Raw genomic sequence first — 55248 nt, 5'->3', positions numbered from 1 at the left:
GGCGCGCAGCTCCCGCACGAGCTCGCCGTCGTACCGCGGGAACGCGCGGTCCAGCGCCTCGGTGTGCACGTCGACGCGCAGCACCGCCCGCGGCAGGCGGCCGACCGCCTCGACGAGCGCGCGGAGCACCGGCCGCGCCACGAGGTTGGCGCGCAGGCTCTTGAGGTGCAGGCCGACGACCGGGGTCGCGCGCGCCGGGCGGGGCGCGCCGATCTCCTCCAGCGGCGCGACGTGCGGGTGGGGGACCACCTCGGCCGGCCGGCCCCAGCGCCGCTGCACCTCGGCGGCCGCGCCGGGGGTGAGCGTGACGACCGCGTCCGCGGCCGGGACGAGCACGTCGAGCAGCCGCGCGTACCCGTACTGCTCGCGAAAGTGCGGGTTCTCCAGGTCGTGGACGGTGAGCACCAGCCGCCGGCCGGCGCTCCGCACGGCGGCGACGAGCGCGCGCAGCTGGTCCGGGGTGCGGCCCTCGAAGCCGAAGTGCACGTGCAGGACGTCGAAGTCCCCGGCGGAGGCGGCGATCCAGCCGGCGTCGAGGGCCGGCGAGGGGTGCCCGCCGTCCGCGGGCCGGACGAGCTCGACGCCCGGGACGCGGTCGTCGAGCAGGTGGTCGACGTAGCCGTGGTCGGCCGGCACCGGCAGGACGCGCACCGGGGCGATCACGGCCTGGAGTATGCCGGACCCGCCGGCGCGACCCCGGCCGGTAACGTTGACACCGCCAAATTACCGCCCTACGGTCCCCGCATGGCCCGCTCGCTGCTCGCCCCACCGCTGCGCTCGACCGTCGATCCGGGGAGCGAGAGCTTCCAGCGCAACCGCGCGGACGCCCTCGAGCAGCTGGCCGTGCTGGACGAGCTGCTCGACCAGGCGGCCGCGGGCGGCGGGGAGAAGGCGACCGCGCGGTTGCGCTCGCGGGGCAAGCTGCCGATCCGCGAGCGCATCGCGCTCGCCCTGGACCCGGACAGCCCCTTCCTCGAGATCAGCCCCCTGGCCGCGTACGGCTCGGACTACACCGCCGGCGGCGGGATGGTCGTGGGCATCGGCGTCATCGCCGGCGTCGAGTGCGTGGTCATGGGCAACGACCCGACCGTCCTCGGCGGCGCGCTCACCCCGTACGCGCTGAAGAAGTGGGCCCGTGCGCTGGAGATCGCCCGCGAGAACCGGATGCCCTACGTCAGCTTCGTGGAGTCCGCCGGCGCGGACCTGCGGCCCGGCGGGGGAGGGGGCGGCCGGTCGGCGCAGACGTCGCACTTCGCCGAGAGCGGGCGGCAGTTCTACGAGATGACCGAGCTGTCCAAGCTGGGCATCCCCTCGGTCTGCGTCGTCTTCGGGTCCTCCACCGCCGGCGGCGCCTACCAGCCCGGCCTGTCGGACTACGTCGTCGTCATCGACCAGCAGTCCAAGGTGTTCCTGGCCGGCCCGCCGCTGGTGAAGATGGCCACCGGCGAGGAGAGCGACGACGAGACCCTCGGCGGCGCCCGGCTGCACGCCGACGTCTCCGGCCTGGGCGACTACTTCGCCGAGGACGAGGTGGACGCCATCCGGATGTGCCGCGAGGCGGTGTCGCACCTCAACTGGCGCAAGGCCGGCCCCGGGCCCTCGCTCACCGCCGACGAGCCGGTGCACGACCCCGAGGAGCTGCTCGGGCTGGTCAGCCGCGACCTCCGCCAGCCGGTCGACGTCCGCGACGTCATCGCCCGCGTCGCCGACGGGTCGCGGTTCGAGGAGTTCAAGCCGCGGTGGGGGCCGACCCTCGTCTGCGGGTGGGCCTCGATCCACGGCTACCCGGTCGGGATCCTCGGCAACAACGGCGTGCTGCACCCGGACTCCGCGCAGAAGGCGGCGCACTTCATCCAGCTGTGCAACCGGATCGACGTCCCGCTGGTCTTCCTGCAGAACATCACCGGCTACATGGTCGGCCGGGACTTCGAGGCGGCCGGGATCGTCAAGAAGGGCAGCCAGATGCTCAACGCGGTCACCAACTCCACGGTGCCGCACCTGACGGTGATCATCGGCTCCTCCTACGGCGCCGGCACCTACGGCATGTCCGGCCGGGCCTTCGGCAACCGGTTCACCTTCCTCTGGCCGACGGCGAAGATCGCGGTGATGGGCCCCAAGCAGATCGCCGGGGTCATGTCGCAGGTCCGCCGCGGCCAGGCGGCACGTGCGGGCATCCCTTTCGACGAGGACGAGGACGCGAAGATCGTGGCGATGGTCGAGGCCGGCCAGGAGGAGGGGTCACTGGCCCTGCGTGCCACCGGGGCGGTGAGCGACGACGGCATCATCGACCCGCGCGACACCCGCACGGTCCTGGGCATGTGCCTGTCGTTCGTGGCCAACGGCCCGGTCGAGGGCGCCGAGCAGTTCGGGGTGTTCCGGCTGTGACCGCGATCCCCGGGGGCACGACCTTCGACACCGTGCTCGTCGCCAACCGCGGCGAGATCGCCCGGCGGGTGTTCCGCACCGCCCGCGCCATGGGGTACCGCTGCGTCGCGGTCTACGTGGACGCCGACGCCGGCGCCCCGTACGTGGCCGACGCCGACGAGGCGGTCCGCCTGGACACCGGCTACCTGGACGGCGCGGCCGTGATCGCCGCGGCCCGGGCCACCGGCGCGCAGGCGATCCACCCCGGCTACGGCTTCCTCTCCGAGAACGCCGGCTTCGCCGCCGACGTCCTCGCCGCCGGCCTGGTGTGGATCGGCCCCACGCCCGAGGTCATCGCCGCCATGGGCGACAAGCTCGCCGCCAAGAAGGCCGCCGTCGCCGCCGGCGTCCCGACCCTGCCGTCCTCCGACGACCCGGGCGACCGTGACGCCGTCGGCTACCCGCTGCTGGTCAAGGCCGCGGCCGGCGGCGGCGGCAAGGGCATGCGGGTCGTGGAGTCCGCCGCCGACCTGGCCGAGGCGGTGGCCGGCGCGCAGCGCGAGGCGCTGTCCGGCTTCGGCGACGACCGGGTGTTCCTCGAGCGCTACGTGCGCCGGGCGCGGCACGTGGAGATCCAGGTCCTCGGCGACGCGCACGGCAACCTGCTGCACCTGGGTGAGCGCGAGTGCTCCATCCAGCGGCGGCACCAGAAGGTCGTCGAGGAGTCGCCCTCGCCGGTGGTCGACGACGCCCTGCGGACGGCGATGGGGGAGGCGGCGCTGGCCCTGGCCGGGGCGCTGGGCTACCGCTCGGCCGGCACGGTCGAGTTCCTCGTCGACGACGACACCCGCGAGTTCTTCTTCCTCGAGGTCAACACCCGCCTGCAGGTCGAGCACCCGGTCACCGAGGAGGTGACCGGCATCGACCTGGTCCGGGAGCAGCTGCGCGTCGCCGCCGGCGAGCGCCTGGACCTGACCCAGGACGACGTGGCCTTCGCGGGGCACGCGATCGAGGTGCGGCTCTACGCCGAGGACCCCGCCGCGGGCTTCCTGCCCGCCACCGGGACCGTCACCGCGTTCGCGCCGGCCCCCGAGCCCGCGGTGCGCTGGGACTCCGGGGTGGAGGCGCGCTCGGTCGTCGGCGTCAGCTTCGACCCGATGCTGGCCAAGGTGGTCGCGCACGCGCCCACCCGCCGCGAGGCCGCCGGCCGGCTGGCGCTGGCGCTGACCCGCCTGCACCTGGGCGGGCTCACCACCAACCGCGACTTCCTCGTCGCCGTCCTCCGCTCGCCGGCGTTCCTGGCCGGCGACACGACGACCGACTTCATCGAGCGGCACGCACCCGCGGCGCGGCTCGAGCTCGACGACGCCGACCTGCAGCGGGTCGCCACCGCCGCGGCGCTGTGGCTGCAGGGCCGCAACCGCGCGGAGGCCGAGGTGCTCCGCGGGGTGCCCACCGGCTGGCGCAACGCCCGGCTGCCCGACACCTCGGTGCGCCTGCGGCACCGGGACGACGAGGTCGAGGTGCGGTACCGCGCCCGGCGCGACGGCAGCTTCGCCGTCGGGGACCTCGGCACCGCGCGGGTGCACGCCTGGGCGCCGGACGGCGTCGACGTCGAGATCGCCGGCCGGCGGGCGCGGTACGCCGTCACCGCCGACGGCGACCGGCTGCTCGTGCAGGCGCCCTCGGGCACCGTCGAGCTGGCCGTGGTGCCGCGCTTCGTGCCCCCGGGCGCCGGCGCGGTCGAGGGCGGGTTCGTCGCCCCGATGCCCGGCGTCGTCCTCGACGTCCGCTGCGCCGTCGGCGACCGCGTGCGCGCCGGGCAGACGCTGGTGCTGCTGGAGGCGATGAAGATGGAGCACCACGTGAAGGCCCCGTTCGACGGGCTGGTCACCGAGGTGCGGGCCGCCGTCGGCCAGCAGGTCGAGAACGGCGCCGTCCTGCTCGTGGTCGAGCCGGAGGCCACCGATGGCTGAGCCGCTGCGCATCGCGAACTGCTCGGGCTTCTACGGCGACCGGCTCTCCGCCGCCCGGGAGATGGTCGAGGGCGGGCCGATCGACGTCCTGACCGGTGACTGGCTGGCCGAGCTGACCATGCTGATCCTGGCCCGCAGCCGGGCAGCGCGCCCCGGTGGTGGCTACGCCCGCACGTTCGTGACCCAGATGGAGCAGGTCATGGGCACCTGCCTGGACCGCGGCACCAAGGTCGTCGCCAACGCCGGCGGCCTGGACCCGGCCGGCTGCGCGGAGGCCGTCGCGGAGGTCGCCGCCAAGCTGGGCCTGTCGCCGCGGATCGCCTACGTCACCGGCGACGACCTGCTGCCCCGGCTGGGCGAGCTGGTCGCCGCCGGGGTCGACCTCGCGCACCTGGACACCGGCGAGCCGCTGGGCGACCCGTGCCGGTTCATCAGCGCCAACGCCTACCTCGGCTGCTGGGGGATCGTGGACGCGCTGGACGCCGGCGCGGACATCGTCATCACCGGCCGCACCACCGACGCCGCGATCGTCTGCGGCCCGGCCGCCTGGCACCACCGCTGGGCGCGCGACGACTGGGACGCCCTCGCCGGCGCCGTCGTCGCCGGGCACGTCATCGAGTGTGGCACCCAGGCCACCGGCGGCAACTACTCCTTCTTCACCGAGGTGCCGGGCATGGCCCGCACCGGCTTCCCGTGGGCCGAGATCGCCGCCGACGGCAGCAGCGTCATCGGCAAGCACGACGGCACCGGTGGCCAGGTGTCCACCGGCACGGTGACCTCCCAGCTGCTCTACGAGATCGGCGGCCCGGCCTACCTCGGCCCCGACGTCACCGCGCGCTTCGACACCGTGGCCCTCGAGCAGGTCGCCCCCGACCGGGTGCGGATCAGCGGCGCCCGCGGCGAGCGGCCGCCGGCCACGCTCAAGGTCGCCATGAACTCCCTCGGCGGGTTCCGCACCGACCTCGGCATCGCGCTGGTCGGTCTCGACATCGAGGCCAAGGCGGCGCTGGTCGAGGAGGCGTTCTGGGCCGCCTGCCCCTACGGCCCCGAGGACTTCGCCGACGTGACGACGACGGTCGTGCGCACCGACAAGGCCGACCCGGCCACCAACGAGGAGGCCGTCGCCGTGTGGCGGCTGACCCTCAAGGACCCCGACGAGCGCAAGCTCGGCCGGTCGGTCGGCGCGGCGATGACCGAGCTGGCGCTGGCGACGATCCCCGGCTTCTTCGGCGTCGGAGGCGGCGGGCGGGACGCCCGGCCCTACGGCGTCTACCGGCCCGCGGTGGTGCCGGCCGAGCTGGTGCCGCAGCAGGTGACCGTCCTGGGCGGGGCGACGACGACCGTGCCCTCGACCGCCCCGCCGACGCCCGCCGTCCCGGTCGAGCCGCTGCCCGGGCCGGCGGCCGCCGTCCCCACCGGGCCGACGACGCGGGTGCCGCTGGGCCGGCTGCTCGGCGCGCGCTCGGGGGACAAGGGCGGCAACGCCAACCTCGGCGTCTTCGCCCGCAGCGACCAGGCCTGGGCGTGGCTCGACGCCTTCCTGACCACCGAGCGGCTCGCGGAGCTGCTGCCCGAGACCGCGCCGCTGCGGGTCGACCGGCACCGGCTGCCGGCGCTGCGCTCGCTCAACTTCGTCGTGCACGGGCTGCTCGACGAGGGCGTCGCCGCCTCGACCCGGCAGGACGGCCAGGCCAAGAGCCTGGGGGAGTGGCTGCGCGCCCGGCACGCCGACGTGCCGGTCGCGCTGCTCGACGGGACGGCGGCGTGAGCCCGCTGGCCGCGCTCGAGCGCCCCCGCCCGTTCCTGGACCGGGAGCGCCGGACGCAGCTCACCCAGCGGCAGCGCGAGGTGCTCGAGCTGCTCGACCCGATGTTCCGGGACGGCTTCGCCGACCTCACGATGGCCGAGATCGCCGCCCGCGCCGGCTGCTCGCTGCGCACCCTCTACGCGCTGGCGCCCAGCCGGGACGAGCTCGTGCTCATGGTCGTCGACCGGCAGCTGTGGCGGATCGGTGGCGACGCGCAGCGGATCATCGCCGAGGACATGCCGCCGCTGGACGCGATCCGGGCCTACCTGCGCGCGGCGCACGTCGCCGTCGGCCGCGCCACCGACGCCTGGTCGCGCGACCTCAGCACCGTCCCGGCGGTCAAGGCGCTGGTCGACAGCCACAACCAGTACCTCGTCGACGTCACCCGCGTGCTGCTGGACACCGCGGTCGCCCGCGGCGACGTCGCCGACGTCGACACCGCGGCGATCGCCCGCGTGCTGGCCGGCCTCGGGCGCAGCTTCGCCGCCCCCGAGGTGGCCCGCACGCTGCGCAGCTCGCCGCCGCAGGCCGCGGACGAAGCGGTCGACATCATCCTGAGAGGACTCGCACGATGACCGACGTCGACGCCGTCGCCGCCGACCTGGCCGCCGAGCACGCGTCCCTCGACGCCGTCCTCGACGGGCTGACCGACCAGCAGTGGGCCACCCCCACGCCGAGCCCCGGCTGGACCGTGGCCGACCAGGTCGGCCACCTCACCTACTTCGACGGCGCCGCCGTGCTCGCGCTCACCGACGAGGCCGCGTTCACCGCCTCGATCGGGCCCCTGCTCGAGGACATGGACGGCGTCACGCTGCACCGCCACCTCGCGCCCGCCGCGCTGCTCGCCGCCTGGCGGGCGAACCGGGCCCGGCTGCTCGACGTCGTCGGGCAGGTCGACCCGGCGGGCCGGGCGCCCTGGTACGGGCCGTCGATGAGCGTCCGCTCGTTCCTCACCGCCCGGCTCATGGAGACCTGGGCGCACGGCCACGACGTCGCCGACGCCGTCGGGGCGACCCGCGAGCCGACCGACCGGCTCCGGCACATCTGCCAGATCGGCTTCATCACGCGGACGTGGACCTACGCCAACCGGCGCGAGGAGCAGCCCGCCGGCGAGGTCCGGCTCGAGCTCACCGCACCCTCGGGCGAGGTCTGGCGCTGGGGCCCGGACGACGCCGCGGAGTCCGTCCGCGGGCCGGCGCTGGACTTCTGCCTCGTCGTCACCCAGCGGCGGCACGTCGACGACACCGCGCTGGAGACCGACGGCGCGGCCGCCCGCGACTGGATGGAGAAGGCGCAGGCCTTCGCCGGCGGCGCCACCGACGGCCCGCCGCCCGGCGGCCGTCCCTGACTTCCGCGACCCACCCCTCGCCCCACCCCTGAGAGAGGCTCCTCCCGTGCGCACAGCCGCCACCGACCTCGTCGGCATCGACGTCCCGATCTTCGCCTTCAGCCACTGCCGCGACGTCGTCGCCGCCGTCACCAACGCCGGAGGGCTCGGCGTCCTCGGCGCCGTGGCGCACACCCCGGAGCAGCTCGACATCGACCTCGCCTGGATCGAGGAGGAGGTCAAGGGCAAGCCCTACGGCGTCGACCTGCTCGTGCCCGAGAAGTTCGCCGGCTCCGAGGCCGGCGGGCTGGACCGCTCGGCGCTGGACCAGCTGCTGCCCGCCGGGCACCGGCAGTGGCTCGACGGGCTGCTCGACCGCTACGGCATCCCGCCGCTGCCCGCCGACGCCCCCAGCGGCGGCCGCAGCTCCGGCGTCGGCGGCATGCGCGTGGACCCCAAGAGCATGGCGCCGCTGCTCGACGTCCTCTTCGCGCACAAGACCAAGCTGGTCGCCTCCGCGCTCGGCCCGCCGCCGCCGCACTTCATCGAGCGCGCGCACGGCGCCGGCATCCCGGTCGCCGCCCTGGCCGGCTCGGTGCACCACGCGATCAAGCACAAGGACGCAGGCGCCGACCTGATCGTCGCCCAGGGCACCGAGGCCGGCGGGCACACCGGGCAGATCGCCACGATGGTGCTGGTGCCCGAGGTCGTCGACGCCGTCGGCCCGCTGCCCGTCCTCGCCGCCGGTGGGATCGGCCGCGGCCGGCAGCTGGCCGCCGGGGTGGCGCTGGGCGCCGACGGCGTCTGGTGCGGCTCGGTGTGGCTGACCACCGAGGAGGCCGAGACCAACCCCGCGGTCAAGGAGAAGTTCCTGCGCGCCGGGCTCGACGACACGGTCCGGTCGCGGTCGATGACCGGCAAGCCGGCACGGATGCTGCGCAGCCCGTGGACCGAGGAGTGGGAGTCCGGCGAGGGCCCGGGCACGCTGCCCATGCCGCTGCAGCCGATGCTCGTCGGCGAGGCGCAGGCGCGGATCAACCGCGTCGCGGGCACGCCCGGCACCCCGGCCAACGACCTGGCGACCTACTTCGTCGGGCAGATCGTGGGCAGCGCCGCGATGAGCTCGGTCCGGCCTGCCCGCCGGGTCGTGCTCGAGATGGTCGAGGAGTTCGTCGAGGCGATCGAGCGGCTGAACCGCTTCGTCGAGAGCTGACCCACCCACCCCGGTTCGGCTCGCCCGGTGTACGACCGTTATCCCCAACACCGGACCGAGTACCGGTCCGCGCAAGGACCGGCGGTCGAGGGGAGGGGTTCCGGCCCCTGCGGCCGGTCAGGCGGCGGTGAGGCGCCGGCACTCCGGGCAGGGGGACGACGAGCCCAGCCCGCGCGGGCCGTTCCACCTGCCCTGCACGACGTCGACCGACGCGCCGCAGATCGCGGCCCAGGGCGCGGGCAGGTCCGTGGTCTCCGCGAGGACGGCGTGCGCCAGCCCGGTGCTCTGGTTCCGGCCGGCGGCGTGGTCGGTGCTCATGCGCCCAGCATGCGCGGCGGGGTTCCCGGCACGCCGTCCGGGCTCGGGGCGCACACTGCGGAGGTGGACGCGCGCACGGTGCCCTGACCGTCGCCGCGTCCCTTGATCCCGTCCGCCGGTCGGGGCAGGCTGTGATCCAGACCACAGCCCACCGCCCGGAGGCCACCGTGGAAGCGCACGTCGGGGACCGCATCGTCGTCCACTCGACCCACCAGGGAGAACCCGACCGCACCGGCGAGGTCGTCGGGTGCGCCGAGCCGGGCGGCGGGCCGCCGTACCGGGTCCGCTGGGCGCCGGACGGTCACGAGGGCGTCTTCTACCCGGCCGGCACGGCGACCGTGCTGCGCGCCGACCCGGCGCAGAGCTGAGCCCGGCAGATGGCGAAGGAGACCGCAGCGGCACCCGCGCCACGGGCGGCCGAGCTGGTGCGCAACGTCGCCCTGGTCGGCCACACGGGCGCGGGCAAGACCACCCTGGCCGAGGCGCTGCTCGTCGCGACCGGCGCGCTGCCCCGCGCCGGCCGGGTCGAGGACGGCACCACCTGCCTGGACACCGAGGAGGTCGAGATCCGGCAGCGGCGGTCGGTCTCGCTCGGCGTCGCGACCGTCGAGCACGCCGGCCACCGCATCACCCTGCTCGACACCCCCGGGGCGCCGGACTTCGTGGGCGAGCTGCGCGCCGGGCTCCGGGCCGCCGACGCCGCGCTCTTCGTCGTCTCCGCGGTCAACGGGGTGGACGCGACCACGGCGGCCCTCTGGGAGGAGTGCGCCGCGGTCGGGATGCCGCGCGCGGTCGTGCTCACCCAGATCGACCGCCCGCAGGCCGACGTCGACGACGCCATCCGGATGTGCCAGGTGCTGCTCGGGGAGGGCGTCTTCCCCGTGCACCTGGTCGAGCGCGGCCCGGACAGCGCGGTGCGCGGCCTGGTCTCGCTGCTGGACCCCCAGGCCTCGGCCGGCCGGGCGGCGGAGGGCGAGGCCGACCGGCTCCGGTCGGAGCTGATCGAGGGGATCATCGGCGAGAGCGAGGACGAGGCGCTCATGGAGCGCTACCTCGCCGGGGACCAGCTGGTGCAGGACGACCTGATCGCCGACCTGGAGACCGCCGTCGCCCGGGCGCACTTCCACCCGGTGCTCTGCGCCGCGCCGCCCTCGGGCATCGGCGTCGACGCCCTGCTCGAGCTGCTCGTCGCCGGCTTCCCCGGCCCCGCCGAGCACGGCTGCCTACCGGTCACCCGCCCGGACGGCTCGTCCGCGCCGGCGCTGACCTGCGACCCCGACGGCCCGCTGGTCGCCGAGGTGGTGAAGACGACGACGGACCCCTACGTCGGCCGGGTCTCGCTGGTGCGCGTCTTCTCCGGCACCCTCCGCCCGGACGTCGCCGTCCACGTGTCCGGCCACGGCATGGCCGACCGCGGGCACCCCGACCACGACGTGGACGAGCGGATCGGCGCGCTCAGCTCGCCCCTGGGCGCGCTGCTCCGGCCGGTGGCCGCCTGCCCGGCGGGGGACATCTGCGCCATCGCCCGGCTCAGCAGCGCCGAGACCGGCGACACGCTGTCCTCCCCGGAGGACCCGCGGCTCGTGCCGCCCTGGGCGCTGCCCACGCCGCAGCAGCCGGTCGCGCTCGAGGCCGCGTCCCGGTCCGACGAGGACCGGCTGGCCACGGCGCTGACCCGGCTCGTCGCCGAGGACCCGACGGTCCGGCTGGAGCGGCGCCCCGAGACCGGGCAGCTGCTGCTGTGGTGCGTGGGAGAGGCGCACGCCGAGGTGCTGCTGGAGCGGCTGCGCACCCGGCACGGCGTCTCGGTCGCCACCGTCCCGGTGCGGGTGCCGCTGGTGGAGACGCTGGCCGGCCCCGGCCGGGTGACGGCGCGGCACGTCAAGCAGTCCGGCGGGCACGGCCAGTACGCGGTGGTCGTCGTCGAGGGGGAGCCGGGGCCGCCGGGCAGCGGCATCGTGTTCGAGCAGCGGATCGTCGGCGGCACGGTGCCCAGCCAGTTCCACGGCAGCGTGGAGAAGGGCATCCGGGCGCAGGCCGAGCGCGGGCTGGGCGGCGACCGCGCCGTCGTCGACGTGCACGTCACGCTGGTCGACGGCAAGGCGCACTCGGTGGACTCCTCGGACGCGGCCTTCCAGTCCGCCGGCGCCCTGGCCCTGCGCGAGCTGGCCGCCGCAGCCGGCACCCGCGTGCTCGAGCCGTGGTGCGAGGTCGCTGTCCGGGTGCCGGCGGAGTACGTGGGCGCGGTCATGAGCGACCTGTCCTCACGCCGGGCGCGGGTCACCGGCAGCGACACCGACCCCGGGTCCGACCGGGCGACCGTGCGTGCCGAGGTGCCCGAGGTCGAGCTGCTCGGCTACCCGGGCGCGCTGCGGTCGATCAGCCACGGCACCGGCTCCTTCGACCGGCGTCCGCTGGGCCACGAGCCGGCGCCGGCCTCGCTCTCGGTGCCCGTCTGAGGGCCCCGCCGGGGAGCCGCGAACCGGGGACCCGCCGTCGGTCGGCGCGTGGGGAGGACGTCGGAGGCGTCCACTAGCCTCTGCGCAGGGTGCACAGCGGGCTGGAGGGATCGTGACGTCGTCGAACGGGCCGTCGGCCGAGACGACGGCGGCGCACGGTGCCGGCTTCGTGGGCCGGGACGAGCTGCCCGACCGCATCTGGACGCTGCCCAACGCGCTGTCGGTGCTGCGGCTGCTCGGGGTGCCGCTGTTCCTGTGGCTGCTGCTCGGGCCCGAGGCCGACGGCTGGGCCGTCATCGTGCTCATGGTCTCGGGCATCACCGACTGGGCCGACGGCAAGCTCGCGCGCTGGCTGGACCAGAGCAGCAAGCTCGGCGCGCTGCTGGACCCGGCGGCCGACCGGCTCTACATCGTCTGCACGCTCGTGGCGCTCGCGCTGCGCGACGTCGTCCCGGTCTGGGTGGTGGCGCTGCTGCTGGGCCGCGAGCTGGTCCTCGGCGTTGATGCTGCTGGTGCTGCGGCGGTACGGCTACCCGCCGCTGCAGGTGCACTACCTGGGCAAGGCGGCGACCTTCCTGCTGCTCTACGCCTTCCCCGTCCTGCTGCTGGCCGACGGCGAGGGGTGGCTGGCCACGCTGGCCGAGCCGTTCGCGTGGGCGCTCACCATCTGGGGGACGGCGCTCTACCTGCTGGCCGGCGTGCTGTACGTCGCCCAGGTCGTCGGGATCGTGCGGGCCGAGCGGTCCGCCCCCGCGGCCGGCGCGGTGCCGTGACCGCAGCTCCCCCCGGCGGGGGTCCGCGGTCGCTGGGTGCCTCCCTGCTCGACGACGTCCTCGCCGAGACGCTCGACCCCGCCTACGCGCAGGCCGCCGAGGCGCGGGCGGCGCGCGCGGCCGGGGCCCCGGCGGGCGACGGGGAGGCGGCTCCCCGCCGCTGGCGCGGCCGGACGCTGGTGGCCCTCACGATGGTCGTGGCCGGGGTGCTCGCCGCGGTGACCTACGCCCAGGCTGCGGAGCGGCTCCAGGGCCGGCAGGAGATCCGCGCCGCGCTGGTCGAGGACATCCGGACCGAGTCCGACGCCAGCGACGCGCTGGCCGCCGAGCTCGAGGAGCTGCGGGCCGAGGTCGGCCGCGCGCGCGACGAGCTGCTGGCCTCCTCCAGCACCGGTCAGCGGGCGCTCGACGAGCTCCGCCGGGCCGAGGTCGGCGCGGCCGCCGTGCCGGTGCGCGGGCCCGGGCTGCTGGTCACCCTCGCCAACGCCGGTTCCGGAGCCGACGACGACCCGGTCGGCGGCGGCGCGGAGGCCGACGTCCGCGGCCGGGTGCGCGACGGCGACCTCCAGCAGGTCGTCAACGCGCTGTGGGCGGCCGGCGCCGAGGCGATCAGCATCAACGGCCAGCGGCTGGGCCCCACCAGCGCCATCCGGTTCGCCGGGGAGGCCGTGCTCGTCGACTTCCGGCCGGTGACCAACCCCTACGAGGTGCGCGCGATCGGCGACCCCGACACGCTGTCCAGCGGCTTCCTCGCCAGCCCCGAGGTGGGCGCGCTCGCGCTCATCGAGGAGTCCTTCGGGCTGCGCTTCGACTTCGCGCGCAAGGACGACCTGAGCCTGCCCGCCGCCGGCACGCCCGAGCTGCGCGCCGCCCGGCCCGTGACCGGCGACCGCACCGCACCGTCGACCGCCCCGTCGACCACCCCGCCGACCGCCCCGCCGACCGCCCCGCCGACTGACCCCGCGACCGGAGACTGACCCCGTGATCCCGATCCTCGGCCTCGTGGCCGGTGTCCTGCTCGGCCTGCTGCTCGACCCGACCGTGCCGCTGGGGCTGCAGCCCTACCTGCCGATCGCGGTCGTGGCGGCGCTGGACGCCGTGTTCGGTGGCCTCCGGGCCCGGCTCGACGGCATCTTCGACGCCAAGGTCTTCGTCATCTCGTTCGTGTCCAACGTGGTCGTCGCCGCGCTCATCGTCTTCCTCGGCGACCAGCTCGGCGTCGGCGCGCAGCTCTCCACCGCCGTCGTCGTCGTCCTCGGCATCCGCATCTTCGGCAACGCCGCGGCCATCCGGCGGCACGTCTTCCGGGCATGACCACCGACCCGGCGCCGGCCGACCCGGCACGCGAGGACCCGGCAACCGGGGACCCGGCACGCGAGGACCCGGCAACCAAGGACCCGGCAACCAAGGACCCGGCAACCGAGGACCCGGCAACCGAGGACCCGGCAACCGAGGACCCTGCGCCCGCGGGGGAGGGGACCCCACCCACCCGCCGCCGCGACCTGCCTGCCGCGCTGCTGATCGGCGTCCTCACACTGCTGCTCGGCTTCGCCTTCACCGTGCAGGTGCGCAACGCCGACGACGAGCAGGCGCTGGCCGGCGCGCGCGAGGAGGACCTCGTGCGCATCGTCGACGAGGTCAGCTCCCGAGGCGTCCGGCTGCGCGAGCAGATCGCCGACCAGCGCAGCGCGCTGCGCCAGCTGACCAGCTCCGACAGCGAGACCGCGTCGGCGCTGGAGGAGGCGGGCACCCGGGCGGCCGCGCTCGCGGTGCTCAACGGCACCGCCCCCGCCGAGGGCCCGGGCCTGCGCCTCACGCTGCGCGACCCCGACGACGTGCTGCGGGTGACCGACCTGATCGACGTGATCCAGGAGCTGCGCGGCGCGGGAGCGGAGACCATGCAGTTCGACGGCGTCCGCGTCGGGCTGACGACGGCGGTCACCGGTGCCCCGGGCGCCTTGCTGATCGACGGCCGCCCGGTCACCGCGCCCTACGAGGTGCTGGTGCTCGGGTCGCCGCAGGACCTGGAGACGGCCCTGAACATCCCCGGCGGCGTGGTGCAGAGCGTCGGCGGGCGCGGCGGCTCGGTGACCGTCGAGCAGGTGCCCGACCTGCTCGTGGACGCGTTGCGGCCGCTCCCGGAGGCTCAATACGCTGCGCCGGACGACGACTGACCACGGGCCCCGTGCCCACCGCTCCTCGCTCCGCCCGGGGCGGGCCCCTGCACACGACGTGCGACCACCCGACCATGGAGACTGCCCGCATGAGCACGCCTGATGACCGCCGCTACACCGACCAGCACGAGTGGGCGCTGGTGCAGGGCACCGACGGCACGTCGACCGTCGTCCGGGTCGGCATCACCGACCACGCCCAGGACGCCCTGGGGGACATCGTCTTCGTGCAGCTGCCCTCCGTGGGCGACGAGGTGACCCCGGGGACGCCGATCGGGGAGGTGGAGTCCACCAAGTCGGTGTCCGACGTCTACGCCCCCGTCGCCGGCGTCGTGGCCGCGGTGAACGAGGTCCTGACCGACACCCCGGAGACGGTCAACGCCGACCCGTACGGCGCCGGCTGGCTGGTCGAGATCAGCGTCCCCGGCGAGGGCGGCGACCCGATCGGCGCGCTGCTGGACGCCGACGCCTACCAGGCGCTCGTCGACGGGTCCTGACGGCCCCGCCTGACGCGCCGGGCCACGCCCGGATCACTATGATCGCGACGGGGACGCCAGTCCACCGGCGACCAGCCGCCGGCTCCCGCGCCCCACCTGCACGTCAGGTCGACCTCCGGGTCGACCGCTGGTTCCATGACCCCCCACCGGAGGAGACGCAACGTGCACTGCACTCGATGTGGACACGAGAACCCCGAGGGCAGTCGCTTCTGCGCCCAGTGCGGCTCGGCGCTCTCGCCGGAGCGCATCGGCGAGTCCACCAGCGTGATCCCCAAGGTGGGCGGCGAGGACTCCGCCGAGCAGCCCGAGACCGCGGAGTCGCCGGCCGACGCCCACGCCGGCGCCGTCGAGTCCCTGCCGGCCGGGTCGGCCCTGCTCGTCGTCAAGCGCGGCCCCAACGCGGGCAGCCGCTTCCTGCTCGACCAGGACGTCACCACCGCCGGTCGGCACCCCGACAGCGACATCTTCCTCGACGACGTCACCGTCAGCCGTCGCCACGTGGAGTTCCACCGCGAGGGCAGCGGCTACTCGGTGCACGACGTCGGCAGCCTCAACGGCACCTACGTCAACCGCGAGCCGGTCGACGTCGCCTCCCTGTCGGGGGGCGACGAGGTGCAGATCGGCAAGTTCCGCCTCGTCTACCTGACCGGTCCCCGGACCGGCGAGCCGGCCGCTCGCTAGTGGGGGGTCCGGCTCGCTCCTCGGGGGACGCCGGCGACCAGCACGCACCACGTCTGACCATCGGCGAGGTGCTCGCCGTGCTGCGCGACGACTTCCCCGACGTGACGATCAGCAAGATCCGGTACCTCGAGTCGGAGGACCTGGTCCACCCGCAGCGGACGCCCTCGGGGTACCGGAAGTTCTCCCGGGCCGACGTCAGCCGGCTGCGGTACGTGCTGACCGCGCAGCGGGACCACTACCTCCCGTTGCGGGTGATCAAGGACCACCTCGAGGCGCTGGACCGCGGCGAGCCGATCCCGGGCACCTCCGGGCCCGCGACCGTCCCGCCGCGGGCCCCCACCGGGGAGGACGGCGAGGCCGCCCCGCTCACCGCCGACCAGTTCGCGCGGGCCGCCGGGCTGGAGCCTGGGCAGCTGGCCGACTGCGTGCAGTTCGGGCTGCTGGCCACCGACGCCGACGGCCGGCACCCGGTGGCCGACCTGGCCATCGCCCGGGCGGCGGCGGGGCTGGCCCGGCACGGTATCGAGCCCCGGCACCTGCGGGTCTACCGCAGCGGCGTCGAGCGGGAGGCCGGCCTCGTCGAGCAGCTGGTCGCGCCGGTGCTGCGGGCCCGCTCCGAGGAGGCCCGGACCCGCGCCACCGAGAAGCTGCGCGACCTCGCGGGGCTCTCCGCGCAGCTGCACACCGCCCTGCTCGAAGCACGGCTGCGGGATCTCCTGCGGCCCTGAGTCGGGCGTACCGTAGGCCCGTCGCAGTCCCCGTCCGCCGTCGCCACCAGTCACCACACCGCCCGCACCCGGACGACGCCGTCGGTCCGGAACGCCGGGCACGCAGCCGAGGGAGCCGTACCGTGCAGGAGCTTCGAGTCGTGGGCGTCCGGGGTGGAGCTGCCCGGCAACCAGCCGATCCTGCTGCTCAAGGAGACGCAGGGGGAGCGGTACCTGCCGATCTGGATCGGCGCGGTCGAGGCCGCGGCCATCGCGTTCGAGCAGCAGGGCGTCCGCCCCGCCCGGCCGATGACCCACGACCTGCTGCGCGAGGTGATCACCGCCCTCGGCGCCGAGCTCGAGGCGGTCAACATCACCGAGATGCGCGACGGGATCTACATCGCCGAGCTGGTCCTCGGGGACGAGCGGGTGGTCAGCGCCCGCCCGTCGGACGCGGTGGCGCTCGCCGTCCGCACCGGGTCGCCGATCTACGGCTCGGACGACCTGCTCGACGAGGTGGGCATCGAGATCCCGGACGAGCAGGAGGACGAGGTGGAGAAGTTCCGCGAGTTCCTCGACCAGATCTCCCCGGAGGACTTCGGGGCCGGTTCGGGCTCCGGCGGCGCCTGACGGAGGCCAACCAGGGAGCATCGGCAGGCCCGCGCCGGAGTTGACCCGAAGTGGTGAGCGTGACGACACGCCGCCCTCGTCAGTTGACCGACCCCCTGGCCCGGCTTACGGTTCGGCGAACAACAACGGTGTGACACCTGGGATCTGTGGCGCGAGCCACGGCACGTCCGACCCCGGATGACCAGCCGTCGACCCGGCCCGCACCAGCGGACCGGGACAGAGGAGGACGCCGACGTGAGCGACCAGGACAAGGGCTCCCAGGGTCAGCTCTTCAGCGACGCCGCGGTCGGGGCCCCTGCGTACGACGAGGTGGACACCGACCTCGTGGGCTACCGCGGGCCCACCGCCTGCGCCGCCGCGGGCATCACCTACCGCCAGCTCGACTACTGGGCGCGCACCGGCCTCGTGGCCCCGTCGGTCCGCAGCGCCACCGGCTCCGGCACCCAGCGGCTGTACTCCTTCCGCGACATCCTCGTGCTCAAGGTCGTCAAGCGGCTGCTCGACACCGGCGTCTCCCTGCAGAACATCCGCAAGGCCGTCGACCACCTGCGCAACCGCGGCATCAAGGACCTCGCCAACATCACGCTGTTCTCCGACGGCGCCACCGTCTACGAGTGCACCTCCGCCGAAGAGGTCGTCGACCTGCTCGCCGGCGGCCAGGGCGTCTTCGGCATCGCCGTCTCCGGTGCCCTCCGGGAGCTGTCCGGCGAGCTCGCCGAGCTCCCCGCCGAACGGCTCGACGGCGCGCCCCTCGCCGCCGCCGACGACGAGCTCTCCATGCGCCGCCGCCGCCGCGCCATGTAGTTGGTTCTGTCGTGCCGAGTGGGCCCCGGAGGGGTCCGCGCAGGCGAGACGCAGCGGCTCCTCGGTGTCGGGTACGGCACGTGGTCGCGGGGTCGGCCGGAGGCCGACAGTGTTGTAGCGTTCTGCCAGTGGCCGACCGTGCTGACACCCCGCCGATGTCCGGATCGCTCCCGTCGCTGACGGCGCTGGACCCGGCGGGATCCTTCGCCGCCCGGCACATCGGGCCGCGGGGCGATGACACCGCCGAGATGCTGCGGGTCGTGGGGCACCCCACGCTCGAGTCGCTGGCCGACGCCTGCGTCCCCGAGGGCGTGCGCGACCGCTCGCCGCTGGCCCTGCCGCCGGCCGCCGACGAGGCCGCCGTCCTCGCCGAGCTGCGCGAGCGGGCCGCGGAGAACGACGTCCTGACCTCGATGATCGGGCTGGGCTACTACGGCACGGTCACGCCCTCGGTCATCCAGCGGACGGTCCTGGAGAACCCGGCCTGGTACACGGCGTACACGCCCTACCAGCCCGAGATCAGCCAGGGCCGGCTCGAGGCGCTGATCAACTTCCAGACGATGGTCGCCGACCTCACCGGCCTCGACGTCGCCGGCGCCTCGATGCTCGACGAGGCCACCGCCGCCGCCGAGGCGATGACGCTGGTCCGCCGGGCGGGCCGGGCGAAGCCGGACGCGGTCTTCGTCGTGGACGCCGACACGCTGCCGCAGACCCTCGCCGTCCTCGAGACCCGCGCCGAGCCGCTCGGCATCGCGCTGCACGTCGCCGACCTGTCGGAGGGCTGGCCGACCGACCTGCCCGAGGCCGGCGCGTTCGGCGTCCTGCTGTCCTACCCGGGCGCGAGCGGCGCGGTCCGCGACCACCGCGCCCTCGCCGCCGCCGCGCACGAGGCCGGCGCCTCGGTCGTCGTGGCCGCCGACCTGCTCGCCCTCACGCTGCTCGAGGCCCCGGGGGAGTGGGGCGCCGACGTCGCCTGCGGCACCACCCAGCGCTTCGGCGTCCCCATGGGCTACGGCGGCCCGCACGCCGGCTACCTGTCGGTCCGCGAGGGGCTGGCCCGCCAGCTGCCCGGCCGGCTGGTCGGCGTCTCGGTCGACGCCGACGGGGACGTCGCCTACCGGCTCGCGCTGCAGACCCGCGAGCAGCACATCCGCCGCGAGAAGGCGACCAGCAACATCTGCACCGCCCAGGTGCTGCTCGCCGTGATGGCCGGCGCCTACGCCGTCTACCACGGGCCCGAGGGCCTGGCCGCGATCGCGGCGCGCGTGCACCGCAGCGCCGTCGCCCTGGCCGGCGCGCTCCGGGCCGGCGGGGTGCTGCCGGTGCACGAGCACTTCTTCGACACCGTGACCGCCGCCGTCCCGGGCCGGGCCGCCGACGTCGTCGCGGCCGCCGCGCAGCGACGGATCAACCTGCGGCTGGTCGACGCCGACACGGTCGCCGTCGCCTGCGACGAGACGACGACGCCGGCCGTCCTGCGCGAGGTGGCCGCGTCCTTCGGCGTCGCCTTCGACGACGCGGCCCTCGACGAGGACGGCGCCGACGCGCTGCCCGGCGAGCTGCGCCGGCGCTCGGCCTACCTGACGCACCCGGTCTTCTCCGCGCACCGCTCGGAGACGTCGATGCTGCGCTACCTGCGCTCGCTGAGCGACAAGGACCTCGCGCTGGACCGCACGATGATCCCGCTGGGCTCGTGCACGATGAAGCTCAACGCGGCGACCGAGATGGCCGCCATCACCTGGCCGGAGTTCGCGGGGCTGCACCCCTTCGCGCCGGTCGAGCAGGCCCGCGGCTACACCCGGCTGATCGACGAGCTGTGCGGCTGGCTGGCCGAGGTGACCGGCTACGCCGCCGTGAGCGTGCAACCCAACGCCGGCTCGCAGGGCGAGTTCGCCGGCCTGCTGGCCATCCGCGGCTACCACCGCTCGCGCGGCGACGAGGGCCGCGACGTCTGCCTGATCCCGAGCTCCGCGCACGGCACGAACGCCGCGAGCGCGGTCATGGCCGGCATGCGGGTGGTCGTCGTCGCCTGCGACGAGGCGGGCAACGTCGACCTCGGCGACCTGCGCGCCAAGGTGGACCAGCACGCCGAGCGGCTGGCCGCGATCATGCTGACCTACCCCTCGACGCACGGCGTGTACGAGACCGAGGTGCGCGAGATCTGCGCCGCGGTGCACGACGCCGGCGGCCAGGTGTACGTCGACGGCGCGAACCTCAACGCGCTGGTCGGCCTGGCCCGGCCCCGGCCGGTTCGGCTCCGACGTCAGCCACCTCAACCTGCACAAGACCTTCTGCATCCCGCACGGCGGTGGTGGCCCCGGCGTCGGCCCGATCGGCGTCGCGGAGCACCTGGTGCCGTTCCTCCCGGGCCACCCGCTGGTCGACACCGGCACGAGCGGCCCGGCCGTCTCCGGCGCGCCCTACGGGTCGGCGGGCATCCTGCCGATCTCGTGGGCCTACGTCCGGCTCATGGGCCCCGACGGGCTGACCCGCGCCACCGAGCACGCCATCCTCGGCGCGAACTACCTGGCCAGCCGGCTGCGCGAGCACTTCCCGGTGCTCTACACCGGTGCGGACGGCATGGTCGCGCACGAGTGCATCCTGGACATCCGGCCGCTCACCAAGGCCACCGGCATCACCAACGACGACATCGCCAAGCGGCTCATCGACTTCGGCTTCCACGCGCCGACGATGAGCTTCCCGGTCGCCGGCACGCTGATGGTCGAGCCGACCGAGAGCGAGGACAAGGCGGAGCTGGACCGGTTCGTCGAGGCGATGGTGACCATCCGCGGCGAGATCGAGAAGGTGGCGACGGGGGAGTACGACGCCACCGACAACCCGCTGCGCAACGCCCCGCACACGCTGGCGATGCTGGCGGGGGAGTGGGAGCGGCCCTACCCGCGGACGACGGCGATCTACCCGGTGCGCGGCCTGCAGGGGCGCAGCTACCTCAGCCCGGTCCGGCGGATCGACCAGGCCTACGGCGACCGCAATCTGGTCTGCGCCTGCCCGCCGATCGAGGCGTTCGCCGAGCACGACTTCGGCGCGCACGCGCCGGACGCGGACGGCTCGACGCCGGGCCGCGCCGCCGGGGCACCCGACGACCTCGGGACGACGGCCGACGTGGTGGGCGCGCAGGCCTGACCTGCCGAGCGGCAGGGGCGCAACCCGGTCGACGCCGTCGCACCCGCGTGCGACGGTGTCGGCCGTGACCGCTGCCGACGACGCCAAGGCCGACCTGCGCACCTACCTGCAGGAGGGCCGCGACGTCCTCGTCCTCAAGCTGGAGGGGCTGTCCGAGTACGACCTGCGGCGTCCGCGGACACCGACCGGGACCAACCTGCTCGGGCTGGTCAAGCACCTGGCGTTCGTGGAGCTGGGCTACTTCGGTCCGGTCTTCGGCCGGCCCGCGCCCGGGGTCGAGCCGTGGATGGCCGAGGAGGGCGAGCCCAACTGGGACATGTGGGCGACTCCGGAGGAGACCCGCGCCGACGTCCTCGCCCGCTACCGCCGCGCGTGGGCGCTCACCGACGCCACCGTCGACGAGCTGCCGCTCGACGCGACGGGGCGGGTGCCCTGGTGGTCCCGCCCGGAGGTGACGCTGCACCGGGTGCTCGTGCACGTCATTGCCGAGACGCACCGGCACGCCGGCCACGCCGACATCGTGCGCGAGCTGCTCGACGGTTCGGTCGGCAACCAGGGGGTCGGGGACAACTTGCCCGACGTCGACGAGGCCTGGTGGGCCGCACACCGGGAGCGGCTGGACGAGGTCGCCCGGCAGGCGGGCGGGCGGTGACCGCCCCGGAGGCGGACCCGGTCTTCGCCGACCCCCGGCTGGCCGAGCTCTACGACGCCTTCGACGGCCCGCGGACCGACCTGGTCGCCTACCGGGCGTTGGTGGAGGAGCTCGGCGTCCGCTCGGTCCTCGACGTGGGCTGCGGCACCGGCGAGCTGGCCTGCTCGCTGGCCGCCCGCGGTCTCGACGTCGTCGGGCTGGACCCGGCGAGGGCCTCGCTGGACGTCGCCCGGCGCAAGCCGCACGCCGACCGGGTGCGCTGGGTGCACGGCGGCGTGGCGGCGCTCCCGCCCCTCCAGGTGGACCTGGTGACGATGACCGGCAACGTGGCGCAGGTGTTCCTGACCGACGAGGAGTGGGCCGCGGCGCTGCGCGCGGTCCGGGCGGCGCTGCGGCCCGGCGGCCGGTTCGTGTTCGAGAGCCGGCGGCCGGAGCGGCGGGCGTGGCAGGAGTGGACGCCGGAGCGCTCGGCCGCCCGGGTGGACGTCCCCGGGGGAGCGGTGCGGACCGAGGTGGCGGTCACCGCCGTCCGCGGTCTGCTGGTGTCCTTCCGGTGGACCTTCCGCTTCGAGGCGGACGGCGCCGTCCTCACCTCGGACTCGACGCTGCGGTTCCGCGGCCGGGCGGAGCTGGCCGCCTCGCTGACCGCCGCCGGCCTCGAGGTCGAGGACGTGCGGGACGCGCCGGACCGGCCGGGCGCCGAGGGGGTGTTCCTGGCGCGGCGACCCGACCGGGGTGAGCCGGAGATCAGGCGCTGACGAGCTCCGGTGCCAGCCAGGTGTGCGGGTGGGCGATCGCGCGGCCGTCCGGGAGCAGCTCGCCGTCGTCGTCGAAGAGGACGACGCCGTTGCACAGCAGGCTCCAGCCCTGCTCGGGGTGGCTGCGGACGACGGCGGCGAGGTCGCGCGCGTCGCTGGTTACGTCGGGGCACGGGGTGACGTGGGGAGCACATGGCGGTTCCGTCCGTTCGGGCCGCGGAGGCCCTGATGGCTGAGGGTGATTGTCCGATCACCGAACGCCGACCAGTGTGCGCGCGCAGCTCCCACGAGGGGAGTGACGCAGGTCACCACGTCACCCCGCCGGGTGGTGGACATCTGCCAAGCCGCCGCGGCGGCGGGCAGGTCAGAGCTTGCGGAGCAGGATCCGGCGCACCGAGTGGTCGGCGGCCTTCTGCAGCACGAGCCTCGCGCGGGAGCGCGTCGGCGCGATGTTGTCCCGCAGGTTCGGCGCATTCACCGCCGCCCAGATGCCCAGCGCGGTCTCGCGCGCCTGATCGTCGGTGAGCTCGGCGAACCGGTGGAAGAAGGCCGAGGTGTCGGCGAACGCCGTGCGCCGCAGCGCGAGGAACCGCTCCACGTACCAGGTCTGGATGTCGGCCTCGGAGGCGTCGACGTAGACGGAGAAGTCGAAGAAGTCCGAGGCGAAGACCTCGGGCGCGGTGCCGTCGGAGCGGCGCCCGGCCTGCAGCACGTTCAGCCCCTCGACGACCAGGATGTCGGGCCGGTCCACGGCCTGCTGCCGGCCCGGCACGATGTCGTAGGACTGGTGGTCGTAGACCGGCGCGAAGACCTCCTCGCGGCCGCTCTTCACATCCGCGAGGAAGCGCAGCAGCGCGCGGCGGTCGTAGCTCTCCGGGAAGCCCTTGCGCCCCATGAGGCCACGCGCCTCCAGGATGGCGTTGGGCATGAGGAAGCCGTCGGTCGTCACCAGGTCCACCCGCGGCGACCCCGGGCTGGCGGCCAGCAGGGTCTGCAGGAGGCGGGCGGTGGTGCTCTTGCCCACGGCCACGCTCCCGGCCACGGCGATCACGAACGGCACCTTCGCGGTCGAGTCGCCGAGGAACTCGCTCTGCGCCGCCCACAGCCGCCGGCTGGCGGCGACGTGCAGCCCGAGCAGCCGGGCCAGCGGCAGGTAGACCGTGGCCACCTCGTCGAGGTCGATGCGGTCACCCAGCGAGGCGAGCGCGGAGAGGTCCGCCTCGTCCAGGGGCAGCCGCGAGCCCGCAGCGAGCGCTCGCCACGAGTCGCGGTCGAACACCGCGTAGGGCGAGATGGAGCCACGAGTTCCAGCCGTCACGCCCCCATCGTGCCGTCCGGCACCGGGCACCCCTGCGCGCGGGTCACTCCTGCGGGTGGGGCGGACCCCCGCGAGCCGCCGGGGACCGGGCACCGGCCCGCGGCCGGTCTAGGGTTCGGCTGTGCCAGCCCACCCGGGACTGCTCGAGTGCATCGAGCGCTACCACGCCGCCGCGCCGCTCCCGGACGCGCGGATCGAGGCGGCCGGTGCGCTCGACGTCCCCCTCGGGGACCCGGCCTGGCCCTATCCGGCCCGTCCCCGGCTCGGCGCCACCGCTGCGGTGACCGCCGCCGACGTGCGGGCCGCGGTGGCGCTGCAGGAGGCGGCCGGGGTGCCCGGCGCGCTCGAGTGGATCCCGCAGCGCACCCACCGAGGTCGGCGCCGCGGCCGCCGCGGCCGGCCTGGACGTCGACGTGCTGCCCCTGCTGGTGGCCGACGAGCCGGTCGAGCTGCTCTTCCCGGCCGGCGTGCGGCTCTACGTCGTCGGCGCCGACGACCCGGAGCTGGCGCACTACCAGGAGGTCTCCGCGGTGGCCTTCGCCCACCCCGGCGGCGCGGCCGACGTGCCGGCTCCCCGGCCCGACCCCACCCCGCGGGACACGGCGGCGACCGCCGCGCTGCGCGAGCGGATCGCGACCGGCCGCACGGTGATGATGGTGGCGATCGAGCGCGGCCAGCCGGTGGCCGTCGGCCTGCACCAGCCGGTCGACATCGGCGACGCCGTGGTCAGCGAGATCGTCGGCCTGGCGACCGCGCCGCGGCTGCGCGGCCGCGGCCTGGGCGCCGGCATCGCCTCGGCGCTGGTCGCGCACGCGCGCGAGAGCGCCGAGCTGGTCTTCCTGGCCGCCGGCGACGACGACGTCGCCCGGGTCTACGAGCGGATCGGGTTCGCGTGGCTGGCGACCGTCGGCGTCGCCGAGGCGCCGCGCCGCTGAACCCCCGGGACAGGCCGGCGGGGCGGGCGTCCCCGGCGCTGCGTCAGGACTGCTCGTAGGTGACCACCATCGTGGCGCGGGCCAGCGTGTGGAAGAACAGGTTGAAGCCGAGCACGGCCGGCCGGGCGTCGGCGTCCACGTCGAGGGTCTCGGTGTCCACGGCGTGCACGACGACGAAGTAGCGGTGCGGCCCGTGCCCGGCCGGGGGAGCGGCGCCGACGAACCCGGCGAAGCCGCCGTCGTTGGCCAGCTGGACCGCGCCCTGCGGCAGCGCCGGGGCGTCCTTGCTGCCGGCGCCGGAGGGCAGCTCGGTGACCGAGGCGGGGATGTTGGCGACGGCCCAGTGCCAGAACCCGCTGGCGGTCGGGGCGTCCGGGTCGTACACGGTGACGGCGAAGCTGCGGGTGCCCTCGGGGAAGCCGGACCAGGAGAGCTGGGGGGAGCGGTCCTCGCCGCCGGCGCCCATGACGCCGCTGACGTGGGGCATCGGCAGCGTCCCGCCGTCGGTGATGTCGGTGCTGGTGACCGTGAACGAGGGCACCTGCGGCAGGAAGTCGTAGGGGTTGGGCGGAACGGGCCGGTCGGCCATGCCGAGCTCCTCGGGATCGGGGGATCGCCCCAGGTCGGGCGGGGAGCCGGCGCGTGCGGCCCCCCAGCGACCCTAGGCAGCCCGGCCGGTGTCCGCGCGGCGGTGCCGCCCCGGGTTGCTGCACCGCCCCGTCCGAGGCGTGCGGACGCCCGTGCGCCGGTACCGTCGCGGCCGTGCCTAGTACCGGCCTGGGGTTGCCCGACTCCGTCCGTGCCTGCCTCTTCGACCTCGACGGCGTGCTCACCCGCACCGCGACCGTGCACATGGCCGCCTGGAAGCGGACGTTCGACGAGTACCTGCGGTCCACCGATCCGGACGCGCGGCCCTTCGACCAGGAGGACTACAACCGCTACGTGGACGGCAAGCCGCGGGCCGACGGCGTCCGGGACTTCCTGGCCAGCCGCGGTGTCACGCTGCCCGAGGGGGAGGCCGGGGACGCCTCCGGTGCCGCCACCGTGCAGGGCATCGCCGCCCGCAAGAACGTGCTGGTGCTCCGCGAGCTCGACGAGCACGGCGTGGAGGTCTACCCGGGCTCGGTGCGCTACCTGCGCGCGGTCAAGGAGGCCGGGCTGCCCGCAGCGGTGGTGACGGCGTCGGCCAACGGCGAGCAGGTGATCGCCGCCGCGGGGTTCGCCGACCTGATCGACGCGCGGATCGACGGGGTGGTGGCGGCGCGGGACTCGCTGCGCGGCAAGCCCGCGCCCGACACCTTCCTGGCCGGTGCCCGGGCGCTGGGGGTGACCCCGGCGGAGGCGGTGGTGTTCGAGGACGCGCAGTCGGGGGTCGCCGCCGGCCGGGCGGGGGAGTTCGGCTACGTGGTCGGCGTCGACCGGGTGGGCCAGGCCGACGCGCTGGCCGCCGCGGGTGCCGACGTCGTCGTCCCCGACCTCGCCGAGCTGCTGGGCGGCGCGTCATGACAGAGGGGCGGGCGACCTTCCCGATCGAGCCGTGGTCGCTCACCGAGGTGGGGCTGGACCACGCGTCGCTGGGCGTGCACGAGTCGGTGTTCGCCCTGGCCAACGGGCACATCGGCATGCGCGGCTCGTTCGACGAGGGCGAGCCGGTCGTCGTCCCCGGCACCTACCTGAACGGCTTCTACGAGGAGCGGCCGCTGCCCTACGCCGAGGCCGGCTACGGCTACCCCGAGCAGGGCCAGACGGTCGTGAACGTCACCGACGGCAAGCTCATCCGGCTGCTGGTCAAGGACTCGCCGCTGGACCTCAACTACGGCCAGATCATCGAGCACCGCCGCACCCTCGACCTGCGTGCCGGCGTGCTGCGGCGGAGCACCGAGTGGCGCTCTCCGGGTGGCCGCACCGTGCGGGTCACCAGCACGCGGCTGGTGTCGCTGACCCGGCGGTCGATCGCCGCGATCGAGTACCAGGTGGAGGTCGTCGACGACCTCGGCGACCTGTACGTGGCGCTGCAGTCGGACCTGCTGGCCAACGAGCAGACGCACGGCGAGAGCGACGACCCGCGCGCGGCGGCGTCGCTGAGCCGGCCGCTGCAGCCGGAGTTCTCCGTGGGCCGCGGGCGCCGGGCGGTGCTCGTGCACCAGACGGCGCGCAGCCGGCTGCGCATGGCGGCCGGGATGGACCACGTCGTGGAGATCCCGGACAGCAGCACCGAGGACATCCTGGCCAACGGCGACCTCGCCCGGTACACCCTCGCCGCGCGCATCCCGCCCGGCGGCTCCCTGAAACTGGTCAAGTTCCTCGCCTACGGCTGGTCCTCGCGCCGCTCCGGGGCCGCGCTGCGCGACCAGGTCGAGGCGGCGCTGGCCACCGCCAAGCTGGCCGGGTTCGACCGGCTGATGCGCGAGCAGCGCGACCTGCTCGACCAGCACTGGGACGAGGCCGACGTCGAGGTCGAGGGCGACGACGAGCTGCAGCAGGCCGTCCGCGTCGGGATGTTCCACGTCCTGCAGGCCGGCCTGCGGGGTGAGCGCCAGCCGATCCCGGCCAAGGGGCTCACCGGCCCCGGCTACGACGGGCACACCTTCTGGGACACCGAGACCTACGTCCTGCCGGTGCTGACCTACACCGCTCCGGAGGCGGCCCGGGACGCGTTGCGCTGGCGGCACTCGATCCTGGAGCTCGCCCGCGAGCGGGCGCGGGTGCTCGGGCTGCGCGGCGCGGTCTTCCCGTGGCGCACGATCCGCGGCGAGGAGACCTCGGGGTACTGGCCCGCGGGCACCGCCGCCTTCCACATCAACGCCGACATCGCCGACGCCGTCGTCCGCTACTTCAACGCCACCGACGACGACGACTTCGACCGCGACTTCGGCGCCGAGCTGCTCATCGAGACGGCGCGGCTGTGGGCCTCGCTCGGGCACTTCGACACCGAGCACGGGTTCCGCATCGACGGGGTGACCGGCCCCGACGAGTACACGGCGGTCGTCGACAACAACGTGTTCACCAACCTGATGGCCCAGCGGAACCTGCGCGAGGCGGCGCGGGCGGTGGGCCGGCAGCCCGACGTCGCCGGCCGGCTCGGGGTGGACGACGACGAGGTCGAGGTGTGGCTGCGCGCCGCCGCGCTCATGGCGGTGCCCTACGACACCCAGCGCGGGGTGCACATGCAGTCCGACGCCTTCACCCACCACGAGGAGTGGGACTTCGAGCGCACGCCCGCCGACCGCTACCCGCTGCTGCTGCACTACCCCTACTTCGAGATCTACCGGAAGCAGGTGGTGAAGCAGGCCGACCTGGTGATGGCGCTGCACCTGCGCGGGGACGCGTTCACCCTCGAGGAGAAGATCGCCGACTTCGCCTACTACGAGGCGCGGACGACGCGGGACTCCTCGCTGTCGGCCAGCCAGCAGGGCGTCGTCGCCGCCGAGACCGGGCACCTGGACCTGGCCTACGACTACTGGGCCGAGGCCGCGCTGACCGATCTGCAGAACCTGCACCACAACTCCGGGCACGGGCTGCACATCGCCTCGCTGGCCGGCGGCTGGACGGTGGCCGTGGCCGGCTTCGGCGGGATGCGCGACCACGACGGGCACCTGACTTTCGCCCCGCGGCTGCCGAGCCGGCTCACCCGCTTGCGCTTCCGCGTGGTCTACCGAGGCCGGAAGCTGGTCGTCTCGGTGACGCCCACGAGGGCGACCTACCGGCTGGTCGACGGCGACCCGCTGGAGATCCGGCACCACGGCCGGCAGGTGGTCGTCGACCACGCCGACCTGGCGCTGGACATCCCGCCGCCGCCGGCAGTGGAGCCGGTGACCCAGCCGAAGGGCTGCGAGCCGCGCCGGCGGACGCGCCCGGGCACGCCGCCGATCGAGCACCGCTCGGCCGGCGACCTCCACTGACGGCTCAGGCGAGCAGCCAGCTGCCCCCGAGCAGCAGCGCACCGACGTCGACGACCAGGAAGACCCCGACCCAGACCAGGCCGGGGATGCGGGTGAGCCGGGCCAGCTGATCGGCGTCGGAGTCCGGTGCCCGGCGACGCCGTCGCGCGGTCTGCAGCTCGAGGACGGCACGCGGTGCGGCCAGCAGCAGGAACCAGGTCGTCAGCGCGGCGAACGCGGCCTGGCCCTCCGGCGGCAGCCACCACGTCGCGGCCAGGACCATCCCCCCGCCCACCAGCACCGACCACAGGCCGTACCAGTTGCGGATCTGCACGAGCAGCAGCGCCAGGAGGGCCAGCAGCCCCCACAGCAGCGCCACCGCGTGCCCGGCGGCGAGCAGCGCGGCCGCGCCCAGCCCGAACAGGGCCGGGCCGGTGTAACCGGCGGCGCAGGTCAGCACCATGCCGAGGCCGGTCGGCCGCCCGGAGGAGACCGTCAGGCCCGAGGTGTCGGAGTGCAGCCGGATACCGGCCAGCCGCCGGCCGACGGCGAGCGCCACCACACCGTGCGCGCCCTCGTGCGCGATCGTCACCGCGTGCCGGGTGAGCCGCCACAGCGGCGTCACCAGCACCAGGAGGGCGGCGACCCCCGCGAGCGCGAGCAGCACGCCGGGGGAGAGGTCCGGCGAGGGGGCGGTGACCCGGTCCCAGATCCGCCCCGCCGCCTCCACGCCAGGAGTCAACCGCATCCACCTGGGAACGGGGCGCGGTCGGGCAGACTGCGGGCGTGACCGTCGCGGAGCCCCTCCGGGCGGGGACCGGGGGCGGGATCAGCCCGGCGGGGCGAGCGCCTCGTCCTGGCCCACGGCGCGACCAGCGGGCCATGGGTGTCCGACAGTGTCAGGGCGGGCATCGCCTCCTGGCTGGCAGCAGCCGGGCGTCGCCGGTAGCGCTCAGTTGCCGGGCTTGACCGTCTTGCCCCGCTCGCGCTCGGTGTCGTCGGCCTCGTAGGCGCCCGGGACGGCTGCGGTGTCGCCGTCGTCCGTACCGGGGGTGACCGGCTTGCGGATCAGGTCGTGCTGCCCGTGCGTGGGGGAGCCACCCGGCTCGGGGCGCTCGTCGGTGTCGGGGCGGTGCTCGGTCACGGGACCTCCTGGCGTCGTCGTCCCGGAGCCGCTACCCGGCGGGCCGGAGGTCAAAGCTGCTGCGTGAGGTTCAGCGCGTTGCCGTCGGGGTCCCGCACGTGGGCCACCCGCTGTCCCCAGGACATGTCGGTCGCCCCGGAGCCGGCGTCGCCGCCGAGGCCCGCGACACGGGCCAGCGCGGCCTCGACGTCGGGTACCTCGATGCTGAGCAGGATCCGCCCGGGCGCGCCGGGGGAGACGTCGGAGTCCGCGGACAGCCCCAGCGGGGAGTCGCCGACGCGCAGCCCGAGGTAGAACAGCGGCCCGTCGTCGGGGTACCGCTCGAGCACCTCGGCGTCGAACAGCCGGGTGTAGAAGCGCTCCAACCGGGCGATGTCGGCGGTGACCAGGATCGGCCGCACGGTCTCGAGCACGGGACCTCCAGGGGATCGCGGGTGTCTCCATCAGGGACGGTGGCGGCGCGGGGAACTCATCGGCGCTCGGAGGGGCCGGCATCCGTCACTGTGACGGAATGTCGCCCGACGCGGGGACGAGCAGCCAGCGGGCGAAGACGGCATCCCCGTCGAGCGGGGTCATCCACCGCACCCAGATCCGGTAGCCGTGAGCGGTCGCGCGCAGCAGTGGACCACCAGCGTCGTCCTGGCGCTCGTCGTAGTCGTCCGACTCGGGGAGCGGGCGGGGTGCCTCCGGACGCAGGGGAGCGGCGTCCGGGCCGGCGCCGTCCAGCGCGGCGCTGATGAAGGCGAGGCGGCCGCTCGGCACCGGAACGTGGTCGCCCGGGTCGCCGTCGTCCTCGGGGTGGGCCAGTGCGGCCGTCAGGGCCGCCGGGTAGTCGTCGGCCGACACCTGGAGGACGGCGACGGCGTCGTCGTCGGCCCGGAACACCTCGAGCCAGCCCTCGTCGCCGACCTCCGCGTCGGTCAGCACGAGAGCGGCCCGCCCGGAGCCGACCGCGATGCTGGTCAGCTCATAGTCGAGATCGGGGACGAGCCGCTCGTAGTCGCCGTCGGCCTGCCCGGACCAGCCGGGCAGCAGATCGCCGTCGAGGGCGAGGAACGGTTCGCCGTTGCTCCAGCAGCGGCCGACGTGGGTCCAGGAGCGCGGCATGCGGTCATCGTCGCCCACCGGGGCGTGGAGTGCCCAGGGGGCTGCCCGACCCATGTGAGTTGACATAATGTGCATTATCGGCGCACGGGATGGGCGGGGCGAGAGGGGCTGGATGCGCCGGATGACCTGGCCCGGATGCACACCTGTTCTTTCGTCCCGCCGGAGCCACCGCGCAGCCGCGACAGCCGCTGCGTGCGTCGGCTCCCGCGGCTGCGCAATGGCTCTCGCCGGCGTCGGCGTCGACACGCCTGCCGGCGCCCGACGGCGCGGGTTCATCAGCGCGACGAGCCCCGATCCTGTGGCCGACTCCCCTGCGAGTTGATCTTGTGCAACGTGATCATGAAAGTCGATCATGGGTCGCTCATCCGCTCCAGGCGCCCCGTCGGGCACGGCTCCCCTGAGCAGCCAGACCGCCCGCATTGCGTAACAGTGACGAAAGCAGGCCGTTCCGGACGGCTTCGACGGGCGCTCCGCACCAGGTGTTCGTAGGGTCGGGACATGCAGATCCGACGACCGCTCGCCGCTCTCCTGGCCGCTCTGGCGATCTTCGGTGGTGGGGCCACGATGACCGCGTGCTCGGCCTCCGGAACGGATCAGAACGACGGGACGACCGACGACGACAGCAACAACCGCGACGGCAGCGATCCGGGCAGCGACGACCAGGGCAACCTGCCGAACAACTCGGACCCCGAGGACGGGGACGACGACACGACCGACCCCGACTGACCACCCCGTACCGCCGGGCGCTCGACGGACCGCGTCAGGTGCCCGGCGGTCAGCTGCGCTCGGTGACCCAGAGCCGGTCCAGCCGGCCGGTCGAGTGCACGAGGTCGGCGAGCGAGCGCTCGAGCTCGGCCTTCGTCGGCTTCTCCGCCAGCAGCGTCTGGACGTCCTCGAGGGCGCAGCGCAGCTGGTACAGCCGGTCCTGCAGCCCGTCGAGCTCGCTCCGCGACACCAGGACGACGTCGGCCGGGAGCCCGGCCTTCGCGGCGGCGGAGCGCTGCTCGTAGGCCCGCTGCCGGCACGCCTGACCGCAGTAGAGCCGCGGGCGCCCCACCGACCCCTGCTCGGGCAGCACCCGGCGGCACCAGCCGCACCGGCGCGCCTCGTCGCTCCCCCGGTTGGGCGCGGGGGAGATCGGGGGGTGCGTCACCGTGCCGGTCGCGTGCTGTGCCACGTGTCGGCACGGTAGACGCCGCGGCCGGCGGGAACCGGTGAACACGCCAGGGACACCCCGATCGGCCCGACGACGGCGCTGACCAGCGCTCCTGCGCAGGTCGGCGGACACGCGGCGGAAGGGTGGCGGGAGCGGGGTGCGCCCGGGCTGACTAGCGTGTCGCTGTGCTCCCCGCGCGGTTCGCCTACCTCGACGCGCCGACCCCTCTCGCCATGGCCCACCGCGGCGGTGCCATCGAGCACCTCGAGAACACGCTGCCGGCCTTCCAGGCCTGCGTGGACCTCGGCTACAGGTACCTCGAGACCGACGTCCAGATCACCGCGGACGGCACGCTGGTCGCCTTCCACGACGCCACGCTCGAGCGGGTCACCGACCGGACCGGCCGGGTGGACGCGCTGCCCTGGTCGGAGCTCGCGGACGCCCGCATCGGTGGTCGGGAGCCGATCATGCGGCTCGAGGACCTCCTGGGCGCCTGGCCGGACGTCAAGTTCAACCTCGACATCAAGGCCGCCGGCGTCCTCGCGCCGCTCGTGCGGCTGGTGCACAAGATGGGCGTCGCCGACCGCATCTGCCTGGGGTCGTTCTCCGACGCTCGCATCGCCGCAGCGCGGCGGCTGTTCGGACCCGCGGTCTGCACGTCGCTGGGCCCGCGCGGCGTGGCCGCGCTGCGGTTGTCCTCCTACTCCCCCCGGGCCGCCGGGCTCGTGCGCATCCAGGCCGGTTGCGCCCAGGTGCCGCTGCAGCTGGGCGGCCGCGCGCTGGTCGACGAGCGCTTCCTGGCCGCCGCGCACGCCCGCGGCCTGCAGGTGCACGTGTGGACGGTCGACGACCCCGACGAGGCGCGGGCGATGCTCGACCTGGGCGTGGACGGGATCATGACCGACCGGCCCGCGATGCTGCGCGAGGTCCTGGAGGAGCGCGGTCAGTGGGTCTCCCCGTGACCTCCGCGCCGTCCGCCGTCCCGGCGTCCGGTGACCGCCGCAGGCATCCGGCGCCGGCGCACCTGCGCTTCTTCCACGGCCCGATGGACTGCGGCAAGTCGACCCTGGCGCTCCAGGTCGACCACAACCAGAGCCGTCAGGGCCGGCACGGCCTGCTGGTGACCCAGGGTGACCGTTCGGCGGCGCCGCAGATCAGCTCGCGGGTGGGCCTGTGCCGCCCGGCGATCGAGATCGACGCGGCGACCGACCTGCGCCTGCTGGTCCGGGACCGGTGGGCGGCCGGCGACCGGGTCGACTACCTCATCGTCGACGAGGCCCAGTTCCTCACCCACGAGCAGGTGGACCAGCTGGCCGAACTGGTCGACCGGTTCCACGTCGACGTCTACGCGTTCGGCCTGACCACCGACTTCCGCACCCGGCTGTTCGCGGGCACCCAGCGGCTGCTCGAGGTCGCGGACGACGTCCAGCGGGTCCAGGTCGAGGTGCTGTGCTGGTGCGGCCTGCCCGGGCTGCTCAACGCCCGCGTCGTGGACGGGGTCATGGTGCGGGCCGGCGAGACCGTCGTCGTGGCCGACACCGCACCCGCGGAACTGCCCGGGGAGGAGCCGGCCGTCCGCTACCAGGTGCTCTGCCGGCGGCACCACGTGCTGGGCCAGCTGGGGCCCACGGCAGCCGGCCCGGGGCAGCTCGCGCTCCCCTGAGCGACCTGCTCACCCGCCCGAGGGGTGGCGGGGGCCCCGGACCTCCCCCCATGCGATGATGAGCAACTGATTCCGCGGAATCTCTTCGCCAATTCTGTCGTTCATCTCTGTGACTCCCCGGCTCGTGGGTATGGCCCGCGGACCGGAGTCGAGTCCTGAACCGACACCACGTACGAGAGGACGGTGTGCAATGGGCGAGCGTTCCCTGCGCGGCAGCCGACTGGGCAGCGTCAGCTACGAGACCGAACGGAACACTGCGCCCATCGAGCGCCAGTACGCCGAGTACAAGTGCCCGTCAGGCCACCTGTTCACGGTGCCGTTCGCCGACGACGCCGAGCTTCCCGACACGTGGGAGTGCAAGTTCGACGGCGCTGCCGCCAAGCTGGTCGGCGGCTCCGAGCCGGCACCCAAGAAGGTCAAGCCCCCGCGCACCCACTGGGACATGCTGCTCGAGCGCCGCTCCGTCGAGGACCTCGAGGAGGTCCTGGCCGAGCGCCTCGAGGTGCTGCGCGGCCGGCGGACCCGCGCCAGCTGACAGCTGAGCACGAACGACGGAACGGCCCCGGTGGGATCTCCCACCGGGGCCGTTCTGCGTCCGGGGTCAGCTCAGCGGGCGCCCGTCGGGGCCGCGGAGCACCTCGCCCTCGATCACCAGCGGTGAGGTGCGGACGTCGTCCCGGCGGGGCATCTGCGCCGTCCGGACGCTGTCCACGCGGACCGGCGGGCGCATCCCGACCGGCAGCCGGGAGGAGATGAGCCGGACCAGCAGCGCCCGGACCAGGGACCGGGTGCCGGGCAGCAGGCAGAGCAGGCCGAGCACGTCACCGATGAACCCGGGCAGCACCATGAGCAACCCGCCGACGGCGATGAGCCCGGCGTCGCCCAGCTCGCGCCCCGCGGACGCGCGGCGGGTGCGGGCGCTCTCGCGCAGCTCGGTCAGCGCCTTGGTGCCCTGGCGGGCCAGCAGCGCCCAGCCCAGCGCGCTCGTGGCCAGCGCCGCGAGCACCGTGAGCCCCGCGCCGATCCACTGCGCGACGAGCACGAAGACGATCACCTCGGCCAGTGCGAGGAGCCCAGCAGCCATGCGCAGTCGTCGTCCCACGGGAGGTCCAACGCTCGACGGGCTCAGGGTGCTCCCGCGGCGGCGCGGAACTTCCGCCGCTGCACGAGCGCCGCGCCGAGCGCGGCCAGGCCGAGCGCCGTGAGCGCCCACTCCGGAGCGGCGCCCAGTCGGCTCGCCACGCTGCGGGAGTCGCGCTGGGCGATCTCCTCGACGAAGACGTCGGGGGTGAACAGCTCCGAGGAGCGGACGACGGTGCCGTCGGGGGCGACGACGGCCGAGATCCCGCTCGTGGCGACCACGGCCACCGTGCGGCCGTGCTCGACCGCCCGCAGCCGGCTCATGGCCAGCTGCTGCTCACTCTCGGCCGTGTAGCCGAACGTGGCGTTGTTGGTCTGCACGACGAGCATCCCCGCGCCCGCGACGTCGGAGACCAGCCCGTCGTAGACCACCTCGAAGCAGATGAGGTCGCCGACGCGGATGCCGCCGATGTCGAGCAGCCCCGGCTCGTCGCCGGCCTTCTGGTCGGTGACCCGGTCGACGTCGGCGCTGAAGAACCGGAAGAAGCTGCGGGCCGGCACGTACTCGCCGAGCGGGACGGGGTGCCGCTTGACGTAGGTCTCCCCCGGCCCCTCCTCGGGGTCCCAGACGATCGCGGTGTTGCTGATGAAGCGGCCCGGCCCCTGGACGACCGCCCCGACCAGGATCGGGGCATCGATCGCCCGGGCCGCCCGGTCGATCTGCGCGGCGGCGTCGTCGTTGCGGTAGGGGTCGATGTCGGAGCTGTTCTCCGGCCACAGGACGACGTCGGGCTGCGGCTGCTCCCCCGCCCGGACGGCGTCCGCCAGCTCCAGCGTGCGCTGGACGTGGTTGTCCAGCACGGCCCGGCGCTGGGCGTTGAAGTCCAGGCCCGCGCGCGGCACGTCGCCCTGGATGACCGCGACCGTGGCCGTGGGCCCGCCGTCGGTGAGCGATGCGCCGGGCAGGGGCAGCCAGGCCAGGGCACCGAGCAGCGGGACGGCCACCGCCGCGGCCAGGGCGCCGGCCAGGGACCGGGCGGCCGCGCGCCGCCCGCTCCCGGTGGAGCGGCGGATCCGGACCGCGGCGAGGACGGCCGCGGCGAGCAGCGTGCCGATCAGGGCGACGGCGAAGCCGACGAACGGCACCCCGCCGTACGCGGCGAAGGAGAGCAGCGGGCCGTCGGTCTGGCTGAACCCGAGCCGACCCCAGGGGAACCCGCCGAGGACGAACCGGCCGCGCAGCGCCTCGTCGGCCACCCAGAGGGCCGCCGCCCACAGCGGCCACCAGCGCAGCCGGGAGGTCAATGCCGTGGCGGCGCCGAGCAGGCCGAGGTGCAGCGCCTCGAACACCGCGAGCGCGAGCCACGGGAAGGGCCCGACGTAGACGCCGGTCCACGACAGCAGCGGGACGAAGAAGCCGAGACCCAGGACCAGTCCGAGCCAGAACCCACCGCGGGCGCTGCGCCCGTGGACGGAGAGTGCGAGCGCGGCCGGCCCGAGGACGGCCAGCGGGACGAGGGCGGCGCCGGGGAACGCCAGGCACGTGGCCAGTCCGCCCAGGGCAGCCAGCAGCGTCCGCCACGGCCAGCGGCTGCCGGCGCGCGCGGCGGGGTCGCCGTCCGGCTCGGGCGCGGCTCGCAGCAGCGCCCCAGGTGCTGCGGCCACGCGCGCCCTCCCGGGACGGTCGTCCCGGCTGCGACCGGGGTGGTCCCAGGAGCCGGGGGGTGCCCCGCACCGGTCGGACGGGGGGTCGGGACCGCTGCGCTCGCCGCGGCCCTGACCCAGCATCCCACCTCCGCTCCCCCGGGGGCCGGCGACATCGCCCGGGCCCCCGGCCGTGCCGGAGCGGCTCACCAGCCTGGTCGCGCCGGCGGTCGTCTCCCCCGGTGGCGCGACTTCGGGCCGGACGGCCGGGCGCTGGCTGCGCGCGGCGCGACCGTTGTCTGATGACGCGCTCCGTGGGAGATCCCGCCGGGTGTCCCGGTCGTCCTCCCCCGATCTCACGCCGGGTCCTCGCAGCCCGGTCCGCGCGAGGACCCGGGGGTCCGCCGCGCCGGCCGGAGGGCCCGCACGCTCGATCCGGGAAGTCACGACGCGGTGCTCCCGGTGTGGAACTGCAGGGACTGTAAGGACACTCCGCGCCCATTCGAATACCTACGGTGGTCATGGGAGGCACCGTGACCGGATCGTTACCGCGCAGGGATCATTCGCGTCCCAGGGTGCCGGGCCCGCTCGACGTCCAGGGTGGCACCGACCGGGTGTCGGGCCGCCCGGGGCAGGGGTAGCGGCTCCGGCATGGACGGCGATTCCACTCCACCGCTGGAGAGCCGGCGGCTGCGACTGCGCCCCTGGACCACCTCGCCGGCCGACCTCTCCCGGCTGGCGGACATCTACGGGCGCGACGAGGTCACCCGGTGGCTGGGCGGTCCGCCGACCGTGTCGCCCGCGGAACTGGTCGCGCGCTGGGCGGCGGTGCGCGCGGCGGACGACCGGTTCGGCTGCTGGGCGATCGAACCGCGGGACGCTGCCGACCGCCCAGCCGGGACGATCCTGCTCAAGCCGCTCCCTCAGGGTGTAGGTGAGGTCGAGGTCGGCTGGCACCTGCACCCCGACTCCTGGGGGCACGGGTACGCGACCGAGGCGGCGCAGGCCGTCATCGAGCGCGCCTTCGCCGTGGGGGTGCCCGAGGTCTACGCCGTGGTCCGACCGGGCAACGAGCCGTCGCTGGCGGTGTGCCGGAGGCTGGGCATGACGCCGCTCGGGCGGATGACCCGCTGGTACGACGTCGAGCTGGAGGCGTTCCGGCTCATGGCGCCGGTCGTCGTGGAGTAGCGGCGGTCGGGCTCAGCGACGACGCAGCAGGACGCCGACGCGCTGCACCAGCGTCTTCTTGGCCGGCTTCGGCCCCTCGCCGGCGGCGCGGGCGGAGTCGGCGACGGCGGCCTCCTCCGGCGTGGGCGCGGTGCCGCCGAGGTGGACGGGCAGCCACCAGGTGTCCTCGGGGCCGGCCGGCTGGTCGGGGTAGGCGCGCTGGGCCTCGTCGAGGAGCGCCTCCATCGCGGCCCGGGTCCGACGCAGCAGCGGCTGCACCTTCTCCCCCGGCTCCGGGACGATCGGCTCGCCCAGGAACACCATCACGGGGACGCCGCGGCGCAGCTGCACCTTGTGCCCCTTGGTGGCGACGCGGTGCCCGCCCCAGACGGCGGCCGGGATGATCGGCACGTTCGCGTCGATGGCCATGCGGGCGGCGCCGGCCTTGAGGTCCTTGACCGTGAAGCTGCGGCTGATGGTCGCCTCGGGGAAGACGCCGACGACCTCACCGTCCTTGAGCGCGCGGACGGCGGACTCGAACGCCGCCGCGCCGGCCTTGCGGTCGACCGGGATGTGCTTCATCGCCCGCATGAAGGGGCCGGCGAACCAGTGGCCGAAGACGGCCGACTTCGCCATGAAACGCACCAGCCGGTGCTGGGAGATCGCCCCCAGTCCGAGGAACGTGAAGTCGAAGAAGCTGACGTGGTTGCTGCAGATGATCGCGCCGCCGCTGGCGGGGACGTGCTGCGCCCCGCGGACGTCGAAGCGGAAGCGGAACAGGTGGAAGACGACCAGGCACATCCGGATCACGAACCGGTAGGGCCGGTCCCGGCGGTCCGGCGAGGCGCCGAACAGGTCTCCACGTACGACGTCGCGCCAGCTCGCGGTGTACATGAGCGGACCCTAACCAACCCGGCGGCCCGCCGCCCGGGTGGTCTCCGGGCCGCCGGAGTACCCGAACGGCCGTCGTGGCTCCCGGTTCTCTGGTGACACGCCGCCCGGAGGGCGGCGTCACTCGACGACGGCAGATGACGACAAGCGACAAGGTGCATTATTGTTGGGGATAACGGTAGTGTCCCGTCATGGCGCGCGCATGGCAGCAGCCCCTGCCGGACATGCCGGCTCCCCCGGTCGAGCTGGCCTGGCGCCGGTGGCCGGTCCCGCCGGGGTACGAGGCGCAGTGGCGCCGGCTCGCGGACGCCGCTCTCGAGCTGGGTCTGGGTCCCGACCAGCTGGCCGGGACCGGGCTCGATCCGCTCGCGGCGGCCCGCGGCTGGAAGCCGGCCACGGTGGCGCTCTACAGCAAGGTCGCCCGGTACGGCGGACTGGCGCTGACCCGGACGCCGACCCCCGAGCCCACTCCCCTGCGGCTGGAGCTGCGCCCGCTCACCGAACTCCGCGGGACCGATCCCGAGCACGTCCGGGCGGTGGCCTGGTGCGCGCTCGCGCTCGCGTGGCCGGCTCCGGTGGGCGTGTTCCGCTCGCTGCGCCGCGACCAGGTCCACGCCGGCACGCGCCGGCTGGTGCTCCGGACCGACGACGGCGAGTGGTCGGTCCCCGGTGCGCTGACCGCGTGGCACGCCTGGGAGGCGGTGCGGGAGCGCTACCCCGCGCTGGCGGCGAGCCCGTGGGTGCTGCCAGCGCTCCGGCGAGGTCCGGGGCTCGACTCCCGGGTCGGCGGGCGGCTGTCCAACCAGGCGCTGCAGGTGACCTTCGCCAAGCACGCCGGCCGCACGGCGCAGCACCTTCGGGCCACCGCTCCCCCGTCGCGCGAGGGCGCCGCGGCGGAGCTGGCGGCCGCGTACCGCGAGCTGTCCTACGACTCCTACCGCCGGCTGGCGCTGGCCGCCGGGGCGACGCCGGTCGGTGCCCGTGGCGTGGTGCGCGCCGGGCGGTCGGTGGCGCGGTCCTCGCGGGTGTCCCGCCGGGCGGGCTGAGCGCCGGTCGCTCGGGCCGTCGACCTCACAGCAGGGACAGCTGCTCGCCGGCCTCCTCGGACTCGCGGGGCCGCCCGGGCTCCGGCTTCTCCGTTGCGGCAGGGGTCGCCGTCCGGTCCTTCGGCCGGACGCCGGGCATCCCGCCGGACGGCAGGCTGCCCGCCGGGAACCCGACCTCCTCGTCGCCCGGGACGCCGGTGGCGATGGCGGGATCCACCCCGCGCGCCGCTCCCCCGGACTGCCGGTCCAGGCCGTGCCGGGCGAGCAGCGGCGCGACGCGGGCGGCCAGCCAGGTGCGGTACTCGGCCGAGACGTAGGCGCGGCGGGCGTACATCCGCTCGTAGCGCGGCACCAGCTCCGGGTGCGCGGCGCGCAGCCAGGCCATGAACCACTCGCGGGCGCCCGGGCGCAGGTGCAGCGGGATGACCGTCACCCCGGTCGCGCCGGCCGCGGCGATCGCCCCGAGGGCCGTGTCGAGCGACTCCTCGTCGTCGGTCAAGCCGGGCAGCACCGGCGCGAGGAAGACGCCGCACGGCAGTCCGGCGTCGGCGAGCGCCCGCACGAGGTCCAGCCGCGCCCGGGGTGTCGGCACTCCCGGCTCCAGAGCGGTGTGCAGCTCGTCGTCCCAGATCGCCATCGAGACGCCGAGCCCGAGCGGCACCTGCCCCGCGGCCTCGACGAGCAGCGGCACGTCCCGCCGCAGCAACGTGCCCTTGGTGAGGATGGAGAACGGCGTCCCCGACCCGGCCAGCGCCTCGATCACCCCCGGCATGAGCCGGTACCGCCCCTCCGCCCGCTGGTAGGGGTCGGTGTTCGTGCCCAGCGCGACGTGCTCGTGCGTCCACGACGGCCGGGCCAGCTCGCGGCGCAGCACCTCGACCAGGTTGGTCTTCACGACGACCTGGGCGTCGAAGTCCCGCCCGGAGTCGAACTCGAGCCATTCGTGCGTCTTGCGAGAGAAGCAGTAGACACATGCATGGGAGCAACCCCTGTAGGGGTTGATCGTCCACGGGAACGGCATCGCGGAGTCGCCCTGCACGCGGTTGAGCGCCGAGCGGGACCGCACCTCGTGGAAGGTCAGGCCGGGGAACTCCGGCACCCGCACGCTCCGCAGCAGGCCGCGGATGCTCGGCATGCCGGGCAGCGTCGAGGTGTCCTCGACGTCGAGCCGCTGTGCGTCCCACCGCATGGCATCCATACGAACACGTGTTCGAATCGATGTCCAGTCCGGTCGGTGCGCCGCGCGACGAGGGTCCGCGCCGCCGTCAGGGTTCGCGCGGCCGTCAGGGCTCGAGGTCGACGCGGACCAGGCAGACCCCGCGGGCCACGTCCGCCGCCGACCTGTCCGGCTGGAGCCCCAGCGCACGCCGGGCGGCCGGCGCCCCGGCGAGGTAGGTGGTGAGCCCTGCCGCGACCTCGTCCGGCCGCTCCGCGCCGACGACGGCGACGGCCCGTGCCCGCAGGTGCTCCCCGGCCAGCCAGAGGTCGACCTCCTGGGGCTCGCGCAGGTTCCGCCACCAGGTCTTGGCCTCGGGCCGCCCGACCAGCACCCACGCCGTCGGCCCCGACCGCACGTACTGGCAGACCAGCTCGTGATCCAGCCCGGTGCGCCGGCCGGTGTAGCGGAGCACGGCCAGGCGGCGGCCGAGCCGACGTCCCGGGCGGCCCTTCAGCAGCGGCCGCAGCACCGGGTTGACCACGCGGTTGGTCAGGACGTGTCCGGCCATGCGCGCAGGCTAGAGCGGAGGCCGGTCCTCGAACACGGTGGAGAGCACGACGGTCGTGCGGGTGGAGACGTTCGCCGTCGTCCGGATCTCCCGCAGCAGCACCTCCAGGGCGTCGGGCGAGGCCACGCGCACCTTGAGGATGTAGCTCTCCTGCCCCGCGACCGCGTGGCACTCCTCGATCGCCGGCAGATGGGCCAGCAGCGCCGGGGGGTCCTCCGTCTGCGCGGCGATCGGCGAGATGGAGACGAACGCGGTGAGCGGGAGGCCCAGCAGCTTGGGGTCCAGGCTCGCCCGGTAGCCGGTGATCAGCCCGCGCTGCTCCAGCCGGCGCACCCGCTGGTGCACCGCGGACACCGACAGCCCGACCCGCTCCGCCAGCTCGGTGTAGCTCGCCCGCCCGTCCCGGGCCAACGCCGAGAGCAGCGCGCGGTCCACGTCCCCCGCGGGCGGCGCGCCGTTGTCAGCCGGGGAGTTCGACGAGCTCACGCGGACCGACGTTCAGCGAGCGGACACCGTCGTCGGTGCACACCACGATGTCCTCGATGCGGGCGCCGCAGCGCCCCGGCAGGTAGATGCCGGGCTCGATCGAGAACGCCATGCCCGGCTCCAGCGGCAGGTCGTTGCCCTCGACGAGGTACGGCGCCTCGTGGGAGTCCAGCCCGATCCCGTGCCCGGTGCGGTGGATGAAGTGCTCGCCCCAGCCGGCATCGGCGATGACCTGCCGGGCCGTGGCGTCCACCTGCTCGGCGGTCACCCCCGGGCGGACGACGGCGACCGCAGCCTGCTGCGCGGCGTGCAGGACGCCGTACCACTCGGCGACGTCGGCAGCGGCGCTGCCGCCGACGACGTAGGTGCGGGTGCAGTCCGACCGGTAGCCGGTCGCGGTCTCACCCCCGATGTCGACGACGACGACGTCGCCCGCCTCGATCGTGCGGTCGGACAGCTCGTGGTGCGGGCTGGCGCCGTTCGGCCCCGACCCCACGATCGTGAAGTCGACGCCGACGTGCCCCTCCTCGAGGATCGCCGCGGCGATGTCCGCGCCCACGGCCGCCTCGGTGCGGCCGACGGTCAGGAACTCGGCCATGCGGGCGTGCACCCGGTCGATCGCGGCGCCGGCCAGGGCGAGCTCCTCGACCTCCGCGGGTGTCTTGACCATCCGCAGCCGGTCCAGCACCGGGCCGGCCAGCTCGAGCGCCGAACCGGGCAGCGCGCGCTGCACGCCCAGGGCGTGCTCGGCCCAGGTGCGGGCACCCACGGCCACGCGGGTGGGGGCCGTACCGAGCCGCGCCGTCGCGGCGTCGGCGAGCAGTGCGAACGGGTCCTGCGTCTCGTCCCAGGCGAGCACCTCCAGGCCCAGGGCGCCCGCGGGGCTGACCTCGACCATCGGCGCCTCGAGCCGCGGGACGACGAGGAAGGGCTCGCCCTCGCGCGGCACGGCCAGGGCGGTCAGCCGCTCCATGGCGTGCGCGTCGTAGCCGGTGAGGTAGCGCAGGTCCGACCCCGGCGTGAGCACGAGCAGGTCGGTGCCCGAGCCGGCGGCCAGGGCGCGGGCGGCGTGCACCCGGTCCACGGTCACGAGCGGGCCGGTGCGCCGCGGAACGGATGCGGTTGCCACGCGCGCAGACTAACCGCGGCCCCGGGGCGGCTCCGCACGTCCCGGCCGGCGGCTAGCGTGCGCGGGCGTGAGCGAGCTTGCGAGATCACCCGAGAACAGAGCACGGATCGGCACAAGAGCGACCAGCGCCGGCGAGGTGAACTCGTGACGACGATGCTGCTGGACGCCGCCTCGCTCTACTTCCGCGCGTTCTACGGGGTCCCCACCAGCGTGACCACGCCCGACGGCCGCCCCATCAACGCGGTGCGCGGGTTCCTGGACATGACGGCCCGGCTGCTGACCGCGCACGGCCCCGACCGGCTCGTCGCCTGCTGGGACGACGACTGGCGCCCCGCCTTCCGCGTCGAGGCGCTGCCCTCGTACAAGGCGCACCGGGTGGCACCCGAGGGCGGCGAGGAGACCCCCGACGAGCTGGCGCGGCAGGTGCCGGTCCTGATCGACGTGCTCGCCGCCGCCGGGATCGCCCGCGTGGGCGCACCCGGCTACGAGGCCGATGACGTCATCGGCACGCTCGCCACCCGCGCCCGTGGCCCCGTCGACATCGTCACCGGCGACCGCGACCTGTTCCAGCTCGTCGACGACGCACGCGGCGTGCGCGTGCTGTACACGAACCGCGGCATCGCCGACATCGAGAGCGTCGACGAGGCCGCCGTCGCCGCGAAGTACGGCATCCCCGGCCGCGCGTACGCCGACTTCGCGGTGCTCCGCGGCGACCCGAGCGACGGCCTGCCCGGCGTGAGCGGGGTTGGCGCCAAGACCGCTGCCGCGCTCATCGGCGAGTTCGGCGACCTCGCCGGCATCCGGGCCGCGGTCGCGCGCACCGTCGTGCCGAGGCCGCCGCTCACCGCGGCGGTGCTCAAGAAGATGCACGCGGCCGGCGACTACCTCGACCGCGCCCCCGTGGTGGTCGCCGTCGCCACGGACATCGACCTGCCCGCGGTCGACGGCGACCTGCCCCGCTCCCCCGCCGACCCCGACGCCCTCGCCGAGCTGGCCGAGCGGCACGGCTTGCAGTCCTCGCTCGGCCGCCTCGGGGCGGCGCTGGGCTGGCCGGCCGGCTGAGGCGCCGGGCTCAGTCGACGTCCCAGGTGTAGGCGGCGTCGTCCTCGTCGGTGATGGTGATGACCAGCTCGAGGTCCTCGTGGTCGTCGGTCTCGGCGTCGCACTCGTAGTCGCGGCCCTCGACGACCTCCATGCCGTGCGGGCAGTCGATGTCGACGCCGACGTCGTAGCGCTCCTCGAACTGCGTCGCGACGTCCCGCTCCACCCGGTCGGGGTCCAGCAGCGTGGGGCCGAGCCCGAGCCAGCGGCTCAGCGCCAGGGCCAGCACCACGAGCAGCCCGATGACCAGCACGCCGCCGTAGAAGCGCCCGCGGGAGCGCCGCTGCCGCGCCGCGGCGGCCGGCTCGTGCGCGAGGTCGGGGTCGGCCGTCCCGCCGCCCGCCTCCGGTCCGTCGACGGAGGCCACCTCAGCCCCCCACCGCGACGGCCACGACCCCGCGCCGGATCCTGCCGACGGCGGCGCGGGCGACCGACGCCACCGCGTCGTCTGCGACCTTCGCCACCTGGTCGAGCAGGTCGATCAGCTGGCGCGCCCAGCGGACGAAGTCGCCGCCGGAGAGCTCCGTGCCGGCCTGCTCCGCCCCGGCCAGCACGCGGTCCAGGCTCTGCCCGTCGGCCCACCGGTACGCCGCCCACGCGAACCCGAGGTCCAGGTCGCGCGTGACCCGCACGCCGTGGGCGGCCTCGACGTCGGAGAGCCGGGCCTTGACCTGCCGCATCCGGGCCACGGCCTCGGTCACCTTCCCGGACGGGATGGCGGGCAGCGAGACCAGGTCGCGGCGGGCCTCGAAGACCACGGTGGAGGCGGCCGCGGCCAGCTCGGCGGCGTTCAGCCCGCGCCAGGCGCCGGCCCGCAGGCACTCGGCGACGAGCAGGTCGGCCTCGGACCAGATGCGGGCCAGCCGGCGGCCGTCGTCGGTGACCACCGGGGTGTCGTCCGCCGCACCGATGACCGCGGTGTCGGCGGGGACCAGCTGCGCCGGCTCGGGCACCAGGTAGCCCAGCTCCTCGAGCACGTCGCAGGTGGCGTCGAACTGCCGGGTCAGCGAGCCGGTGCGCTCGGCCATCGTCCGGTGCAGCCCGTCGGCCTCCCGGACCGCGCGCAGCCAGCGCTCGGCCACCCGCACCCGGTCCTCGCGGTCGGGCAGCTGGTGCACCGGGTGCCGGCGCAGCGCGGCCCGCAGGTCGGCGAGCACCGGGTCGTCGGCGGCCGCCGAGCGGCCCTTGCCCACCTTCCGGGCGCCGAGGTCGTGCTCGACGCGGGCGTTGCGCAGCGTCGAGGCGAGGTCGCGCCGGGCGTGCGGGCTGCGGTGGTTGAAGTTCTTCGGCACCCGCACCCGCGCCAGCGACGACACCGGCGTCGGGAAGTCGATGGTCGACAGCCGGCCGGCCCACTTGTCCTCGGTGAGCACCAGGGGGCGCGGCTCGGCGAGGTCGGTGACGCCCGGGTCCAGCACGACGGCCAGTCCCTGCCGGCGGCCCGAGGGCACCCGGATGACGTCGCCGGGGCGCAGCGCGGCCAGCGCGTCGGCGGCCTCGATCCGCCGCTTGGCCTGCGTGTCGCGGGAGAGCTCCTTCTCGCGGTCGGAGATCTCCCGGCGCAGGCGGGCGTACTCCCCCACGTCGCCGCGGTCGGAGTGCATGTCGCGGGCGAACACCTCGGCGTCCCGTTCGTGGCGCGCGGCGGCCCGCGCCAGCCCGACGACCGACCGGTCGGCCTGGAACTGGGCGAAGGAGGAGGCCAGCAGCTCGCGGGCGCGCGCACGGCCGAACGAGCCGACCAGGTTGACCGCCATGTTGTAGCTGGGCCGGAAGCTGGACTTCAGCGGGTAGGTGCGGGTGCTGGCCAGGCCGGCGACGACGGAGGGGTCCATGCCCGGCGCCCAGATCACGACGGCGTGCCCCTCGACGTCGATCCCGCGCCGCCCGGCCCGTCCGGTGAGCTGGGTGTACTCCCCCGGCGTCACGTCGACGTGCGCCTCGCCGTTCCACTTCACCAGCCGCTCGAGGACGACGGTGCGGGCCGGCATGTTGATGCCCAGCGCCAGGGTCTCGGTGGCGAACACCGCCTTGACCAGGCCGCGGACGAAGCACTCCTCGACCGTCTCCTTGAACGCGGGCACCAGGCCGGCGTGGTGGGCGGCGAGCCCGGCGAGCAGGCCCTCGCGCCACTCCCAGAAGCCGAGGACGTGCAGGTCCTCCTCCGGCAGCGAGCCGGTGCGCTCGTCGATGATCTCGGCGATCTCGGCGCGCTCGGCCTCGTCGGTCAGCCGGAGGCCGCTCATCAGGCACTGGTGCACGGCGGCGTCGCAGCCGTTGCGGCTGAACACGAAGGTGATCGCGGGCAGCAGCCCGGCCTTGTCCAGCCGCTCGATGACGTCGGAGCGCGCCGGTGGGCGGTACCGCGGCTTGTGCGCGGACTCGCGGCGGCCGGACCCGCCCCAGCCCTCGATCCGCCGCTCGTGCTCGCGGACGTAGCGGACCAGCTCGGGGTCGACCACCGAGGCGCCGCGCTCGCGGGTGGACAGCGGCCGCGGGCTCGCGCCGTGCTCGGCGGCGTGGGCGGAGGGGCGCAGCGAGAACAGGTCGAAGACCCGGTTGCCGACGAGCATGTGCTGCCACAGCGGGATCGGCCGCACCTCGCTGACGACGACCTCGGTGTCGCCGCGGACGGTGACCAGCCAGTCGGCGAACTCCTCGGCGTTGCTGACCGTCGCCGACAGCGAGACCAGGGTGACCGACGGTGGGAGGTGGATGATCACCTCCTCCCAGACCGCGCCGCGGAACCGGTCGGCGAGGTAGTGCACCTCGTCCATGACCACATAGCCCAGCCCGTGCAGCGCCGGCGACTCCGCGTAGAGCATGTTGCGGAGGACCTCGGTGGTCATCACGACGACCGGGGCGTCCCCGTTGACCGCGTTGTCGCCGGTGAGCAGGCCGACCCGCTCGGGCCCGTAGCGCTCGACGAGGTCGTTGTACTTCTGGTTGGACAGCGCCTTGATCGGCGTCGTGTAGAACGCCTTGCGCCCCTCGGACAGCGCCTTGTGGACGGCGAACTCCCCGACCACCGTCTTGCCGGCGCCGGTGGGCGCGCACACCAGGACGCCGGAGCCGCGGTCGAGCGCCTCGCACGCCTCGACCTGGAACTCGTCGAGGGAGAAGCCCAGCTCGGCGGTGAACTCGGCGAGCGCCGGGTGGGCCGTCCGGCGCCGGGCAGCGGCGTACCGCTCAGCGGGGCTGGACATGCCCCCACGTTAGGCCCGTCGACCGGGAGCGGCTCGCCGCCACGATCAGGTTCCCTGATCGTGGCGCGTCCTCCCTCAGCTCCCACGGTGAGGGAGGACGCTCGATGATCAGGTCACCTGATCATCGCGGGCCCGCGCCGACGACGCGGAGGGCGCCGGGCACGCACTCGGCGGTCACCGGCAGGGGGGCGATCCGCTCGCCGTCGGCGTAGGTCGTGACGGCGGCGCCGGAGAGCTCGACGCGGGCCGCCCGGAACACCGACACCGACGGGTGGTCGACGTGCGTGCCGTCGGCCAGCCGCGGCCGGGTGCGGATCAGCTCGCGCCGGGTGGTCGGGCCGACGACGGTCACGTCGAGCAGCCCGTCGGCGGGGTCGGCGCCCGGGCAGACGGGCAGCCCGCCGCCGTACCAGGCGGTGTTGCCGACGGCGATCAGCGTCGCCGCCACCTCCCGCACCTCGCCGTCGAGACCCAGCGTGAGCCGGTAGGGCCGCAGCCGGGCCAGCTCGAGCAGCGTGGCGACGTCGTAGCGGCGGCGCCCACGGGGCCACCGCAGGCGGTTGGCGCGGTCGGTGACCGCGGAGTCGAAGCCGCAGCAGAGCACCGTGGCCCACCAGCGGTCGCCGACCCGGCCCGCGTCGAGGGTGCGGGCCTCCCCCGCCGCCAGGTCCGCGGCGATCGCCCGCGCGGCGGCCGCCGGGTCGGTGGGCACGCCGAGGGCGTGCGCCAGGTCGTTGCCCGTCCCGGCCGGCACCAGCCCCAGCGCGGCGCCGGTGCCCGTGACCGCCTGCAGGCCGGCGTGCGCCGTCCCGTCCCCGCCCACGGCCACGACCGCGGCGGCAACGGGCGGCAACCGCCGCGCGGGCCTGCTCCTCGGCGTCGGCAGCCGTGGTGGCCGGCAGGACGTGCGGGTCCAGCCCGGCGGCGCGCAGCTCCCGCAGGACGCCGTCCCCGACCGCGCGCGCCCGGCCGCGGCCCGCGGCGGCGCTGACGAGGACGGCGACGTCCACGCGGGTCCCGGCCCCGCTCAGCGGCGGGCGGAGGCGGACGACGAACCCTGCGGCTCGTCGAGCGCCGACGGCCGCGCGTCCAGCGGGGAGGCCTCGTCGTCGTCGAGGTGGGCGAAGCTCTCGGCCGCCTCGCGGCGGGCGCGGCGCCGGTCGACGAACCGGGCGATCTGGATGGCCACCTCGAACAGCAGGATCATCGGCCCGGCCATCGCCAGCATCGTGAACGGGTCCTGCGTCGGCGTGACGAAGGCGGCGAACACGATGGTCAGGAAGAAGATCCAGCGCCGGCTCTTCGCCAGCACCTCGTAGCTGAGGATCCCCACCAGGTTGAGCGCGACCGCGATCAGCGGCAGCTCCAGCGACAGGCCGAAGGCCACCAGCAGGCTGATGACGAAGCCCAGGTAGTCCGGCGCGGTGAGCTGGAAGGCCACCTCGTCGCCGGCCAGGGAGAGCAGCAGCTCCAGGCCCTTGCGCAGGGTCAGCCAGGCGAGGAACGCGCCCGCCGCGAACAGCACGGTGGCCGAGGCGACGAAGGCGACGGTGTAGCGGCGCTCGTTGCGCCGCAGCCCGGGGGTGATGAAGGCCCACAGCTGGTAGAGCCAGAACGGCGCCGACAGGACGGCGCCGGCGATCAGGCCGATCTTCAACCGCAGCAGCACGCCGCCGAAGACGTCGAGCACCACCAGCCGGCAGTCCTCGTCACCCTGGAAGCGGAAGCTGCCGGGCAGGGCGCAGTAGGGCTCGGTGAGGAAGGTGAGCAGGCCGTGGTCGTACCAGAGGAAACCGACGACGGTGCCGAGCGCCAGCGCCACCAGGGCCTTGGCGATCCGGTTCCGCAGCTCGGTCAGGTGCCCGACCAGCGGCATCGTCGCCTCGGGGTTCCGAGCCCTGCGGCGTCTGCGCCGCGGCGGCGCCTCGCTCACCGTCGTCCGACCCGGGGCAGGGCTCAGCGGGACTGGTCGGACGCGCGCGCCTGCTCGACGCGGGCCCGCAGCTCCGCGGCGCGCAGCTCGGCCGCGCGCGCCTCGGCGGCCAGCACCTCGGCCTCGGCAGTGGGAGCGCTGGGCGTCACGATCTCGCCGCGGACGGTGGTCTGCGCCGGGTCCTTCCCGCGGAGCCCCCCGCCCACGGAGTCATCGTCCTTCATCCCCTTCATCTCGCCCTTGAAGATCCGCAGCGAGCGGCCGAGCGAGCGCGAGGCGTCGGGGAGCTTCTTGTAGCCGAACAGCAGCAGGATGGCCAGGATGATCAGGCCGATCTCCAGCGGGCCGAGATTCACTGGTCCTCCAGACGTCGATTCCCGGGTGATGCTACGCCCGGTGGGGGCCGCTCCCCCGCACCGTCAGAGGCGGTCGGCCGGGCCGTCGCCGGTCCGGGCGGCCCGCTCGGCGGTCGCCGCGACCCGGTCCGCCAGCGGCCGGACCTCCCGCTCGAAGGCGGCGACCTCGCGCGCCAGCCGGGCCTGGGCGCCGCGGACGCCGTAGGCCAGCGCGCCGAGGACGACGACGGACAGCACCACGACGACGCCCCACACGACCCACAGCAGCACGGGGCGACCCTAGCCGGTGGTGCTGCCCGGGGCGTCGATCCCGTAGCGGGCCAGGGCCGCCCGGGCGTCGGCGGCGACCTGCTCGGCCAGGCCGGCCGGCTCGTCGACCAGGGCGTCGCCACCCAGCGAGGCGACCAGCCGGCGGGCCCAGGCGAGGTCGGCGGTGCGCACGGTCACCGCGAGCCCCCCGGGCGGGTCGTCGACGGGCGCGACGGAGTCGACCGGGTAGTACTCGGCGACCCACCGGCTGCGGCGGGACAGCCGCAACCGCACGGCCGGCGACCCCGGCTCGGGCTGGTACACCCCGGCCTCGACGTCGCGCTCGTGCGCCTCGGGCGGCGGCGCGGCCGGCTCGTCGAGGACGGCGACGTCGTCCACCCGGTCGAGCCGGAACAGCCGCACGCCCTCGACCCGCCGGCACCAGGCCTCGAGGTACCAGCGTCCGTCGACCAGCAGCAGCCGCATGGGGTCGACGGTGCGCTCGGTCCGCTCGTCGCGGGTGGGCACGTAGTAGTGCAGGTGGAGGGCGCGGGTGCGCTGCAGCGCGTCGCGGACGACGGCGAGGGTCTCCTCCCGCGCGTCGACGCTCACCGTGACCGGCGTGACCTCGGCGGCGTGCCCGGCGGCGGCGGAGACCTTGGCCAGCGCCCGGCTGACCGCCTCGCGCTCGGCCAGCCCCGGCAGCTCCAGCAGCGTCTTCAGCGCCACGACCAGCGCGACCGCCTCGTCGGTGGTCAGCCGCAGCGGCCGCTCCATCCCGGCGGGGAAGGTGACGTGCACGCGGTCGCCCTCGAAGGACAGGTCGATGAGGTCCCCCGGCCCGTGCCCGGGCAGGCCGCACATCCACAGCAGCTCGAGGTCGCTGCGCAGCTGCCGCTCGGTGACGCCGAAGTCGCGGGCCGCCTCCTGGACCCGCACGCCACCGGGCCGGGCGGTCAGGTACGGGATGAGGGCCAGCAGGCGGGTCATCCGGTCGGGCGTGCTGGTGGTGCTCATGCCGGGGCCCCCAACGCCGCGAGCCGGGTGAGGCGGGCGATCACGGCCTCGCGCACCTCGGGAGGCGACTCGACGACGACGTCGGCGCCCAGCGCGGCGAGCTGGTCGGCCAGCCCCCACGGCTGGCTGCTGCGCAGCTCCAGCCGGTCCTCCGCACCGTCCTCGGTCGGGCCGAGCGGCGTGGCCCATCGGCGCAGGCCGACGGCGGTGCCGGGCCGGGCGCGGACGACGACCACCTGCTCCTGGCCGCCCACCTGGTTGGCGACCATGCCGGCGAGATCCAGGTCCGCCGGTGGCTCGAACGCGCCGCCCGGTCCGGTGGCCCGCGGCGTGCCGACCACGCGGGAGAGCCGGAACACCCGCGGCTGCTGCCGGTCGAGGTCCAGCCCGCCGAGGTACCAGCGGCCGTGCCAGGCGATGACGCCCCACGGCTGCACGTGCCGGCGGGCCGGGGCGTCCTCGTCGGGGCGCTGGTAGTCGAACTCCACGGCGCGGCGGTCGCGGGCGGCCGCGTACACCGGCTCGAACGCCGCCTCGCCGGCGTCCAGCCGCGGCTGCAGCGGGATGCCGCCGCCGGGGTCGACGTCGACGCCGGCCGCCTTGAGCTTCACCAGCGCGCTCTGCGCGGCGCCGGCCAGCTGGGCGGACTCCCACAGCCGCAGCGCCAGGCCGACGGCCGCGGCCTCCTCGCCGGTCAGCTGGATCTCGGGCAGCTCGTAGTCGGCGCGCGCGATGCGGTAGCCGTCCTCGGTGTCGAAGACGCTGGTGCGGCCGGTCTCCAGCGGCACGCCCATCTCGCGCAGCTCGGCCTTGTCCCGCTCGAACATCCGCTTGAACGCCTCGTCGGCGCGGTCGGTGCCGTCGTCGGCCTCGTAGCCGGGCACCGTCGCGCGGATGCGGGCCGCCGTCACGTACTGGCGGGTGCTCAGCAGCGCGATGACCAGGTTGAACCAGTCGTTCCGCCCGCTTGGCCGCCATGGACCCAGGCTAGTGGGCCGCGGCCACCCGGCCGTCCGCCGGGACGCTGGCTAGCCTGCGGGCATGAGCTCTCCGGTCCCCTCCCGCATCCGCTGGCGGCGCGGGGCGGTGACGGCCGTGGGGCGCGGCTGGCGCGACGCGCTGGAGCTGACCGTCGCGGTGCCCGAGGACGGCGAGGTCCGCGCGCTGGCCTACCCGTCGCTGGTCGGCGTCCCCCAGGTCGGCGACGACGTGCTGCTCAACACGACCGCCTGGGCGCAGAACCTCGGCACCGGCGGCTACGCGCTCGTCGTCGCCGTCCCCGACCGGCTGCCGGCCGACCCGACCGGCCCCGGTCACCTGGTCAAGGCCCGCTACACGCCGCTGCAGGTGACCGTGCAGGGGGTCGACGAGCAGGACACCGAGCACCACGCCGCGCTCGCCGAGGCCGACTCGCTGGACGGGATGCCGGTGGTCGTGGCCGATCTGCACTCGGCGCTGCCGGCGGTGCTCATCGGCGCGCTGGCCACCGACCCCGACCTGAAGGTCGCCTACGTGATGACCGACGGCGGAGCGCTCGCCGCCGGCTTCTCCCGGACGATCGACGTCCTGCACAAGTCGCTGGCCGGCGTCGTCACCGTGGGCCAGTCGTTCGGCGGGGACGTCGAGGCGGTCACCGTGCACACCGGTCTGCTGGCCGCCCGGCACGTGCTCGGCGCCGACCTCGTCGTCGTCACCCAGGGGCCGGGCAACCTGGGCACCGGCACGCCGTGGGGCTTCTCCGGCGTCGCCGCCGGTGAGGCGTGCAACGCCGTCACCGTCCTCGGCGGGCAGGCGATCGGCGCCCTGCGCATCTCCGACGCCGACCCGCGGCCGCGGCACCGCGGGGTGTCGCACCACTCGCTGACCGCGTTCGGCCGGGTCGCCCTGGGCGGGGTGACGCTGGTGGCCCCGCGCGGGCTCGGCTCGGAGCTCGGCGCCCAGGTCGACGAGGACCTCGCCGGGCAGCCGGCCCGCAACCCGGTGGTGTGGGTGGACACCGACGGCCTCGAGGACGCGCTCGGCCTCTCCCCCATCCCGCTGCGCACGATGGGCCGCGGCATGCCCGAGGAGCGCGCCTACTTCCTCGCCGCGGCCGCCGCCGGCCGCTACGCCGCGCTGTCCGTTCCGGAAGAGGACATCGAAACGGGACCACCGACGCCCGTGCCGAACGACTGACCCGACCACGGACTGTCGTGCCGAGTGGGCCCCGGAGGGGTCCGCGCAGGCGCGACGCAGCTGCTCAACGGCGGCCGGGGACGGCTCGTGGCCGCGGTGTGGTCCGGAGGACCACAGATCACATAGACGCGATGAGCTTCTCGACGCGGTCGTCGACGGACTTGAACGGGTCCTTGCACAGCACGGTGCGCTGGGCCTGGTCGTTGAGCTTGAGGTGCACCCAGTCGACGGTGAAGTCGCGGCGCTTCTCCTGGGCGCGGCGGATGAACTCGCCGCGCAGCTTGGCCCGGGTGGTCTGGGGCGGCACGTTCTTGGCCTCGAAGACCCGCGGCTCGTGGGTCACCCGCTCCACCTGGCCGGCCCGCTCGAGCAGGTAGTAGAGGCCGCGGGTGCGGCTGATGTCGTGGTAGGCGAGGTCCATCTGGGCCACGCGCGGTGAGGACAGCGGCAGGTCGCGCTTGGTCCGGTAGCGCTCGATGAGGCTGTGCTTGATGGCCCAGTCGATCTCGCGGTCGATGAGGCTGAGGTCCTCGGTGTCGACGGCCTTGAGCACCCGCCCCCACAGCTCCAGCATCTGCCGGTGGACGGGGGTGACGCCCTCGCGGTCGGCGAACTCCAGGGCGCGGTCGTGGTACTCCCGCTGGATCTCCAGCGCCGACATCTCCTTGCCGTTGGACAGCCGCACCTTGCGCCGGCCGGTGATGTCGTGGCTGATCTCGCGGATGGCGCGGATCGGGTTCTCCAGCGTCATGTCGCGGATGGGCACGCCGGCCTCGATCATCCGCAGCACCAGGTCGGTCATCGCCACCTTGAGCAGCGTCGTCGTCTCGCTCATGTTCGAGTCGCCGACGATGACGTGCAGCCGGCGGTAGCGCTCGGCGTCGGCGTGCGGCTCGTCGCGGGTGTTGATGATCGGCCGCGAGCGGGTGGTGGCGCTGGAGACGCCCTCCCAGATGTGCTCGGCGCGCTGGCTGACGCAGTACACCGCGCCCCGCGGGGTCTGCAGCACCTTGCCGGCGCCGACGACGATCTGCCGGCTCACCAGGAAGGGGATGAGGACGTCGGCCAGCCGGGCGAACTCGCCGTGCCGGCCGACCAGGTAGTTCTCGTGGCAGCCGTAGCTGTTGCCGGCGGAGTCGGTGTTGTTCTTGAACAGGTAGATGTCGCCGCTGACGCCCTCCTCGGCCAGGCGCTGCTCGGCGTCGACCATCAGCCCCTCGAGGATCCGCTCGCCGGCCTTGTCGTGGACGACCAGCTCGGCGAGGTCGTCGCACTCGGCGGTGGCGTACTCGGGGTGGCTGCCGACGTCGAGGTAGAGCCGGGAGCCGTTGCGCAGGAAGACGTTGGAGCTGCGCCCCCAGGAGACGACCCGCCGGAACAGGTAGCGGGCGACCTCGTCCGGGGACAGCCGCCGCTGCCCCCGGAAGGTGCACGTGACGCCGTACTCGGTCTCGATCCCGAAGATCCGTCGGTCCACGAGTCGAGCCTAGGCGCCGGGAGGGACAGAGGCCCGGTGCGCGCGCACCGGGCGCTCCGGGCGCTCAGCCCTCGCCGCCGTCCTCGTCGTGGTCGTCGTACTCGTCGAACTGCGCCCCGCCGGCGGTGTCGGGGTTGGCCGGGTCGCCCAGGCCGGCCGGGGTGCCCGGCTCCGGGACGCTCGCGGCGTGCGCGGGCGTGGCGGGGGCGTCGGCCACGGCGTCCGGTGTGGGCTCGTCGCCCAGCAACGTGCGCAGCGCCGCCCCGGTGATCCGGCGGAACGCCCGCTTGGGGCGTCGCCGGTCCAGGACCGCGACCTCGAGCTGGGCGGCGGTGAGCCGGGTCCGCTCGCCGTGCGTGGCGCCGGCGGTGACCGGGCTGACCGCGGACAGCGCGCTGACCCCGACCTCGAGGGCGTCGGCCAGGCCCATGCCCGGGTGGAAGTGCTGGCGCAGGTGGCCGGTGACCGCCTCGGCCTGCCCGCCCATGACGACGAAGTCGGGCTCGTCGACGACCGAGCCGTCGAAGGTGAGCCGGTAGAGCTGGTCGGTCTCGGGGCGGTCGCCGACCTCGGCGACGCAGAGCTCGACCTCGTAGGGCTTCATCTGCTCGGTGAAGATCGCGCCGAGGGTCTGCGCGTAGGCGTTGGCGATCACCCGGCCGGTGACGTCGCGGCGGTTGTAGGAGTAGCCGCGGACGTCGGCCAGCCGCACGCCGGCCACCCGCAGGCTCTCGAACTCGCTGTACCGGCCGACGGCGGCGAAGCCCAGGCGGTCGTAGAGCTCGCCCACCTTGTGCAGCGTGGAGCTGGGGTTCTCGGCGATGAACAGGACGCCGTCGGCGTAGGTGACGACGGCGACGCTGCGGCCGCGGGAGATGCCCTTGCGGGCGTACTCCGAGCGGTCCCGCATGACCTGCTCGGCGGAGGCGTAGTACGGCACGGTCATGGTCAGGCCTCCCGCGTCGTGGTGCCGCTGTCGGCGGCGGCCCGCTCGGTGACGATCGTGTCGGCGACGGCGGCGACCTCGGCGTCGGTCAGCCGCACCGCACCCTCGGCGTCCACCCGGTAGACGATCGGGT

General features: G+C 75.0%; 57 protein-coding genes and 4 pseudogenes (2 of these 61 running past the window's edge). 33 read left to right on the top strand and 28 right to left on the bottom strand.

Going from position 1 to position 55248, the window contains the following annotated elements; genetic code table 11:
* On the bottom strand, positions 1 to 663 hold the 5' portion of the coding sequence (locus tag JKP76_RS15090; RefSeq protein WP_200491748.1) for a glycosyltransferase. 381 nt of this gene lie to the left of the window's left edge; the window shows 663 of its 1044 coding nt (coding positions 1–663); the start codon lies at positions 661 to 663; its stop codon lies off the left edge, out of view.
* 81 nt (positions 664 to 744) lie between these two features.
* On the opposite strand from JKP76_RS15090, the gene JKP76_RS15085 reads away from it, so the two are divergent.
* The 6 genes from JKP76_RS15085 to JKP76_RS15060 are packed head-to-tail and all read left to right on the top strand — an operon-like array spanning position 745 to position 8687.
* On the top strand, positions 745 to 2385 hold the full coding sequence (locus JKP76_RS15085) for an acyl-CoA carboxylase subunit beta (protein ID WP_200491747.1): 1641 nt from the start codon (positions 745 to 747) through the stop codon (positions 2383 to 2385).
* The gene (locus tag JKP76_RS15080) at positions 2382 to 4340 is read left to right on the top strand and encodes a biotin carboxylase N-terminal domain-containing protein (protein ID WP_309229695.1); all 1959 of its coding nucleotides are present in this window, start codon (positions 2382 to 2384) and stop codon (positions 4338 to 4340) included. The genes JKP76_RS15085 and JKP76_RS15080 overlap by 4 nt, the downstream gene beginning before the upstream one ends.
* Positions 4333 to 6108 (top strand): acyclic terpene utilization AtuA family protein, encoded by a 1776-nt coding sequence (locus tag JKP76_RS15075; protein WP_200491746.1) that lies wholly within the window; start codon positions 4333 to 4335, stop codon positions 6106 to 6108. The genes JKP76_RS15080 and JKP76_RS15075 overlap by 8 nt, the downstream gene beginning before the upstream one ends.
* A complete protein-coding gene (locus tag JKP76_RS15070; protein ID WP_200491745.1) occupies positions 6105 to 6722 on the top strand; it encodes a TetR/AcrR family transcriptional regulator in 618 nt (205 codons plus the stop codon). The genes JKP76_RS15075 and JKP76_RS15070 overlap by 4 nt, the downstream gene beginning before the upstream one ends.
* Complete coding sequence (locus tag JKP76_RS15065) at positions 6719 to 7495, top strand: TIGR03084 family metal-binding protein (protein WP_200491744.1); 777 nt, start codon at positions 6719 to 6721, stop codon at positions 7493 to 7495. Before JKP76_RS15070 ends, JKP76_RS15065 begins: the two co-directional genes overlap by 4 nt.
* 46 nt (positions 7496 to 7541) lie before the next feature.
* Positions 7542 to 8687: a nitronate monooxygenase family protein gene (locus JKP76_RS15060; RefSeq protein WP_200491743.1), complete on the top strand. Its 1146-nt coding sequence runs from the start codon at positions 7542 to 7544 to the stop codon at positions 8685 to 8687.
* Between the two features lie 117 nt (positions 8688 to 8804).
* Here JKP76_RS15060 and JKP76_RS15055 read toward each other — a convergent pair whose 3' ends face one another.
* A complete protein-coding gene (locus JKP76_RS15055; protein WP_200491742.1) occupies positions 8805 to 9005 on the bottom strand; it encodes a hypothetical protein in 201 nt (66 codons plus the stop codon).
* A 167-nt stretch (positions 9006 to 9172) separates the two neighbouring features.
* Between JKP76_RS15055 and JKP76_RS15050 the strand changes: the two genes are divergently transcribed.
* The 16 genes and pseudogenes from JKP76_RS15050 to JKP76_RS14985 all read left to right on the top strand — a co-directional run bounded on the left by JKP76_RS15050 (position 9173) and on the right by JKP76_RS14985 (position 22281).
* Complete coding sequence (locus tag JKP76_RS15050; protein WP_200491741.1) at positions 9173 to 9373, top strand: DUF1918 domain-containing protein; 201 nt, start codon at positions 9173 to 9175, stop codon at positions 9371 to 9373.
* Positions 9374 to 9382: 9 nt separating this feature from the next.
* Positions 9383 to 11464 (top strand): elongation factor G-like protein EF-G2, encoded by a 2082-nt coding sequence (locus JKP76_RS15045; protein ID WP_200491740.1) that lies wholly within the window; start codon positions 9383 to 9385, stop codon positions 11462 to 11464.
* A gap of 112 nt (positions 11465 to 11576) precedes the next feature.
* A pseudogene (locus JKP76_RS23570) lies at positions 11577 to 11906 on the top strand (CDP-alcohol phosphatidyltransferase family protein); the annotation flags it as partial.
* A gap of 61 nt (positions 11907 to 11967) precedes the next feature.
* Positions 11968 to 12237: a hypothetical protein gene (locus JKP76_RS21300; protein WP_242472382.1), complete on the top strand. Its 270-nt coding sequence runs from the start codon at positions 11968 to 11970 to the stop codon at positions 12235 to 12237.
* Positions 12234 to 13214, top strand: coding sequence for a DUF881 domain-containing protein (locus JKP76_RS15035; RefSeq protein WP_200491739.1), 981 nt, complete (start codon positions 12234 to 12236; stop codon positions 13212 to 13214). Before JKP76_RS21300 ends, JKP76_RS15035 begins: the two co-directional genes overlap by 4 nt.
* A gap of 4 nt (positions 13215 to 13218) precedes the next feature.
* On the top strand, positions 13219 to 13551 hold the full coding sequence (locus tag JKP76_RS15030; protein ID WP_200491738.1) for a small basic family protein: 333 nt from the start codon (positions 13219 to 13221) through the stop codon (positions 13549 to 13551).
* Positions 13548 to 14411, top strand: a complete 864-nt coding sequence (locus tag JKP76_RS15025; RefSeq protein ID WP_242471962.1) for a DUF881 domain-containing protein — start codon at positions 13548 to 13550, stop codon at positions 14409 to 14411. Before JKP76_RS15030 ends, JKP76_RS15025 begins: the two co-directional genes overlap by 4 nt.
* 89 nt (positions 14412 to 14500) lie before the next feature.
* On the top strand, positions 14501 to 14905 hold the full coding sequence (gene gcvH, locus JKP76_RS15020; protein ID WP_200491737.1) for a glycine cleavage system protein GcvH: 405 nt from the start codon (positions 14501 to 14503) through the stop codon (positions 14903 to 14905).
* A 162-nt stretch (positions 14906 to 15067) separates the two neighbouring features.
* Complete coding sequence (locus JKP76_RS15015; RefSeq protein WP_200491736.1) at positions 15068 to 15586, top strand: FHA domain-containing protein; 519 nt, start codon at positions 15068 to 15070, stop codon at positions 15584 to 15586.
* A gap of 68 nt (positions 15587 to 15654) precedes the next feature.
* Positions 15655 to 16314 (top strand): MerR family transcriptional regulator, encoded by a 660-nt coding sequence (locus tag JKP76_RS15010; protein WP_309229697.1) that lies wholly within the window; start codon positions 15655 to 15657, stop codon positions 16312 to 16314.
* Positions 16315 to 16436: 122 nt separating this feature from the next.
* Positions 16437 to 16923: pseudogene (locus JKP76_RS15005) on the top strand (bifunctional nuclease family protein).
* Between the two features lie 309 nt (positions 16924 to 17232).
* Positions 17233 to 17727: a MerR family transcriptional regulator gene (locus JKP76_RS15000; protein WP_309233067.1), complete on the top strand. Its 495-nt coding sequence runs from the start codon at positions 17233 to 17235 to the stop codon at positions 17725 to 17727.
* A 155-nt stretch (positions 17728 to 17882) separates the two neighbouring features.
* Positions 17883 to 19913: pseudogene (gene gcvP / locus JKP76_RS14995) on the top strand (aminomethyl-transferring glycine dehydrogenase); the annotation flags it as partial.
* A gap of 283 nt (positions 19914 to 20196) precedes the next feature.
* On the top strand, positions 20197 to 20871 hold the full coding sequence (locus JKP76_RS24170; RefSeq protein ID WP_375335667.1) for a hypothetical protein: 675 nt from the start codon (positions 20197 to 20199) through the stop codon (positions 20869 to 20871).
* Between the two features lie 64 nt (positions 20872 to 20935).
* The gene (locus tag JKP76_RS14990) at positions 20936 to 21523 is read left to right on the top strand and encodes a DinB family protein (RefSeq protein WP_200491733.1); all 588 of its coding nucleotides are present in this window, start codon (positions 20936 to 20938) and stop codon (positions 21521 to 21523) included.
* Positions 21520 to 22281, top strand: a complete 762-nt coding sequence (locus JKP76_RS14985) for a bifunctional 2-polyprenyl-6-hydroxyphenol methylase/3-demethylubiquinol 3-O-methyltransferase UbiG (protein WP_200491732.1) — start codon at positions 21520 to 21522, stop codon at positions 22279 to 22281. Before JKP76_RS14990 ends, JKP76_RS14985 begins: the two co-directional genes overlap by 4 nt.
* On the opposite strand, the pseudogene JKP76_RS21295 reads toward JKP76_RS14985, so the two are convergent.
* A pseudogene (locus JKP76_RS21295) lies at positions 22271 to 22456 on the bottom strand (DUF5999 family protein); the annotation flags it as partial. The gene JKP76_RS14985 and the pseudogene JKP76_RS21295 sit on opposite strands and share 11 nt — an antisense overlap.
* A gap of 189 nt (positions 22457 to 22645) precedes the next feature.
* Positions 22646 to 23599 (bottom strand): type I pantothenate kinase, encoded by a 954-nt coding sequence (gene coaA, locus JKP76_RS14980; RefSeq protein ID WP_200491731.1) that lies wholly within the window; start codon positions 23597 to 23599, stop codon positions 22646 to 22648.
* A gap of 413 nt (positions 23600 to 24012) precedes the next feature.
* On the opposite strand from coaA, the gene JKP76_RS14975 reads away from it, so the two are divergent.
* Positions 24013 to 24534: a GNAT family N-acetyltransferase gene (locus JKP76_RS14975; RefSeq protein ID WP_309233001.1), complete on the top strand. Its 522-nt coding sequence runs from the start codon at positions 24013 to 24015 to the stop codon at positions 24532 to 24534.
* A gap of 43 nt (positions 24535 to 24577) precedes the next feature.
* On the opposite strand, the gene JKP76_RS14970 is transcribed toward JKP76_RS14975, so the two are convergent.
* Positions 24578 to 25123, bottom strand: a complete 546-nt coding sequence (locus tag JKP76_RS14970) for a YbhB/YbcL family Raf kinase inhibitor-like protein (protein ID WP_200491730.1) — start codon at positions 25121 to 25123, stop codon at positions 24578 to 24580.
* A 173-nt stretch (positions 25124 to 25296) separates the two neighbouring features.
* On the opposite strand from JKP76_RS14970, the gene JKP76_RS14965 reads away from it, so the two are divergent.
* Positions 25297 to 26040 carry a beta-phosphoglucomutase family hydrolase gene (locus JKP76_RS14965; RefSeq protein ID WP_309229699.1) on the top strand — a complete coding sequence of 248 codons (744 nt, stop codon included), beginning with the start codon at positions 25297 to 25299 and terminating at the stop codon, positions 26038 to 26040.
* A complete protein-coding gene (locus JKP76_RS14960) occupies positions 26037 to 28436 on the top strand; it encodes a glycoside hydrolase family 65 protein (protein WP_200491729.1) in 2400 nt (799 codons plus the stop codon). The genes JKP76_RS14965 and JKP76_RS14960 overlap by 4 nt, the downstream gene beginning before the upstream one ends.
* A 4-nt stretch (positions 28437 to 28440) precedes the next feature.
* On the opposite strand, the gene JKP76_RS14955 is transcribed toward JKP76_RS14960, so the two are convergent.
* From JKP76_RS14955 to JKP76_RS14940, 4 genes are all read right to left on the bottom strand, one after another.
* A complete protein-coding gene (locus JKP76_RS14955; protein WP_200491728.1) occupies positions 28441 to 29163 on the bottom strand; it encodes a M50 family metallopeptidase in 723 nt (240 codons plus the stop codon).
* A 204-nt stretch (positions 29164 to 29367) separates the two neighbouring features.
* On the bottom strand, positions 29368 to 29559 hold the full coding sequence (locus JKP76_RS14950; protein ID WP_200491727.1) for a hypothetical protein: 192 nt from the start codon (positions 29557 to 29559) through the stop codon (positions 29368 to 29370).
* Positions 29560 to 29609: 50 nt separating this feature from the next.
* Complete coding sequence (locus JKP76_RS14945) at positions 29610 to 29972, bottom strand: VOC family protein (protein WP_200491726.1); 363 nt, start codon at positions 29970 to 29972, stop codon at positions 29610 to 29612.
* An 85-nt stretch (positions 29973 to 30057) separates the two neighbouring features.
* A complete protein-coding gene (locus JKP76_RS14940) occupies positions 30058 to 30666 on the bottom strand; it encodes a hypothetical protein (RefSeq protein ID WP_200491725.1) in 609 nt (202 codons plus the stop codon).
* A gap of 498 nt (positions 30667 to 31164) precedes the next feature.
* Here JKP76_RS14940 and JKP76_RS14935 point away from each other — a divergent pair, with 498 nt between their 5' ends.
* Complete coding sequence (locus JKP76_RS14935; protein ID WP_200491724.1) at positions 31165 to 31392, top strand: hypothetical protein; 228 nt, start codon at positions 31165 to 31167, stop codon at positions 31390 to 31392.
* 49 nt (positions 31393 to 31441) lie between these two features.
* Here the strand turns inward: JKP76_RS14935 and JKP76_RS14930 are convergent, their stop codons facing one another.
* On the bottom strand, positions 31442 to 31843 hold the full coding sequence (locus tag JKP76_RS14930) for a hypothetical protein (RefSeq protein WP_242471961.1): 402 nt from the start codon (positions 31841 to 31843) through the stop codon (positions 31442 to 31444).
* A 164-nt stretch (positions 31844 to 32007) separates the two neighbouring features.
* Here JKP76_RS14930 and JKP76_RS14925 point away from each other — a divergent pair, with 164 nt between their 5' ends.
* From JKP76_RS14925 to JKP76_RS14915, 3 genes are all read left to right on the top strand, one after another.
* Complete coding sequence (locus JKP76_RS14925) at positions 32008 to 32784, top strand: glycerophosphodiester phosphodiesterase (RefSeq protein WP_200491723.1); 777 nt, start codon at positions 32008 to 32010, stop codon at positions 32782 to 32784.
* Positions 32781 to 33485, top strand: coding sequence for a thymidine kinase (locus tag JKP76_RS14920; protein ID WP_309229700.1), 705 nt, complete (start codon positions 32781 to 32783; stop codon positions 33483 to 33485). The genes JKP76_RS14925 and JKP76_RS14920 overlap by 4 nt, the downstream gene beginning before the upstream one ends.
* A 190-nt stretch (positions 33486 to 33675) precedes the next feature.
* Positions 33676 to 34020, top strand: a complete 345-nt coding sequence (locus JKP76_RS14915) for an RNA polymerase-binding protein RbpA (RefSeq protein WP_200491721.1) — start codon at positions 33676 to 33678, stop codon at positions 34018 to 34020.
* A 66-nt stretch (positions 34021 to 34086) separates the two neighbouring features.
* Here JKP76_RS14915 and JKP76_RS14910 read toward each other — a convergent pair whose 3' ends face one another.
* Positions 34087 to 34569, bottom strand: a complete 483-nt coding sequence (locus JKP76_RS14910) for an FxsA family protein (protein WP_200491720.1) — start codon at positions 34567 to 34569, stop codon at positions 34087 to 34089.
* A gap of 41 nt (positions 34570 to 34610) precedes the next feature.
* Entirely contained in the window at positions 34611 to 36230 is a 1620-nt protein-coding gene (gene lnt / locus JKP76_RS14905; protein ID WP_309229702.1) for an apolipoprotein N-acyltransferase, read from the bottom strand.
* A gap of 630 nt (positions 36231 to 36860) precedes the next feature.
* Between lnt and JKP76_RS14900 the strand changes: the two genes are divergently transcribed.
* Entirely contained in the window at positions 36861 to 37397 is a 537-nt protein-coding gene (locus JKP76_RS14900) for a GNAT family N-acetyltransferase (RefSeq protein WP_200491718.1), read from the top strand.
* 12 nt (positions 37398 to 37409) lie between these two features.
* Here the strand turns inward: JKP76_RS14900 and JKP76_RS14895 are convergent, their stop codons facing one another.
* Positions 37410 to 38270 (bottom strand): 1-acyl-sn-glycerol-3-phosphate acyltransferase, encoded by an 861-nt coding sequence (locus tag JKP76_RS14895; protein WP_200491717.1) that lies wholly within the window; start codon positions 38268 to 38270, stop codon positions 37410 to 37412.
* Positions 38271 to 38458: 188 nt separating this feature from the next.
* Between JKP76_RS14895 and JKP76_RS14890 the strand changes: the two genes are divergently transcribed.
* A complete protein-coding gene (locus JKP76_RS14890) occupies positions 38459 to 39313 on the top strand; it encodes a hypothetical protein (RefSeq protein ID WP_200491716.1) in 855 nt (284 codons plus the stop codon).
* 25 nt (positions 39314 to 39338) lie between these two features.
* Here JKP76_RS14890 and JKP76_RS14885 read toward each other — a convergent pair whose 3' ends face one another.
* The 4 genes from JKP76_RS14885 to JKP76_RS23565 form a co-directional block, all read right to left on the bottom strand.
* Entirely contained in the window at positions 39339 to 40502 is a 1164-nt protein-coding gene (locus JKP76_RS14885) for an Rv2578c family radical SAM protein (RefSeq protein WP_200491715.1), read from the bottom strand.
* 94 nt (positions 40503 to 40596) lie between these two features.
* Positions 40597 to 41040 (bottom strand): nitroreductase/quinone reductase family protein, encoded by a 444-nt coding sequence (locus tag JKP76_RS14880; RefSeq protein ID WP_200491714.1) that lies wholly within the window; start codon positions 41038 to 41040, stop codon positions 40597 to 40599.
* Positions 41041 to 41049: 9 nt separating this feature from the next.
* Entirely contained in the window at positions 41050 to 41526 is a 477-nt protein-coding gene (locus JKP76_RS14875; RefSeq protein ID WP_200491713.1) for an Lrp/AsnC family transcriptional regulator, read from the bottom strand.
* Positions 41501 to 42655: a Xaa-Pro peptidase family protein gene (locus JKP76_RS23565; protein WP_309229705.1), complete on the bottom strand. Its 1155-nt coding sequence runs from the start codon at positions 42653 to 42655 to the stop codon at positions 41501 to 41503. Before JKP76_RS23565 ends, JKP76_RS14875 begins: the two co-directional genes overlap by 26 nt.
* 153 nt (positions 42656 to 42808) lie before the next feature.
* Here JKP76_RS23565 and JKP76_RS14865 point away from each other — a divergent pair, with 153 nt between their 5' ends.
* On the top strand, positions 42809 to 43717 hold the full coding sequence (locus JKP76_RS14865) for a 5'-3' exonuclease H3TH domain-containing protein (protein ID WP_200492562.1): 909 nt from the start codon (positions 42809 to 42811) through the stop codon (positions 43715 to 43717).
* 10 nt (positions 43718 to 43727) lie between these two features.
* Here the strand turns inward: JKP76_RS14865 and JKP76_RS23560 are convergent, their stop codons facing one another.
* The 8 genes from JKP76_RS23560 to JKP76_RS14825 all read right to left on the bottom strand — a co-directional run bounded on the left by JKP76_RS23560 (position 43728) and on the right by JKP76_RS14825 (position 51428).
* Positions 43728 to 44123 carry a DUF4333 domain-containing protein gene (locus tag JKP76_RS23560; protein WP_200491712.1) on the bottom strand — a complete coding sequence of 132 codons (396 nt, stop codon included), beginning with the start codon at positions 44121 to 44123 and terminating at the stop codon, positions 43728 to 43730.
* A gap of 1 nt (position 44124) precedes the next feature.
* Entirely contained in the window at positions 44125 to 46962 is a 2838-nt protein-coding gene (locus JKP76_RS14855; RefSeq protein WP_200491711.1) for an RNA helicase, read from the bottom strand.
* Between the two features lie 121 nt (positions 46963 to 47083).
* Positions 47084 to 47791 carry a diacylglycerol kinase family protein gene (locus JKP76_RS14850; RefSeq protein WP_309233000.1) on the bottom strand — a complete coding sequence of 236 codons (708 nt, stop codon included), beginning with the start codon at positions 47789 to 47791 and terminating at the stop codon, positions 47084 to 47086.
* Positions 47792 to 47989: 198 nt separating this feature from the next.
* The gene (tatC, locus tag JKP76_RS14845) at positions 47990 to 48838 is read right to left on the bottom strand and encodes a twin-arginine translocase subunit TatC (protein ID WP_200491710.1); all 849 of its coding nucleotides are present in this window, start codon (positions 48836 to 48838) and stop codon (positions 47990 to 47992) included.
* Between the two features lie 80 nt (positions 48839 to 48918).
* Positions 48919 to 49251, bottom strand: coding sequence for a Sec-independent protein translocase subunit TatA (gene tatA, locus JKP76_RS14840; RefSeq protein ID WP_200491709.1), 333 nt, complete (start codon positions 49249 to 49251; stop codon positions 48919 to 48921).
* Positions 49252 to 49314: 63 nt separating this feature from the next.
* A complete protein-coding gene (locus tag JKP76_RS14835) occupies positions 49315 to 49521 on the bottom strand; it encodes a hypothetical protein (RefSeq protein WP_200491708.1) in 207 nt (68 codons plus the stop codon).
* A gap of 9 nt (positions 49522 to 49530) precedes the next feature.
* Positions 49531 to 50517, bottom strand: a complete 987-nt coding sequence (locus tag JKP76_RS14830; RefSeq protein WP_200491707.1) for a YafY family protein — start codon at positions 50515 to 50517, stop codon at positions 49531 to 49533.
* Positions 50514 to 51428, bottom strand: a complete 915-nt coding sequence (locus JKP76_RS14825) for a WYL domain-containing protein (protein WP_309232999.1) — start codon at positions 51426 to 51428, stop codon at positions 50514 to 50516. Before JKP76_RS14825 ends, JKP76_RS14830 begins: the two co-directional genes overlap by 4 nt.
* 130 nt (positions 51429 to 51558) lie before the next feature.
* Between JKP76_RS14825 and JKP76_RS14820 the strand changes: the two genes are divergently transcribed.
* Positions 51559 to 52692 (top strand): DUF3866 family protein, encoded by a 1134-nt coding sequence (locus JKP76_RS14820; protein WP_200491706.1) that lies wholly within the window; start codon positions 51559 to 51561, stop codon positions 52690 to 52692.
* Positions 52693 to 52810: 118 nt separating this feature from the next.
* Here the strand turns inward: JKP76_RS14820 and pafA are convergent, their stop codons facing one another.
* The 3 genes from pafA to prcB all read right to left on the bottom strand — a co-directional run.
* Positions 52811 to 54169 carry a Pup--protein ligase gene (pafA, locus tag JKP76_RS14815; protein ID WP_200491705.1) on the bottom strand — a complete coding sequence of 453 codons (1359 nt, stop codon included), beginning with the start codon at positions 54167 to 54169 and terminating at the stop codon, positions 52811 to 52813.
* Between the two features lie 64 nt (positions 54170 to 54233).
* Positions 54234 to 55115: a proteasome subunit alpha gene (prcA, locus tag JKP76_RS14810; RefSeq protein ID WP_200491704.1), complete on the bottom strand. Its 882-nt coding sequence runs from the start codon at positions 55113 to 55115 to the stop codon at positions 54234 to 54236.
* Between the two features lie 2 nt (positions 55116 to 55117).
* Positions 55118 to 55248: the 3' end of a proteasome subunit beta gene (gene prcB / locus JKP76_RS14805; protein WP_200491703.1), read on the bottom strand. The gene runs 727 nt beyond the window's last position; 131 of the gene's 858 nt are visible here — the last part of the coding sequence; the start codon falls outside the window, past its right edge; the stop codon is at positions 55118 to 55120.

It is taken from the genome of Blastococcus sp. TML/C7B, from assembly GCF_016612845.1.
Classification (GTDB): domain Bacteria; phylum Actinomycetota; class Actinomycetes; order Mycobacteriales; family Geodermatophilaceae; genus Blastococcus.
Note: the sequence above shows the minus strand (reverse complement) of the source record. Positions and strands in the feature narration are given on the sequence as shown.

What these genes read in the sequence shown, in the direction of transcription:
- JKP76_RS15085 (WP_200491747.1), top strand. Translation starts at nt 745, where the DNA reads ATGGCCCGCTCGCTGCTCGCCCCACCGCTGCGCTCGACCGTCGATCCG.
- JKP76_RS15075 (WP_200491746.1), top strand. Translation starts at nt 4,333, where the DNA reads ATGGCTGAGCCGCTGCGCATCGCGAACTGCTCGGGCTTCTACGGCGAC.
- JKP76_RS15065 (WP_200491744.1), top strand. Translation starts at nt 6,719, where the DNA reads ATGACCGACGTCGACGCCGTCGCCGCCGACCTGGCCGCCGAGCACGCG.
- JKP76_RS15055 (WP_200491742.1), bottom strand. Translation starts at nt 9,005, where the DNA reads ATGAGCACCGACCACGCCGCCGGCCGGAACCAGAGCACCGGGCTGGCG.
- JKP76_RS15045 (WP_200491740.1), top strand. Translation starts at nt 9,383, where the DNA reads ATGGCGAAGGAGACCGCAGCGGCACCCGCGCCACGGGCGGCCGAGCTG.
- JKP76_RS21300 (WP_242472382.1), top strand. Translation starts at nt 11,968, where the DNA reads ATGCTGCTGGTGCTGCGGCGGTACGGCTACCCGCCGCTGCAGGTGCAC.
- JKP76_RS15025 (WP_242471962.1), top strand. Translation starts at nt 13,548, where the DNA reads ATGACCACCGACCCGGCGCCGGCCGACCCGGCACGCGAGGACCCGGCA.
- gcvH (WP_200491737.1), top strand. Translation starts at nt 14,501, where the DNA reads ATGAGCACGCCTGATGACCGCCGCTACACCGACCAGCACGAGTGGGCG.
- JKP76_RS24170 (WP_375335667.1), top strand. Translation starts at nt 20,197, where the DNA reads ATGGGCCCCGACGGGCTGACCCGCGCCACCGAGCACGCCATCCTCGGC.
- JKP76_RS14970 (WP_200491730.1), bottom strand. Translation starts at nt 25,123, where the DNA reads ATGGCCGACCGGCCCGTTCCGCCCAACCCCTACGACTTCCTGCCGCAG.
- JKP76_RS14960 (WP_200491729.1), top strand. Translation starts at nt 26,037, where the DNA reads ATGACAGAGGGGCGGGCGACCTTCCCGATCGAGCCGTGGTCGCTCACC.
- JKP76_RS14955 (WP_200491728.1), bottom strand. Translation starts at nt 29,163, where the DNA reads ATGCGGTTGACTCCTGGCGTGGAGGCGGCGGGGCGGATCTGGGACCGG.
- JKP76_RS14940 (WP_200491725.1), bottom strand. Translation starts at nt 30,666, where the DNA reads ATGCCGCGCTCCTGGACCCACGTCGGCCGCTGCTGGAGCAACGGCGAA.
- JKP76_RS14935 (WP_200491724.1), top strand. Translation starts at nt 31,165, where the DNA reads ATGCAGATCCGACGACCGCTCGCCGCTCTCCTGGCCGCTCTGGCGATC.
- JKP76_RS14915 (WP_200491721.1), top strand. Translation starts at nt 33,676, where the DNA reads ATGGGCGAGCGTTCCCTGCGCGGCAGCCGACTGGGCAGCGTCAGCTAC.
- JKP76_RS14910 (WP_200491720.1), bottom strand. Translation starts at nt 34,569, where the DNA reads ATGGCTGCTGGGCTCCTCGCACTGGCCGAGGTGATCGTCTTCGTGCTC.
- JKP76_RS14900 (WP_200491718.1), top strand. Translation starts at nt 36,861, where the DNA reads ATGGACGGCGATTCCACTCCACCGCTGGAGAGCCGGCGGCTGCGACTG.
- JKP76_RS14895 (WP_200491717.1), bottom strand. Translation starts at nt 38,270, where the DNA reads ATGTACACCGCGAGCTGGCGCGACGTCGTACGTGGAGACCTGTTCGGC.
- JKP76_RS14890 (WP_200491716.1), top strand. Translation starts at nt 38,459, where the DNA reads ATGGCGCGCGCATGGCAGCAGCCCCTGCCGGACATGCCGGCTCCCCCG.
- JKP76_RS14885 (WP_200491715.1), bottom strand. Translation starts at nt 40,502, where the DNA reads ATGCGGTGGGACGCACAGCGGCTCGACGTCGAGGACACCTCGACGCTG.
- JKP76_RS14880 (WP_200491714.1), bottom strand. Translation starts at nt 41,040, where the DNA reads ATGGCCGGACACGTCCTGACCAACCGCGTGGTCAACCCGGTGCTGCGG.
- JKP76_RS14865 (WP_200492562.1), top strand. Translation starts at nt 42,809, where the DNA reads ATGCTGCTGGACGCCGCCTCGCTCTACTTCCGCGCGTTCTACGGGGTC.
- JKP76_RS14855 (WP_200491711.1), bottom strand. Translation starts at nt 46,962, where the DNA reads ATGTCCAGCCCCGCTGAGCGGTACGCCGCTGCCCGGCGCCGGACGGCC.
- tatC (WP_200491710.1), bottom strand. Translation starts at nt 48,838, where the DNA reads ATGCCGCTGGTCGGGCACCTGACCGAGCTGCGGAACCGGATCGCCAAG.
- JKP76_RS14830 (WP_200491707.1), bottom strand. Translation starts at nt 50,517, where the DNA reads ATGAGCACCACCAGCACGCCCGACCGGATGACCCGCCTGCTGGCCCTC.
- JKP76_RS14820 (WP_200491706.1), top strand. Translation starts at nt 51,559, where the DNA reads ATGAGCTCTCCGGTCCCCTCCCGCATCCGCTGGCGGCGCGGGGCGGTG.
- prcA (WP_200491704.1), bottom strand. Translation starts at nt 55,115, where the DNA reads ATGACCGTGCCGTACTACGCCTCCGCCGAGCAGGTCATGCGGGACCGC.